At 45.0% G+C, this 57,671-nt stretch carries 58 protein-coding genes and 2 rRNA genes (2 of these 60 cut by a window edge); 6 read left to right on the top strand and 54 right to left on the bottom strand.

All coding sequences use genetic code 11. From position 1 onward, the window contains the following. On the top strand, positions 1–437 hold the 3' portion of the coding sequence (locus NI389_RS13990; protein WP_308360470.1) for a DMT family transporter. 454 nt of this gene lie to the left of the window's left edge; the window shows 437 of its 891 coding nt (coding positions 455–891); its start codon lies beyond the left edge, outside the window; the stop codon is at positions 435–437. A 298-nt stretch (positions 438–735) separates the two neighbouring features. Here the strand turns inward: NI389_RS13990 and NI389_RS13985 are convergent, their stop codons facing one another. From NI389_RS13985 to NI389_RS13740, 50 genes are all read right to left on the bottom strand, one after another. Further along, a complete protein-coding gene (locus tag NI389_RS13985) occupies positions 736–1,743 on the bottom strand; it encodes a phage late control D family protein (RefSeq protein WP_308360469.1) in 1,008 nt (335 codons plus the stop codon). Positions 1,744–1,746: 3 nt separating this feature from the next. Then, on the bottom strand, positions 1,747–1,959 hold the full coding sequence (locus NI389_RS13980; RefSeq protein ID WP_208842610.1) for a tail protein X: 213 nt from the start codon (positions 1,957–1,959) through the stop codon (positions 1,747–1,749). Positions 1,960–1,967: 8 nt separating this feature from the next. Next, positions 1,968–2,420: a phage tail protein gene (locus NI389_RS13975; protein ID WP_308360468.1), complete on the bottom strand. Its 453-nt coding sequence runs from the start codon at positions 2,418–2,420 to the stop codon at positions 1,968–1,970. Between the two features lie 47 nt (positions 2,421–2,467). Then, positions 2,468–6,193: a hypothetical protein gene (locus tag NI389_RS13970; protein ID WP_308360467.1), complete on the bottom strand. Its 3,726-nt coding sequence runs from the start codon at positions 6,191–6,193 to the stop codon at positions 2,468–2,470. Between the two features lie 219 nt (positions 6,194–6,412). Next, positions 6,413–6,670, bottom strand: a complete 258-nt coding sequence (locus NI389_RS13965; protein WP_308360466.1) for a phage tail assembly protein — start codon at positions 6,668–6,670, stop codon at positions 6,413–6,415. Between the two features lie 3 nt (positions 6,671–6,673). Continuing rightward, on the bottom strand, positions 6,674–7,183 hold the full coding sequence (locus tag NI389_RS13960) for a phage major tail tube protein (protein WP_308360465.1): 510 nt from the start codon (positions 7,181–7,183) through the stop codon (positions 6,674–6,676). Beyond that, on the bottom strand, positions 7,183–8,517 hold the full coding sequence (locus NI389_RS13955; protein ID WP_308360464.1) for a phage tail sheath C-terminal domain-containing protein: 1,335 nt from the start codon (positions 8,515–8,517) through the stop codon (positions 7,183–7,185). The genes NI389_RS13960 and NI389_RS13955 overlap by 1 nt, the downstream gene beginning before the upstream one ends. Before the next feature lie 93 nt (positions 8,518–8,610). After that, a complete protein-coding gene (locus NI389_RS13950) occupies positions 8,611–8,946 on the bottom strand; it encodes a GPW/gp25 family protein (RefSeq protein WP_308360463.1) in 336 nt (111 codons plus the stop codon). A 9-nt stretch (positions 8,947–8,955) separates the two neighbouring features. Continuing rightward, the gene (locus NI389_RS13945) at positions 8,956–9,153 is read right to left on the bottom strand and encodes a hypothetical protein (RefSeq protein ID WP_208842603.1); all 198 of its coding nucleotides are present in this window, start codon (positions 9,151–9,153) and stop codon (positions 8,956–8,958) included. A gap of 1 nt (position 9,154) precedes the next feature. Continuing rightward, positions 9,155–9,844 (bottom strand): phage baseplate assembly protein V, encoded by a 690-nt coding sequence (locus NI389_RS13940; RefSeq protein WP_308360462.1) that lies wholly within the window; start codon positions 9,842–9,844, stop codon positions 9,155–9,157. Between the two features lie 4 nt (positions 9,845–9,848). Then, positions 9,849–10,415 (bottom strand): hypothetical protein, encoded by a 567-nt coding sequence (locus NI389_RS13935; RefSeq protein ID WP_308360461.1) that lies wholly within the window; start codon positions 10,413–10,415, stop codon positions 9,849–9,851. A 72-nt stretch (positions 10,416–10,487) separates the two neighbouring features. Beyond that, a complete protein-coding gene (locus NI389_RS13930; RefSeq protein WP_308360460.1) occupies positions 10,488–10,772 on the bottom strand; it encodes a hypothetical protein in 285 nt (94 codons plus the stop codon). Between the two features lie 16 nt (positions 10,773–10,788). Next, entirely contained in the window at positions 10,789–11,559 is a 771-nt protein-coding gene (locus NI389_RS13925) for a hypothetical protein (RefSeq protein ID WP_308360459.1), read from the bottom strand. Between the two features lie 19 nt (positions 11,560–11,578). After that, complete coding sequence (locus NI389_RS13920) at positions 11,579–12,142, bottom strand: phage tail-collar fiber domain-containing protein (RefSeq protein ID WP_308360458.1); 564 nt, start codon at positions 12,140–12,142, stop codon at positions 11,579–11,581. A 228-nt stretch (positions 12,143–12,370) separates the two neighbouring features. After that, positions 12,371–13,213, bottom strand: a complete 843-nt coding sequence (locus NI389_RS13915) for a phage tail protein I (RefSeq protein WP_308360457.1) — start codon at positions 13,211–13,213, stop codon at positions 12,371–12,373. Then, positions 13,210–14,100, bottom strand: coding sequence for a baseplate assembly protein (locus NI389_RS13910; protein ID WP_308360456.1), 891 nt, complete (start codon positions 14,098–14,100; stop codon positions 13,210–13,212). The genes NI389_RS13915 and NI389_RS13910 overlap by 4 nt, the downstream gene beginning before the upstream one ends. Before the next feature lie 325 nt (positions 14,101–14,425). Next, positions 14,426–14,644 (bottom strand): hypothetical protein, encoded by a 219-nt coding sequence (locus NI389_RS13905; RefSeq protein ID WP_308360455.1) that lies wholly within the window; start codon positions 14,642–14,644, stop codon positions 14,426–14,428. 8 nt (positions 14,645–14,652) lie between these two features. Next, positions 14,653–15,846, bottom strand: a complete 1,194-nt coding sequence (locus NI389_RS13900) for a hypothetical protein (RefSeq protein ID WP_308360454.1) — start codon at positions 15,844–15,846, stop codon at positions 14,653–14,655. After that, positions 15,843–17,801, bottom strand: a complete 1,959-nt coding sequence (locus NI389_RS13895; protein ID WP_308360453.1) for a DUF4815 domain-containing protein — start codon at positions 17,799–17,801, stop codon at positions 15,843–15,845. The genes NI389_RS13900 and NI389_RS13895 overlap by 4 nt, the downstream gene beginning before the upstream one ends. A gap of 9 nt (positions 17,802–17,810) precedes the next feature. Then, positions 17,811–18,293, bottom strand: a complete 483-nt coding sequence (locus tag NI389_RS13890; RefSeq protein ID WP_308360452.1) for a hypothetical protein — start codon at positions 18,291–18,293, stop codon at positions 17,811–17,813. Between the two features lie 69 nt (positions 18,294–18,362). After that, positions 18,363–19,052 (bottom strand): DUF4376 domain-containing protein, encoded by a 690-nt coding sequence (locus NI389_RS13885; RefSeq protein ID WP_308360451.1) that lies wholly within the window; start codon positions 19,050–19,052, stop codon positions 18,363–18,365. A 9-nt stretch (positions 19,053–19,061) separates the two neighbouring features. Then, positions 19,062–20,165 carry a hypothetical protein gene (locus NI389_RS13880; protein ID WP_308360450.1) on the bottom strand — a complete coding sequence of 368 codons (1,104 nt, stop codon included), beginning with the start codon at positions 20,163–20,165 and terminating at the stop codon, positions 19,062–19,064. Beyond that, positions 20,153–21,091: a hypothetical protein gene (locus tag NI389_RS13875; protein WP_308360449.1), complete on the bottom strand. Its 939-nt coding sequence runs from the start codon at positions 21,089–21,091 to the stop codon at positions 20,153–20,155. Before NI389_RS13875 ends, NI389_RS13880 begins: the two co-directional genes overlap by 13 nt. A gap of 118 nt (positions 21,092–21,209) precedes the next feature. After that, positions 21,210–21,674 carry a hypothetical protein gene (locus tag NI389_RS13870; RefSeq protein ID WP_308360448.1) on the bottom strand — a complete coding sequence of 155 codons (465 nt, stop codon included), beginning with the start codon at positions 21,672–21,674 and terminating at the stop codon, positions 21,210–21,212. A 13-nt stretch (positions 21,675–21,687) separates the two neighbouring features. Further along, a complete protein-coding gene (locus tag NI389_RS13865; protein WP_308360447.1) occupies positions 21,688–22,410 on the bottom strand; it encodes a hypothetical protein in 723 nt (240 codons plus the stop codon). Positions 22,411–22,417: 7 nt separating this feature from the next. Continuing rightward, positions 22,418–22,978, bottom strand: coding sequence for a phage tail-collar fiber domain-containing protein (locus tag NI389_RS13860; protein WP_308360446.1), 561 nt, complete (start codon positions 22,976–22,978; stop codon positions 22,418–22,420). Between the two features lie 73 nt (positions 22,979–23,051). After that, positions 23,052–23,963: a phage tail protein gene (locus NI389_RS13855; RefSeq protein ID WP_308360445.1), complete on the bottom strand. Its 912-nt coding sequence runs from the start codon at positions 23,961–23,963 to the stop codon at positions 23,052–23,054. Position 23,964: 1 nt separating this feature from the next. Continuing rightward, positions 23,965–24,804, bottom strand: a complete 840-nt coding sequence (locus NI389_RS13850) for a baseplate assembly protein (RefSeq protein WP_308360444.1) — start codon at positions 24,802–24,804, stop codon at positions 23,965–23,967. Positions 24,805–25,163: 359 nt separating this feature from the next. Then, positions 25,164–25,715 (bottom strand): hypothetical protein, encoded by a 552-nt coding sequence (locus NI389_RS13845; protein ID WP_308360443.1) that lies wholly within the window; start codon positions 25,713–25,715, stop codon positions 25,164–25,166. 9 nt (positions 25,716–25,724) lie between these two features. Continuing rightward, positions 25,725–27,422: a hypothetical protein gene (locus NI389_RS13840; RefSeq protein ID WP_308360442.1), complete on the bottom strand. Its 1,698-nt coding sequence runs from the start codon at positions 27,420–27,422 to the stop codon at positions 25,725–25,727. 17 nt (positions 27,423–27,439) lie between these two features. After that, positions 27,440–31,288 (bottom strand): hypothetical protein, encoded by a 3,849-nt coding sequence (locus NI389_RS13835; protein WP_308360441.1) that lies wholly within the window; start codon positions 31,286–31,288, stop codon positions 27,440–27,442. A gap of 481 nt (positions 31,289–31,769) precedes the next feature. Then, positions 31,770–32,333, bottom strand: a complete 564-nt coding sequence (locus tag NI389_RS13830) for a hypothetical protein (protein ID WP_308360440.1) — start codon at positions 32,331–32,333, stop codon at positions 31,770–31,772. Positions 32,334–32,335: 2 nt separating this feature from the next. Further along, a complete protein-coding gene (locus tag NI389_RS13825; protein WP_308360439.1) occupies positions 32,336–33,679 on the bottom strand; it encodes a hypothetical protein in 1,344 nt (447 codons plus the stop codon). Then, on the bottom strand, positions 33,679–39,492 hold the full coding sequence (locus NI389_RS13820) for a phage tail-collar fiber domain-containing protein (RefSeq protein WP_308360438.1): 5,814 nt from the start codon (positions 39,490–39,492) through the stop codon (positions 33,679–33,681). The genes NI389_RS13825 and NI389_RS13820 overlap by 1 nt, the downstream gene beginning before the upstream one ends. Positions 39,493–39,510: 18 nt before the next feature. Continuing rightward, the gene (locus tag NI389_RS13815; protein ID WP_308360437.1) at positions 39,511–40,065 is read right to left on the bottom strand and encodes a phage tail protein I; all 555 of its coding nucleotides are present in this window, start codon (positions 40,063–40,065) and stop codon (positions 39,511–39,513) included. Further along, complete coding sequence (locus tag NI389_RS13810) at positions 40,062–40,964, bottom strand: baseplate assembly protein (protein WP_308360436.1); 903 nt, start codon at positions 40,962–40,964, stop codon at positions 40,062–40,064. The genes NI389_RS13815 and NI389_RS13810 overlap by 4 nt, the downstream gene beginning before the upstream one ends. 91 nt (positions 40,965–41,055) lie before the next feature. Continuing rightward, on the bottom strand, positions 41,056–41,520 hold the full coding sequence (locus NI389_RS13805) for a hypothetical protein (RefSeq protein ID WP_308360435.1): 465 nt from the start codon (positions 41,518–41,520) through the stop codon (positions 41,056–41,058). A gap of 14 nt (positions 41,521–41,534) precedes the next feature. Then, positions 41,535–42,299, bottom strand: a complete 765-nt coding sequence (locus NI389_RS13800) for a hypothetical protein (RefSeq protein WP_308360434.1) — start codon at positions 42,297–42,299, stop codon at positions 41,535–41,537. A 65-nt stretch (positions 42,300–42,364) separates the two neighbouring features. Beyond that, positions 42,365–42,586, bottom strand: a complete 222-nt coding sequence (locus tag NI389_RS13795) for a hypothetical protein (RefSeq protein WP_308360433.1) — start codon at positions 42,584–42,586, stop codon at positions 42,365–42,367. Positions 42,587–42,597: 11 nt separating this feature from the next. Further along, on the bottom strand, positions 42,598–43,446 hold the full coding sequence (locus tag NI389_RS13790) for a hypothetical protein (RefSeq protein WP_308360432.1): 849 nt from the start codon (positions 43,444–43,446) through the stop codon (positions 42,598–42,600). A gap of 140 nt (positions 43,447–43,586) precedes the next feature. Next, positions 43,587–43,901 (bottom strand): hypothetical protein, encoded by a 315-nt coding sequence (locus NI389_RS13785; RefSeq protein WP_308360431.1) that lies wholly within the window; start codon positions 43,899–43,901, stop codon positions 43,587–43,589. Positions 43,902–43,916: 15 nt separating this feature from the next. Beyond that, positions 43,917–44,708 carry a phage tail protein gene (locus NI389_RS13780; protein WP_308360430.1) on the bottom strand — a complete coding sequence of 264 codons (792 nt, stop codon included), beginning with the start codon at positions 44,706–44,708 and terminating at the stop codon, positions 43,917–43,919. A gap of 9 nt (positions 44,709–44,717) precedes the next feature. Next, positions 44,718–45,263 (bottom strand): phage tail-collar fiber domain-containing protein, encoded by a 546-nt coding sequence (locus NI389_RS13775; protein ID WP_244369635.1) that lies wholly within the window; start codon positions 45,261–45,263, stop codon positions 44,718–44,720. Between the two features lie 258 nt (positions 45,264–45,521). Continuing rightward, the gene (locus NI389_RS13770) at positions 45,522–46,418 is read right to left on the bottom strand and encodes a phage tail protein I (RefSeq protein WP_308360429.1); all 897 of its coding nucleotides are present in this window, start codon (positions 46,416–46,418) and stop codon (positions 45,522–45,524) included. Positions 46,419–46,423: 5 nt separating this feature from the next. Continuing rightward, complete coding sequence (locus NI389_RS13765; RefSeq protein WP_308360428.1) at positions 46,424–47,254, bottom strand: baseplate assembly protein; 831 nt, start codon at positions 47,252–47,254, stop codon at positions 46,424–46,426. Positions 47,255–47,285: 31 nt separating this feature from the next. After that, positions 47,286–47,534 (bottom strand): hypothetical protein, encoded by a 249-nt coding sequence (locus tag NI389_RS13760; protein WP_308360427.1) that lies wholly within the window; start codon positions 47,532–47,534, stop codon positions 47,286–47,288. Then, positions 47,531–47,938: a 3TM-type holin gene (locus NI389_RS13755; protein WP_308360426.1), complete on the bottom strand. Its 408-nt coding sequence runs from the start codon at positions 47,936–47,938 to the stop codon at positions 47,531–47,533. Before NI389_RS13755 ends, NI389_RS13760 begins: the two co-directional genes overlap by 4 nt. Further along, positions 47,926–48,336, bottom strand: coding sequence for a glycoside hydrolase family protein (locus NI389_RS13750; RefSeq protein ID WP_308362563.1), 411 nt, complete (start codon positions 48,334–48,336; stop codon positions 47,926–47,928). The genes NI389_RS13755 and NI389_RS13750 overlap by 13 nt, the downstream gene beginning before the upstream one ends. Before the next feature lie 19 nt (positions 48,337–48,355). Then, a complete protein-coding gene (locus NI389_RS13745) occupies positions 48,356–48,712 on the bottom strand; it encodes a hypothetical protein (RefSeq protein ID WP_308360425.1) in 357 nt (118 codons plus the stop codon). Then, positions 48,687–48,908 (bottom strand): helix-turn-helix domain-containing protein, encoded by a 222-nt coding sequence (locus NI389_RS13740; protein WP_308360424.1) that lies wholly within the window; start codon positions 48,906–48,908, stop codon positions 48,687–48,689. Before NI389_RS13740 ends, NI389_RS13745 begins: the two co-directional genes overlap by 26 nt. A gap of 1,000 nt (positions 48,909–49,908) precedes the next feature. Here NI389_RS13740 and ettA point away from each other — a divergent pair. The 5 genes from ettA (at position 49,909) to NI389_RS13715 (ending at position 54,410) form a co-directional block, all read left to right on the top strand. Beyond that, the gene (gene ettA / locus NI389_RS13735) at positions 49,909–51,582 is read left to right on the top strand and encodes an energy-dependent translational throttle protein EttA (RefSeq protein WP_308360423.1); all 1,674 of its coding nucleotides are present in this window, start codon (positions 49,909–49,911) and stop codon (positions 51,580–51,582) included. A gap of 106 nt (positions 51,583–51,688) precedes the next feature. Then, positions 51,689–52,054 (top strand): PilZ domain-containing protein, encoded by a 366-nt coding sequence (locus tag NI389_RS13730; RefSeq protein ID WP_308360422.1) that lies wholly within the window; start codon positions 51,689–51,691, stop codon positions 52,052–52,054. Between the two features lie 199 nt (positions 52,055–52,253). Then, positions 52,254–52,661 (top strand): DUF350 domain-containing protein, encoded by a 408-nt coding sequence (locus NI389_RS13725; protein ID WP_308360421.1) that lies wholly within the window; start codon positions 52,254–52,256, stop codon positions 52,659–52,661. Positions 52,662–52,704: 43 nt separating this feature from the next. Further along, entirely contained in the window at positions 52,705–53,256 is a 552-nt protein-coding gene (locus NI389_RS13720; protein ID WP_308360420.1) for a DUF1190 domain-containing protein, read from the top strand. Further along, on the top strand, positions 53,256–54,410 hold the full coding sequence (locus NI389_RS13715) for a glutathionylspermidine synthase family protein (protein ID WP_308360419.1): 1,155 nt from the start codon (positions 53,256–53,258) through the stop codon (positions 54,408–54,410). The genes NI389_RS13720 and NI389_RS13715 overlap by 1 nt, the downstream gene beginning before the upstream one ends. Positions 54,411–54,753: 343 nt before the next feature. On the opposite strand, the gene NI389_RS13710 is transcribed toward NI389_RS13715, so the two are convergent. From NI389_RS13710 to NI389_RS13695, 4 genes are all read right to left on the bottom strand, one after another. Next, positions 54,754–54,990, bottom strand: a complete 237-nt coding sequence (locus NI389_RS13710; protein WP_308360418.1) for a transposase — start codon at positions 54,988–54,990, stop codon at positions 54,754–54,756. After that, a complete protein-coding gene (locus tag NI389_RS13705; protein ID WP_308362561.1) occupies positions 54,968–55,705 on the bottom strand; it encodes an IS630 family transposase in 738 nt (245 codons plus the stop codon). Before NI389_RS13705 ends, NI389_RS13710 begins: the two co-directional genes overlap by 23 nt. A 422-nt stretch (positions 55,706–56,127) precedes the next feature. Then, positions 56,128–56,242, bottom strand: a 5S ribosomal RNA gene (rrf, locus tag NI389_RS13700). Between the two features lie 131 nt (positions 56,243–56,373). Further along, a 23S ribosomal RNA gene (locus tag NI389_RS13695) occupies positions 56,374–57,671 on the bottom strand; it runs 1,588 nt beyond the window's last position.

Genomic DNA, 57,671 nt, shown 5'->3' with positions numbered 1-57,671 from the left:
TGATGGGTATTACCTTTGCCCTAACTGCCGCGTTTTGCCAAGCATTAGGTATGGTTCTCACAAAGCAAGCGGTAAGTTATGGAGAATACAGTACGTGGTGGGCAGCGCTCATTCGTCTACTTAGCGGCACAGTTGTTATCGGAATGCTGATTGCCTTGTTACGTCATCACTCGCTTTTAAATGCGCTTTCATTACGTGGTGTAAGCAATAAAATCTGGCTCGTTGTTGCCATCTTCTTCGGGACTTTTTTGGGCGTTTGGCTGCAGTTCATCGCGGTAAAATTTACCGATCCCGCTATTGCGCAAACGTTGTTTGCGACCTCGCCACTGATTGTGATGACTATCGCCTTTTGTCAAGGTAATCGATTAACGCGCAGCATGGTAATAGGCGGTCTATTGGCATTTTCAGGGGTTGTACTTATTTTTATGCCACATTGAATATCGTCTGCCACTAAAAAATTACAATTCGTATTCGAATAGGTTGGAAGCGTTCGTTGGAAAGGAGGCCAGAGCCCTGAACAAGCAGGGGTGGCCCATATGGAGAAAGGAGACTTTCCCGTACAACTTTCGATTAGTATATAAACCAAACGGGAATGACTTTTGAAGGGAAGCTTATGCCGTATAGGCACAAGAGAAGGAAGGATGCACGGTTCACATCACCGTTTAACGTCTGGTTGATGTAAACCAAAAAAAGAGTGATAAAGCGTTAGAATGTCTGTTCTTTCACCGTGAGTTTTTAACTCAATGATTCACAGACGAGTTGACTGCGAAAACCTTGTTGATCGATGCCGTGAGTCACCGCACTGACATACCAATTTCCATCCGCCTCTGAGTCGGTATTGACGACACGAATCGCTTGACCTGCTGATAAATTTGAATTGCCAATTATGGATAAAGTCAGCGTATTGAAACAACGAGTTAACGCTGTTGCCTTACTTTTTGTCGCCGCCATTGCTGTCGCTTCATCTGCAAATAAGTAAGGCAAGACGAGAGCGGGATCACCACTGCCACTTTTTACTTCGACTCGCTCCGCGGTGTTTAAATCATGGTAGTAGGCGAACACTTCACCGACTTGTTTGTAGAAACTACGATTTAGGCTCCAATTTAACAATTCTGAATTATCGAGCTCGATTTTTTCGAGATCTTTGCCACTCAACGACTTGCCTGTACCTTTTGGCATAAAGATCAGCTTATCGTTGGTTATTTTCATGACGGCATCAAATTGGTCGGCGAGTTTAGACAACAACTGCATGTCACTTTCGGACTGCTCTATTTGCGCAAGTGTAGTTGCTTCAAATTCAGGTGCGACTTTGGCATCAAGACCATATTCGCCAGCAATTTTATCGATTAGGTCTTTGAGTTTTTGTAGCGGCTCAGGAGTCTCAGGCCAAGAACGTTGTTTAGGCGTTTTGAATCCTTTATGCCACAGGACTTTATTGCCGAACAGTTCAAGTGACCGAAGTGGACCGTTCAAGTTAAATTCACCAATTTCAAAGAATCCTAGAGATTTTAGCGGCGCATTGCCGTCCTCAGATCCTTGCTTATAGCCAATCGCGATTTCAACTTTGTCGCCTTGTTTTGGCAGCTGGATAGGTGCTTTGCCGAGGTTATCAAATTTAATATAACAAGTATCACTCAAAAGCCCGGTCCGTTCGGTCACCACCACTTCGACAATGCGTTCCCGTAGCGACTCGGCAATTTCATTACCATTCGCGGTAATGGAAAAATGTGGTTGTAAATCCATTCATTAATCCCAAATATTGATGACCTGCTTGGTTTTTGGCTTGGGTAGTTCAGGCAAAAAAATCGTTACTTGCTCTGGGTAAATAGGCCCAAGTGCGGCTAAACCGTAGTTTGCCTCTAATACTTTTTCGACAATCCCCGCCGTACGTCCGTAGTGGCGCCAGCAGATCAAATCCAATACGTCGCCGTCACGTGTCACGTAATGCACTCCGTTCATACTTACTCCTACTTAGACTGCTTTCGCTCGTCATAGCGCTTTAATGTCATAGTGAAATTAATTTCGCGAGGAATGCCGTTATTAAAAAATAACGTGCGCTCCTCGCCGATAGAGCAAATAACCCATTTCCCCATCACTCGCCCCACGCTCGGACTGGTGTTACCGCTTTCTTCTACGTACCCAAGCAACAAAGGCTCACCTTTTGCAGCTTCTTCACGCATCAAATCCATTTGCTTTAAGCCATTACTTACTAACTGTGGGTAAATCGTGCCCTCTAAATTTAGAGATTGCTCACCGACACCATTGAATTGCATCACGGGACTGTTTTTGTCCGTCGGTGCAGAGAGCGTTTCCCAACGATATTCACTGTCATATTTCAATTTATGAAATGCGGCACTGCTCACTGAGAATTTGTAGCTCCCCAATTGCATCATGTAATTGGCGTGGCTCACTTTTGCCATCGTATTACCTCAAAAATATGTGATGGATTGCTTGGGGCGTAGGATACCTACGCCACAGAATTATAATAACGCGCCTGAACGTCCTTCATCGCACGCTGTTGTTGTTGCTCTAAGACTTGCTTGATTTGAATAGCGATATCCTGAGGTTGTGCATTAGGCCCAGCGTTGACGGTAATATTGGCATTGACAGTCACTTGGTTCGTTTGAGCTGATGTCGATGATCCACTCGTACTGTCGAGAGCCGCTTTATTTGTGCTGGTGTCAGTCAACGCCTCAGGTGAAAGTGACGAAGGAAACTCCGCAGAACTCGCGCGAATTTCAGGTTCTTCTTTTTTGCCTAAGCCGAAAAGCGCCTTGATACCGCCGCCAACCACACCATTTGCCAGAAATCCTGCAGCAGGTGCTAAAGCTTGAAGTGCTGGATTTTTGCTTTTGCCCAGAGCACCTTCAGCCGCCTTTCCAGCATACATACCACCCAAAGTACTGCTCACAGCACCAGCTTTTTCCGTTGTAGACATTGAATCGTCGTTAGCCGCACTAAATGCGGTATGCCAATTCAATGCATCACCAGCCCAACTACCGACTTTTGCAATAGCGTGAATCGGGCTTTTTTTGTTTCCGCGTTGATTTGCCAAAATAGACATGGTGCTTGCAACGGCGTTAAACGGATTAATCGCTTTGTTTTTAATAAACGATAAAGGGCCACTGTCTGCGGAAGGGTCCCCTTCCGTACCAGCCGTATTTTCATCTGGTGACAACACGCTGCCCAGCCACCCAGCGCCAATCGCACTCACACCCGGTAATGCTTTCCCCGCGATTGAAAGCAATCCACTGGCTAACGAACCCGACTTCTTTTCGCCTTGTTCATCGTTTTCGCCTTTGATTCCCTGAGCGCCTTGCGCCAATTTGGCTTTATTCGCTGATTTGGCTTTCGTGACCGCTTTAGACTTTGGCGACAACACGCTGCCCAACCACCCAGCGCCAATCGCACTCACACCCGGTAGTGCTTTCCCCGCGACTGAAAGCAATCCACTGGCTAACGAACCCGACTTCTTTTCGCCTTGTTCATCGTTTTCGCCTTTGATTCCCTGAGCGCCTTGCGCCAATTTGGCTTTATTCGCTGATTTGGCTTTCGTGACCGCTTTAGATTCTGGCGACAACACGCTGCCCAACCACCCAGCGCCAATCGCACTCACACCCGGTAGTGCTTTCCCTGCAATTGAAAACAATCCACTGGCTAACGAACCCGACTTCTTTTCGCCTTGTTCATCGTTTTCGCCTTTGATTGCCTGAGCGCCTTGCCCTAATTTGGCTTTCGATAACGCTTTAGATTTAGTTGATACTTTGTTTGCTGCGTTGCGTTTGTCTTTTCTCGATTGACCTCGATTTTTTGGCACGATGGACAACGCATTTGGTACCGTAGCGCTGTTTTGAGGCGAGTCTGTCGATTGCAGCTCAGAAAGGGCAGCAAGCCCAGATGATTCTTTCTCAGAAGATGGTTCGAGCCTACTTTCTCCCTGCTTGACTTCGGATTGTTCAGTGTCGTCACCTCCTAGCATGCCGCCTAACCATCCGCCAAGCGATTCACCGCCAAAGGAACCGATAATACCACCCACCGCACCGCCGATTAACGTGCCGACTCCTGGTATAATTGAACCAATTGCAGCCCCAGCAGCAGCGCCAGCCATTGCACCACCCATGCTCCCTGCGGATGCCCCAATCTGTTGAGCTTTTTCCGCCTTGGTCAGACTGTCATCGTTAAGTGTGGCAGCAATATCCGCAGCACCGAGAATAGCGTTTAATGGACCAGAGGCTTTACCCAACACCTTTGCTACTGGGCTTTTTCCCAACCCCTTCAACCAACTGCCTTTCGCTGCGCCTTTTCCAAGGTTGGCCTTGCTACCGAGCTTTTGTCCTTTGGCGTTTTTAGCAGCTTTACTTACTGTGCCGCCTTTTTTCGTCCTTTTCCTGCTGCTTGAGTTTTTTTCGCCTGATGGAACAGATTCGCCTAAATCCGCAAAGACACTTCCAAGAGAGGCAGATGATGCGTCGCTATCATCTGCGCTGAAAAGCCCTCCAAGTTGCATGATATCCATCACGCTGCCAGCAACTTGCATCACGGCCCCAGCTTTTCCTTTACGGTGTTTTGGGCCTAGGTGCTTTTTGCGCGAGGTAGGCTTTCGACTTGGTCTTGAGTCGGTATCTCTACGTGTTGTGGTATCCGTTAACTCAGCCACAGATGTGTTATTATCAGGCTCGTCTGCGTGTTGACCCTTTACTTTTTTAGCTTGGCGCGATTTTGCTTTCTTACGTGCCGATGTTTTTCGGCCTTTTGCATTTTTAACTGTTTTATCGTTGCTCTCAATCAACGTTGCAACCGCATCGCCGAGATCAGCACTTAACCCTTCAAGGCCAAGACCTTGGCTCAAACCATCAAACAGACTTGGTAACGCATGGCGCAATGATGACAAGTCACCGGCCATTAACCCTTTCACATCGAGCTTGCTGAGCTCGCCCGCATGACGTTCAATAAGTCCCGCAGCATCCTGTAAACCGAATGCTGACAACAACTCGGGAGCTGCATCGAGTAAACTCTTTAAATCACCTTTGAGTAGTGCCTCAGGGTCTAATTTTTGCAATGCTGGCAGAGCCTGATTCAGCGTGTTCGCCGCTTCATCAAACTCCAACGCACTAAGCAATTGAGGTGCGGCTTGCATTAAACTAGACACATCTCCTGACACAATGCCTTTGAGATCTAATTGTTTTAATGCCGGTAGCGCCGCACTCAGCTTATCGGCACTTTGCTCTAATTCTAGTGCACGTAATACTTCAGGAGCCGCATCAAGTAACGACCCTAATTGACCATCCGCCAGTGCTGGCATGTCCAACTGTGTGAGTATTGGAATCGCTTTTTGTAACACATCGGCGCTACTCTCTAAGCCGATAGCCTCGAGTACTCGAGGGCTTACCTTTAATAGCGCCGATAAATCGGTGGACAAAAGAGTGTGTCCGTCTAGCTGCTGGAGCGCTGGTAATGCTTTTGTCATGATATTTGCGGCAGAAGATAGTCCTACCGCATTGAATACTTCCGGACTGACTTGAAGCAGCTGTTGAATGTCACCCGCGAGCAACGCGTCGCCATCTAATTGCCTTAGTGCAGGCAACGACTCATTAAGTGTAGCGGCCATTTCAGGTAGGCCGATTGCACGCAGTAAATTGGGCAAAGCATCCGTTATTTGTGTTAAATCCGGCTTTAATGAAGCGGCTAAATCTAATTGCGAAAGCGCCGGAATTTGCTGTGCAATCAACTGATTGACCGCGTTTAGGTCGATATTGTTAATGACTTCAGGAATTTGCTTTTGCAAGGTATTCAGTTCTGTTGATACCGATACCTCTGGACTGTTCGCATTCATTTCGATGCTTGCAGTCCCTTCACGCTTTTCTGCCGTTCCACTTAAACTTGCAGCGGTCGTATCAACCGTTGATGTAGTCGCTGCGCTCCCTAAATCCGGTGCGCTCATCGAAACCGATGCCTGCTGCATAGACAGCGAAGCGGGTAGTGTCTTCATGAGCTGACTTAATTGACTTTGCTGAGTCAACATCGCGTTCACAAAGACGTTAATATCTTGATTTTGTTTAGTTTGATTATTTAGTAACTGCGAAATAAGTCCGCCAAGTTGTGCGGTGATTTGCGCGTGAGCGGGCTGTGCTGGCAGTACATCTTTGACTTTGTTGCGCGCAACAGAGAGTGCTGATGGGTCCTGTTGAGTCATAGCGATACCTAGGAATGCAGGGTTATTCTGAAATGAAAAACAAAAAGGGAGGAACGGTCAGGCCAAGGTGGCCTGACCGTAAGGCGCGTTAACCCGCCTCAGTCGCATGTTTGAACTCGACGGCAGCTTCGAACCAGCTATGCAATTCTGATTCGGTCAATGACGTCAGTTCATCAAGTCCCCACCCGGTGTATTTAGCCAGGGCGATCACCATGGCTTTTAAACGGCCTGGCGGGATACGAGAAAAGCCTGGAGTTGCTCGCGTAATTTAACAAAGTCGCTCCAGTCTAATTCTTCGATAACATCAGGCGATACTTCACAAAGATTTGAGAAGTAGCGGATTTCGCTCTCAGATTCACTTAAATCCACTTTATCCACCATCAAACGATCACGTACTTTTGGTCGTCTCATTGTCAGTTCGGCATACTCATGCCCATCGACCTTAAATGGAAATGCCAGTTTAATGATTTCAGTCATGAATTACGCTCCGATTGCTGCGCGAAGCGCTGCCATATGGTCTTTGCCGTTGATAAGACGCGTGTCGTTATATAGGTCGATTTCGTAAATAACGTCCTGACCAATTTGCAGCTTGTATTTTTGAACTGCGTATTGCAGGGTTAGCTTCGCTTCTTCGCCATCTTTCCAGTTACCCATGTCCACTTCTTTAAAGAAGCCTTCTAGCGTAACAACAACAGCTTCTGGCTGAGAGCCTTGTGCTTGGATTGCACCACGTGCCGTAAGAGGTGTTGTTGCACCGCTCCAATCGCCCAGTAACTTCATTACATCTGAGTTGTACTCAAGCAGAGTAATGGTGCCCTCAAGCTTCTCAAGTTGACCTACATCCAGTTCAATCGGCGCTTGGAAACCAGATGTAATTTCGCGTGTTTTTACCGTCACTTTCGGTAACGTGATTTCATCCGCAATACCTAAGTAACCTTTACCATCAACGAACAGTTTGAATTTTTTAAGAATTTTAGGAGAGATGGCCATTATACGATTTCCTCAAGGTAGTTGTTTGTTAGAATGCTCTTGAACGTGATGTGTTCAGCAGGTGTTGGAGGTGTAAAGTCGAAGCTAAAGTACACTTTGCCTGCTTGAATATTGGCCGGTGTATTTAGGTCTGCGTCAGCCCAAATTTGACCACCTAAAATAGCGCCTTGAGCTTTTAGGCTGTCTAAATAAGATTGAACGCTTTGCGTCACATCTTCGATGTATGTTTTCGTGATGTTGCGGTCAACTGCCCACATGTGAGCACGAAGTAACGAATCGTTGATCATGTCCGCAGTACGCACCACAGATAGGAATGCCCATTTCGGGTCATCTGAACACGTACGGTTACCCCATAATTTAAAGCCGTTCTGACGGATAATCGTCGCTACTTCATTTTCATTCAGCAGGTTAGCACGAGCATTTACATCACCGAGTTGGAAGTCAATAGCGCGCTCAGTTGCAACAATACCATTCATGTTAGTGTTACTTGGGCTCCACCAGAAACCACGGTCGTTGTCTGATTTGGCAATCATACCTGCAACGCGTGAACTAGAAGGTTCAACTACAGCTTCACCGTCACGGAATACTTTTACCGCAGGGTCGACAACAAACACACGACGTGAGCCAAAATCTTTACGGTATGCTTTTGCTTCTTCATCCGTTGTTGAAGGACCGTCTGCAATGATCACTGCACGTAGGCGCTCAGCGACACCAACCATATCTGAGATCACAGGGTTCTTGTTGCCACTTGGACGTTGATGCGAATAACCAGGTGCAACCAAGATACGAGGCGTGACACCTAGAATAGATTCTGCACCTAAGAATGCAGCCACACCCGTATACGCGCCTTCACTGTCTACGCCCGCCGCCATGCTACTCATAACTAAGCCTTCGTCGGCGTTATCAGCTACACGAACGACAACGATCGCAGCACCAGCTTGGTCAAAAATACCATCGATAGCAGCAGGTAACGTACCTTGTTTAACAAACGGAACTGTCGTAATCGCTTTACGAAGTTTCGTGTCAATGTCTTTCTTCTCCGCATCGCTCAATGTGCGCTTTTGCGCCGCTTCTTGTGCTGCGATTTCTTTAGCAATCTCAGCATCCTGTTTTGCAGCCAGTAATGCTTTAAAATCCGCATTTTCTGGGTCAACCAACTTAGCCGCTTCAGCTCGTTTACCAGCCACTAGCACTGGTGTATTAAGCGGAAACGCTTCCGCATCGGCAAAAGGCGCTGTACCAATCAGACCGATTACTGAGCTTTTAACGGTTTTGATAGGACGCGTACCAGATTGCGCCTCAATGACTTCTACACCGTGTAGAAATTGCGACATAAGGATCTCCTTGTTTAGGTTATGTCTTATTTTTTAAGAAAAAAGCCACGCGATGGCGTGGCTTTTTGATGTGTTTACGTTGAATAAAAATGGCTAAACTTGAATACCTTCAATAAGTACCGGTTCACCATTGATGAGATAGAGTCCATTGATTGCGATCGATAATTTTCCTTCGCCTGCCGGATGCACCGAAACACCATCTAACCGAAATCTGGGTTCCCATTTTTCCAGAGCATTGGCGATGGACATCGTAATATCGCCCACAAGCGAATGAGAGAAAGGTCTGTCAACTAACTCAAAGAGCCCACAACCGTAATCTCTACGCATCACTCGACTGCCAAGTGGTGTCGTGACGATATCGCGGATACTTTGTTTTAAATGTTCTACGCCGGACAACGCTTTGCCCGTTTTGGCGTTCATACCAATCATCTGTATTCCTTAGACCACGCTATACATGCCCGCACTAGAACCGCTTGCTACCGGCACTTGTGCGCTAGAAGTGACATGCGCCACGACCGCATTTGCAATCGCCGTGGCCAACTTTCCAGCAAACGCGTGTTCACCTTCAAGCTTAAATCCTTGACCTTGTAATTCGGCTTTAATTAAGCCTTCTAATGCACCTGCGCTTAATGCCATGTTATTTCCCCGCTGAGACTGTCGATGACCCGTCACCATGTGGTGAGCCTGTAAAGTGACAAATGTGTGCGGTCGTCACACAAGGTGAGCCGCCATTCAACTTAATCGTTGCACCGTCAACGGTCACGTCACCTGCGACTTTCACCGCGGCATTGCCATCAACCGTCACTTCGGCATTTGCCGTCGCAAATACTTTTGCATTCGCTTTGGTTTCAACGCGAATATCCTTTTCAGTCAAAATATTCAGCGTCCCTGCTGAAATAATGTCTACCGTTGCGTCATCACCCTTAATGTCGATTAAATAGCGATGACTTTCTCTGTCGTACTCAATAATGGAGCCATCTTGGTATTTCACTCGTTGAACATGTTCCCGTTTTTCAACGGGGACGTCTGTTTGCGCAGCACCGAAGCGCTGTTGATATAGGCTCCCAAGCACCACCCCTTGAGCGGTATCGCCACCTGGAGCAAGTACAATGACTTGTTCATCCACTTCAGGCGCTTGCCAGGTGATGTCATTGTTTGCTTGGGCATTCAGCCAAGGTAACCAAGCGGTCGTCCAAGCACCTAATTTCACACGTACCAGCGCCTTTTCGTAGTCAACTTCTGCGATTTTGCCGATAGTGATCAACTTGGTAAGGCGATGCTGCAGATCACTCAGCGCAAGCGCACTTTGATGTTCATTTGCTAACATAGCGCTACTCCTTAACCGTCGCGATAAGCCAATGCGCTTCGCCTTGAGGGCCGAGATAAACTTCTTTAATTGCAGGTGATAATGCTTCCGGAGGAGAATCGATTTGGTAGTAAAATTGCCAAACTAACAACGCTTTTGCATTAACATGTGCGTTATCTTCGTTAAACACAAACTCAACCCGCAATGGGATAAAATACTGCCAAGGGTTGGGCGTTTCGTCCGCATCAAGTAGAGCCTCACATTCACTTATCAGCGTGTCCAGCCGACTAAACGCGAGCATCCCATCGGCATCCTTGAGCCGAATTTCAACATGACAGGTCAGCAAACGACGATTGAGTGGATTTGGATACAAATTTTTGTTTTGTACAGGCCCATCGCTGACACCTTTGTCAGTTCCTTTTGCCTGCAAATCCGACGCTTGGTGTTCACTAACTGGGTGTACCAGCAATTGCGCTTTTTGAGTCAAATCAGGCTCAACAGACTGCGACAGAAAACTAACTGTGGCACTCGACGTTAGACCTGAAGTAAGACGCGCCAGTACGTGTTGTACAAGGGAGCTACGTTGGTTCATGGTGTACTCTGTGTATAAACGCGTGGCGCAAAATGCACCAAGAAAAATGAAGGGACGAAACGCCCGAAGAGGTTAGAGTGATGGGAATGGATAGCGAGTTTTGATCTCAGCGACTTTAGCCAACCAACGTTGCTTGGCTTCGTCGGTTTGGTCAAACTGCCATTCCATATAGAGTGGGTCTGATTCCAATTGATAAGCTGATTTTCTTGCTATCTCAGCCTCTTCATCAGAATATTCTAATCTAATTTCACCAATGGGTATTTCAATGTTGAGGTTATCTAAGTACTGCGAAACTTGATCTAACGTTAAAACGTCTCCCAAAATCGCAACGAGTTGATTGTTATGCAACACTTTCATCGTTTTATCCTTTTGATCAAGTTAATGCTGGACGAGCAAATTCGGGGTAAATACCCCATTCTTTATTCTCAAAATTCACAAAACCGCTAGCCGTACCAAATAAACAAATAAGGGCTTCTCCTTCGCCTTCAAAAGTCAATTTAGAATGCGGTGCATAAAACGCTGAAGCGGCTCCATTTAAAGATTGACGCATACCCATTAACTGCCAATCATTGCTATAATTCACATAAGGCTTTAATGCTCCACCTAATTTGCCAGCAACCACTTTTAAGTAGCAACCAGTAGAAATAGATCCCTGTTGATAACCGGAAGACCAGTTATCATCAAAACGAGATGGATGGCCTATCTCGTTACTAAGCCATTTCAGTCGCAGAATGTTGAAATAACCATTTACATAACCACTAAAGACATTGTCACGAAACTCTTTTGCTACGCCGTTTCCAGTATGATCAATGTCATTTTGAGCAGAAGCGTGAATTGTCGCTTCTTTGATTACTTCAAACTTATCTAAATAGATGGTGTTAAACCCAGTAATAGCATTTTGTCCCATAGGCTCCATTCGCTGATTTCGACTTAACAAAATATGAGAATATTCTCCTCGAGCTGCCGATAAATAATGATTAATATCTTGTTGCGCTTTTTGAATGACTAGGTCAACTTCTTTGCTCTTGGCATCAACCTGCTTATCAATCTTACCGAGTTGCCCTTGTACGGTGGCAGTGAGTTGATCTGCGGCCGTTGCGACTCGGGAGAGACGTTCACTAATTGGTAAATTACTTTCAGACATGGATTATCCTTAAATTTTGCTAAGCCAACGCTTTTTCGAGCGCGACGAGACGAATTTCTTGCTGTAATTGACGATGCAGTGTTTGCACTTGAACATAGGTCAGATCCGCCAATTCCTTATCCAAAATGAGATTTAGGTTGTCCACCCCAAGAGAGACTTCAACGCTATCGCTCGGCAACTGCGCCAAACTTAACGTTAACCATTGCAATACTTTGACGTCGGGGGTGCGATAACCAAGCGTGGTATTCGGCTTCGAGTACACTCCCAGCAGGATCAGCTTTGGCTTACCTGCCGCATCCAGCTCGCCGCTATCGAGGTAAACACCTATCTCACGAATGGCGTATTCAAGTGGGGCATCAAACTTGCCCGCTATTTTTAAACTGCTGCTTTCTCCGTCGCTGTAGTCGCTGTCGGCAATAGCAACACGTTCTTTTTCACTTTTTAGTGCCAATTGCGTTTTGCTTGGGGCATACGCGGCATCACCAAACGCCATATGGCTAATGCGACCTCGCAGTCCTTGGGACTTCGCACTGAGCAGTGCGTCTAGGCCGGCTTGTGTAAATTGCAGCGTAAGTGCTGACATACTTCGCTCCTTCGCTACAGCAATATTGCTGTGTTCTCTTCGATGAAATAAAAAGCCCACGCGTTATAGGCATGGGCTTCACGGGAATCCTTCCTTGGATTTAGTACTTACTGTCTTTTCTTCAGCTTAGGTGTATCTTACTGATTTATTGAATGTTAAAACGGTCAAATTTGACCGCTTTCGCTGTTTCGTACGTACTTTTAAGACAAAAAAGCGATGAGTGTGTAACTACGCCGAACCAATAAAATCAAAGTGTTGCAATTGACAGCGAGTCACAAGTATACCCACTGCCACTCGTCCACTCAGTTCGTCTGGTGACACCCCGCTGCCGGCAACTACTCGTTCGTGCAGATGGGTTTGCTTAAGTACGCCATCACAATAAAACGTTGCATTCAGAGGATCAGGTACCACCCCTAACCCGTCGGCAACCTGGTCTCGACAAGCGTAATGGCTATGAAACCCGCCTGTAATACCGACCCCTGACCTTGTTTCATCAGGGAGCACCGCACTGAGCTGCCCTTCTAAATTCATCAACGCAGTCGAAGGTTGAGTAAATGCAGCAACACCTACTGTTTCTTTCAATGACAGACCTAACTTTAAGTCAACATGGATTGAACCACGTTTGACCATCGCAATGATCCGTTGGATACGCTCAAGCATCGCTTTACTCAAGAGACCTTCGGCCGTATTACCTAAGTTATCATTAATGAGTGCCCAAACCGTTGCCGTGCCCGGAGTTCCGTCCGGTAGCTCCCACCACTCCTTGATATTGCTTTCAATATTTAGAGTCGCCAGCGCCTGTTCAATCGCGGCGGGTGTTCCTTTATAACGATGTACTGAAAAGGCTTGATTGATGACTTCACGTTTTACCGCATCCGACCACTTATCATCCCATTCATCCACTGACAGTGCCCACGCAAGCCAAGGTAAATAATCCTCCGGACATTCGTGAGGATCCCAGAGTTGCTTAATTCGGTCTTCAATTTCAGGCGTTTGTAGCAGTGAACATAATGTTGCTAGTACGCCACCAGCTGTTGACGGCAATAACGTCTGAAAATTCTTTTTCATCATAAACTTTCTTTGCTAAAGCTTATTTGGAGGTTCGAACACACCGCAACTTCGTCCGCATTGGTCAGAATATCATTCCGTGGTTCAAGTAATTTTGCATTGATGACGCCGGTATGATTTAACGCCGTATATAAGCCTAGCAACGTAATTGGCTTACCCAACCCATGCTGTACGGCAAGATAACGAGTCATTGCGGCGTTTAACTGCTTTTCCAAAACCGCTTGAGACGGTCCCGCTGCCAGTTGCACTTGAGCCTTTACCTCAAATAAACGTGTTTTCGCTTGACGGATAAACACGCGGTCGCCTAATGGCCTGACATGCGAGGGAGTTCCTAGCGTTTCTTTGCCATCCGAGGTGAGCCCAAAGTATATGTGAAGTTTATCCAGCAGTGCCTTTGACGGCACACCATTCCCCTCATGACTTAGTATGGTCACTTCAATTTCACAAGGACGTAAACTGATAACGTGTACATCCTTTACCAATGGATCGGCATTGAGTGCATGAAATTGATAGGCTTGAAGACTGCCAGCCGTATTTAAACCTTCGAACACTTGCTGTACACGAGTTCGAAAACGCGTATCCGTTTCACCCGTAGCTCGACTAAGCCCATATCGTACGGCAATCCCTTCAAGATCCCGACCTTGTGCACTGGCCAACATTGTGCCTTTGACCGCGTCGTTGATGCGAGCTTCGACAGCTAAACGTTGGTAGGCCAGAAGTTCTAAAAGCGCCGTCATCGGCTCTGATTCAAACTGCAATGCATCCGCATAGTCAGGATGTTTTGATGTGAGCTGATTTTTAAGTTCAGCCAGCGCTGCTTCAAAGTCCAGCAGTGAAATACTGTCAGGTACAGGTACCGTAGACATGTCCAATAATCGAGTCGTTTGCATGATAATCTCACGAATAAAAAAGCATCGACTCGAGCTACCTTTTTAAGGAAAACTTAGAAAAGGGAATCCCGAGTACAACGCTTTGGAGCATGGAAATCTGCACGTTGTCCTCCTCCATGAAAAAAGCCAACATAACGTTGGCTTTCATTTGGGATAACTGTGTTGTTAAGCTCTCTCAAGCTTAGAGGTAGTTTAAGGATTTTTTGGCCCTTAAACAGGTCATTCCTGACCGCTTGATGATTTTTCTGAAAAAGCGTTTATGCAAAAACAAACACACCACAATTTCAAATAGGCGTCTCGACAATATTATTCATCTTACACAAACTCATAATGAAATCTCATCACCAAGCAATTGCGTAAGACGCACTCGTCGCTGCAGCGATTCTAAGCGTTGCTGCAAAAGCTCATTCGATTCCCTACTTTCTTGGACATCAACATCAATTTCAGTAATGGTGGTACGTAACCGTTGAACGTCGTGTTGTAGCAAATTTTCTTTATGGGGTAAGGGATAACCCCGATTGGGCGTCGATTCAAATTTACTCATGTGCTCTCCTATGTTGAGAAAACACGTAAATTACGAATACGAGGTCTTGCATTTGGTTGTCCCTGAAGAATCAGCTTCACTCGAACAAGCGAACTGCTTAATGCGGTCAATCGATGATCTGTTTGGATCCAACCGCCACCTAAATTTTGATTTTGCAAGGTTGACACTGGACGCCACTCTTCGCCTTGCTGGACAAAAACCAACACTTTCGCTTTACTTGGCAAATGGGCCTCATAACTCACGGTGAGATTGCCATTCACTTTGCTCGCAATTGCCCTGGTAATATACGTGGCTTGATCGGCCGTTCGCCCAACCGCGCACTGCGTGCCGGCAAAAACGACGGGAGATAATTCATCCGTTCCCGTTAGTCGAGCCGCTACATTTACTTTTCCAGATATTGTTTGAGTCAGCGCTATCGCTTGCCACTCTTCTGCGGCTCGTTCGGCAACTACGCCATCTTCTGAATTAAACAAGAACTCAACTCGAGTCTGAGCATTTGGTCTTTCAACGACGGAAAGCGCCATTAAATCCGTTGCCTGATCAACATCAATCGCGCCCAATTCAACGGTACGTTCTCGCTGTGTGAAACGAGCCGCTTTCAATTTAAATGATAGGTCTCTGTCTTGATGGGGTGTCCACGTGCTGGCATTACTCGAAGACAGTAAAACGCCGACTTGATATGGCTGACTTGTCACCCAACCTTTGTGTTTATCGTATTTACCGAGTTCCGCAATCGCGACACTGTGCGTTGCGTCATCGGATAACACCACGATTGCGTATTCTTGAGCTGCTTGTAAAAAAACAGGGGAAAAGGTAAATAACGTCGCTTCGTCATTCAACTTAAGTGCAGCAGCTGGAAGTTCCGAACGAGCTAAGATGGTTTGTGTTGGGAAACCTTGCTGTACTTCTCTGATCTGCACTTGCACTGGTTTTGTGCCCAGCGCCTTAAACCACAGTTCAATCCCTGCCACAAATCGACTCTGCTCAAGCGTAAAGGTTTGCGCCAGCGGATCAAAACGTTCCGTTACGATTGCATTGACCTGACGTAACGTCTCGACTCGGATCTCACCACTGCCAACGTAACTTGCACTTCCTGAAGAGCCTCCTGCTCCCACAAAGCGCACCGCTTTGCTGCCTGCAGGAACACCCGATGGAACGGTAAATCGCCCTGTTAGGATTCCCTGTTGATTTGCTTTAATCATGCTGAAACTCCTTCGATGATATCCACACCATCAAAAATCAATGCTGATAGCACTTCACCTGCACCAAATCCTTCAACACGGAACGCAATGTCGCGAGAGCGCAAATACTCCGCAGCACGAGTTGTCGTGCCCACTCGCTCAGTCCGCACTTCCTCAATGATTCGTTGCACTCGACCACTGCCTCGTGTGAAACGAGCCGTGATTGGGCTACTCCACTTTTGTGACGTTTCAGTCCAATGGTCGACGCTCGGCGTTAAGGAAACTTTGGCTGGGATCGGAGCAAACGCTTGATAGGGGTTGATTTTCATGTTGCCGGTTTGCCTATCTTGCAGCAACACGTCTTCTAATTCATAAGGTAATGTAATTGGCGCAGACAGATTACCAAATGTCTCTACCGAGATATTCATCGGTAATTGCAGCTCACCATCAATCACTGCGGCCGTTTGAGTTAGCCCTTGGTCTCGCATGTCATCATCGAGAAACGGGTCAACAAAAACGCCATATTTGCTCGATGGGTCTTGCGCGTTCGCATCGTTTCGAAGTCGCTCAATGGCCAACAATTGATAAAGATCAGTAATTTGCGATTGCATTAAGGCCATGTCAGCCATCGTTACCGCCTGAATCGCAACATTGCGAATTTCAGGAGCTGCTTGAGTAAATGATTGCGTGACAACCGCTAACGGCAAATGACCATTTGGCACACTGGGTGCTACAGGTGATTCTTTAACGGATAATCCTTTGAGTCGCTCTATTTGACCCGAAGGTGTAAGCACCACTAAATCTTTGCGCGGCATAAACCAACTGTAATGCACTGTGACTAAGCTATTTGCCACAATCGACTCTGAAGGGCTTATCTGTTGCTTAAGAACAAAACCCTGCTCGTCATGTTCAACCGTTAGTTGTTTACGAAAAGTGTACTCGACATCGTAGCTACTGCCTGAAGCCGGTTCATTCCCACCTAATTGCCAACTGATGTGGTTTCGAACAAATAGAAAATCGATGCCTTTTTGATAAACTGTGTCACCTTGAGTAACGCTTAAAACATCTATCACGGCATTATCAATGAGCAGGTCCACCGACCCCTGAATTTGGCCTCGTGTATGCTGGACTTTGCGTTGTACGGTTGCGTTGATCTGCGCGACTTCTGAAACGGGCGAAAAATCAAGATCAATACGCATTTCCCCATGCTCATTGGCAACAAAAGATTTCGGCTCTTCATTGACTTGCGCAATATCAGGATCGTGTGGGAACTCAATCGGCCTTGCCGTATTGAACGCAATTTCAAAACCGTGCAAATGTGCTTTACCTTCCTGCAAACTAAAATGTTGCATTCCGTCTCTGAGCCCTCGATAACTCAGTGCCATACCACTAACTAAATAGCTACCACCGTTGGATTCTCGGTCATAGCGAGCAAGCGCTTGACTCACCGAATCTAATTGTGGGGGTTGTTTAATTAACACCACCCCTTTTTCTAAACGATGGACAGGATAAAATGCGCTGCCATTCGTGGGCGCTTCTTCGCTGTGACCCCATCGACCAATCAGCTGTAGACGCGCAGCGCCGGGTTCATCATAATTGTGCGCATTAATCGCAGGATCACGCAGTTCTGGATCGTCCAATTCTGTGACAATGTTCTCGCTCAGCCAAACGCCAATGACTTCGGAATCTCCAAGCGTTAATTGCACCGTTCGCGAGGGAATGTCGCGTACAGCGCCACGTAAATACACTTTGCCGTCGGCCACTTTAGCAAGTTTGTCAGTGCGATTGACGGCAACTGCGCCACCAGAAACCACATCCCCTTCTTTAAACATCACATCGGCAATGCCTTTGACTTGATGTTGCACTTGCAGCTGTAAGTCATTCAGTTCGCGACTTTGCAGCCCTTTACTGGCACGAAAAAGCAATTGTTCATAATGCTTATTAGGGCTAAATTTTTCATAATAATCTTTGAGCATTTCAGTCACTTAAAAACTAATCACAAATTCAAATGTTTCTCTCACACCTTGCTCTCGTTTCAATCTTGAACGATGCTCCAGTAACAGGAGTGAGCCGCTTTCTTCGACTTCGCCAGGCTGTAAATAATATTTTCCTGGCGGGATGTCCGATTTGGCTTGAGTACCAACCATCAATCCAACCTCTCGAATGGTTTCGCCCAGCGCATCCTCAAAGTCATAGGTAAATTGACAATAAAGATGTTGTGTCGGTGTGTCAGAAAGCGCAAATTGCCCATTTGGTACGTCAATCTCGCCCCCATCACTGGGTTCACAAAATGCGACTCGACGCGCTTTGCGATAGCCGAGCAGATGCGTAAGCGCGTTGCTTTGCTGGGACTCAGGCGGGGTGTCCTCATCCCATGCAACTGCACCGCTTCCCCAAGCAAGGTAGATAGGCAAGTCACGTAACGCTTTAGCCAGTGTTACGCGCCCTGCTGAAGTAAGTATTGCCATTAAAAACTCCTAGGCATAAAAAAGCCCGCGGCTGCGGGCTTTTATCGATTTGGTTTCTTTACGAATGCGTTACGACTCAGGTATCCAAAGTGCAGTTTGTTGGCTGACAGCCAATTTACAAGCGGCTTTCAATTGCGCTTTGGTCACTTTTGCAACCGAATTGTCTGAAAGCACCCAGTCCACCGATTCTGTTTCGTCTAAAATCAAGAGTGTTCGCGCCATTCGTTGCTGGCTCGTTTCATCTGCATCAAATCGCATTCCTTCTACCTCAACGATTTGTGCTGCAAGCGCTGCTTTGCGTGATTCTTTGAAGCGAAGACGTTTAACTAAAGCAATATGCTCATTACTGTGCGCCTCCGTTGCAGGATGATGATAGGCAATTAACTTATCATCATCGAAAATCACCTCAGCATGTGAAGTTTCAGTACTCAATTCTAAATCAACTTCGACCAACTCAACTCGGTAACACGATCGGCGTTTGGACATGTCCAACACAGGCTCAATTGGTAATGATGGTACTTTTTTTGGCTCGTCTGGATGCTCAGCATTGTATTGCTCAACGTCACTTATCTCGGCTTGCACTTGCGGCAACAACTCAAGCCAAGCTGCATGGGTCGTCACATGAGCTGCGTCCTCTTGCTCGATTGCGACGCGCAAGGCGTCGTCAATCTGGTCTTGGCCGTGGCGCAGCATGATTTTTTGCTGTACGTCGGCGTAAGTGATTATCGGTTGTTCAATATAAAGTAATGGTTCAGTCATAGTCGTTCCTTAGCCGTTGTGAGCAATACCCAAAGGGAAAATGGAATGGTGGCAAAACGCCTTGACGGTGTTACCGTTCAAGTCCACTTTGACGTCTTCGCCACTTATTACAGGTATAACCTGGTCGTCGCCCCAATCTGTACCGTTGTGTTTTAGTTCTGAGCCATTAAATTGAGCGTAATAGAGTCCATTTTTTTCGATGATTGAAACAAGTGTTTTTAAGGCTGACAACCCATAACTGGGGGCGTTTAAATCAACAAGGCCGTGCCGTGGCTTACACATTCGCCATAATTTGTTTTGATACGTTTTGGCGTACTGGAGCATAGGTAATAATCGCATCTGATTACCGTCCTGCGAGTCCTTTAACACCATTCTCAACAAAGACCCTGACAAGCGATTGCCCTGGAGGGGATGAAAATCCGCCGTTGCTATGACGTTACCTAACTCGGATAGTGGGAGGTTAGTTTCTGGTTCCGTAAAATAGGAATCTGAGCTGTAGAAATATAACTGTACTTCACCGGCTTGAATACCATCGGTCCAGTTGTTAGCTACGGGTTCAAAATTAGTTGCACCCGAATACCACGTTCCACCTGTTCGAATGAGTTTAGCAAACGCCGATTTAATTTTTTGGTTGGCCGAAAGAGTCCCAGAAGAAGGCAGATTCGGGATCCACTCACCATAACAGCCATTCGGGAAAGCATTGGCTAAATCGGATGGATGGCCAGCTATATCAACATTTGGCAGAGTATCAAAGGTTGCAGACATACGTGTGTGTACGATAAACCAACAAGGCCCTGAGATATCTACGACACTCAAGTCATTAACCCATTGACGAGACAAAATAGCATAATCGGTTTCACTACCTACGCTAAAGCACGATGCAGGGAACACCTTGTTTGACGCATCCAGCAGATAGCCGTTAACTTCCGAAGTTTCCCACGACGGAGCAGGTGTTGTCGGGTAAGACAAGATTCCTTTTGGTAAGTTAACATGAATGTAACCGACGCTTTGACCTTTCGTTGTTGGCGTACAAGTAAAAAATTGCTGCGTAAAAATAGGTGCTTGACTACCTCTTAGTTCACCACCAATTAACTGCCTCTCTAACTCTGACAATGTCCCCCGCAGGTCTTTTTCCTGGCACTCAAGCGCAAGTCTTCGACCTGCCCCGCGTAAATGGCGTCGTGGTATTTGTAACCATCATATCTGCCGGAAGAATTTGAACCCACGGAGCCTGAAAGGGTCGCGGGTTTTCGCAGAAAAACCTCAGAGGTTGTCGTGTAATCATTTTGAAGTCCGTCCCAAAAGGCTTGGGCACCTAAAGATTCGTTTGAACAAAACGCTGTACCCATCGGATTAAACACGGGATGGTATGCCCCCTGGTTCATGCGCTGGACGAGGGCGATAGGGAGAGCAAAACCCGAATCAAGCCCTTCGGTTACAAATATTCCGGCATCGAGTTCGTCTTTGGGGCCATCCAAATTATTAGACGTCATAAATACTGAATATGCCTGGGAATTGTAATCAACTAAATCTCGGTCATTGTTTATAGTTTTAAATCTTCCACCGACTAGATTAAAAGGCTGACCACTAACACTTAAAAACTTGTTATACGAAGATCCAGCAAAGCTTGGGCGAACTTTATTCCAAGTATCACCACACCCCTCTATAACCCGCACGCGGTAGCGGGCTTGGATATACGCCCCCGTAACCGCGTCATAGTAGATATTGTTTTTGGGTTCAACTAAAAACGCGGCGCGCTGCGCATCGGTAAGCGTTGACCATTTGGCGCCGTAGCCTTTGGTGGCGGTGTCCCACTCGCCAAACGCGCTATAACCTTGTGCAACAAGGGTGTTGTTTAGCGTAATGCCTGACCAGCTAGTTGCGCCGTATTGGACGTTGCCGAGCGGATAAACCACATCTTTTTCAGATAGCTTTTCGTGCCAAGCCTCCAAAAATACCAAGTCTTTGCGTGTTAAAATGACTTTGTTGGTAGCCGTTTCGGACGCAAAGGCGACCTCGGCGTTGGCGTGCTGAGTCACAACACCGGTGGCGGTATCATAGGTTTTGGTGCCGTCGGGGGCGGGGGTAATCTTACAAACGTTGATTCATCTTGGCGATCCCCACCTACGTACTCAACATGAATCATAACCCCATCCACTAGAACTTGTGGATAATTTGTACGGCTTGCCCCCCACTTGAGGGTTTGTCCGAACCTATTGCAAAGGTGTTCTCCCAGCCACCACCGATATAAAACCACGCACCATTAACGTAAGAAAAGACAGTGGGATGTTTACCAAACTCAACAAACCCACTCCCCGCATATTGCTGCTTGCGCAGTTCGCGCAGGGCATCAAATTCGGCTTTGGTCATTACGTGCGGGTTGGGGTTTACGGTTTGTACCGCAGCGGCCATTTTCTTTAAGCTTGGCACAGCATGAGTATTGCCGGCTTGGTCTTTAAAGTTGACATCGCCATTGGTCGTTTGCCAATCCTGCATGGCTTTATGGTTGGCAGTTAGGTTGGCGTGAGTTTGTAGGTATTCGGCTTGCAGTTTTTCGTGGCTGGTTGCCACGTCGTTAAGCGCCGATACCGCATCGGCAAGATTTTGTGCAGTTGTCGTCATGACTTGCTAATTCCTATTCGCTAAATAATTGGGTAACTTGCGCAGACGTAAGCGTTCCGTCGAGCAAGGCATTAAATGCGGTAATTAGCTTTTGCTGTTGATTGGTCAACAACGATACCGCGAGTACCGCAAGCGACGCATTGGCGTGCGCATGTTGTTTATCTAAACTGACCTGTTCTGCCAATGCGTCACAATGATCAACGCGCGACACCACTGTTTGTTTAAGCGTATCTAGACGACCCTCAAGCGACACAAGCTCCGTGCTCCGCTTTTTGATGTCGGACTGCAACGACACAACAGTATTGGTATTGAATTCAATTTCTTTCGCTTTTTGCTCAGTAAGTTCACCTATCGATGCGCACACGGCTGCATAAGCTTGGTTTTGGACGACATTCAAGGCAATCTCATTCGCCTTTTGTTCCGCGCTGGCCGCCAGCGAGGTCAACGCATCCTTTTGCTTGTCAACATACTCTCGTGTGTCTTCACACGCTTCGACATGCAATGCCGTTTTCAATTCTGCGTATTTCGCTTGCTGGCTATGCTGTTTAGCTTGATGGAGATGCGCCAACATTGTTTTAGCTTGCTCGGTAGTCAACGCTCGGGTCGCCGCCACATCCGCGACACCTTGAGTAAATGCCACCAATTGCTCACTGACCTGTTGCGCAAGGGAAACGCTTGCGACCGTTTGTTCTGAAGCGGCTTTTTGTAATGCCGCAATCTGCATTTCAATACTCATCGTGTTCCTATCGTTCGCTTTGTGTCATTAAGGAGGCTAATTGATGGCTCATTTTCATCGTTAAGGCTGCATGCTCTATGAGCGTCTTTCCTTGATTCATTTGTGCTTCTGTCATCAAGGCCATTTCTTTAGCGAAAAGTACGTTTACGTTGTTCATACCAGTCGTAAACGTAATATTTTGAGTGGGAAGTGCGCCGACATTGAGTGTAAATACCTCTATCCATGCGGCATTGGCTGCTTTGAAGTTTATTTGCAGCTCAGGCATGCTATAAATGGCTACAAGCGTCTCGTCAGCCCAAAGCCCGACTTCACGCACTGCGTAACTTTGTGGCCCATCAAACAAGGCACTGAATCGTAACTGGCCATTTCCAAGCGCTTCAGCTTGGCTTACCGGCACTTTCTGGTGTTCCTGTCGAAGCGCTGTTTGGGTTGGCTCTGGGGTATAACTCGCCTCCCCCGCTGAGACATGCGTAATCGGCATGGCTATCCCATGGCTTGCATTCGAAACTAGTTTGTCTAGTCCATGATGCGTCCAAACCACAGGCAAGTAAGTCAGTTGTGATGTCATAGAGGTACTCTGAACGTTAGCGCGTTAACAACAACGCTGTCGAATTAATGTAAAGATACGGGAAGAGTGACGGTTAAATAGCTGTTGCCCACGTTAAAACGTCCATTGCTTGCCCCTGCAAAATAGAGCGGTTCGAGTTTATCGTATTGCGTGTGCTTGACTTCACCGTGAAGAAGCGCGGTGTGTTGGTCGCTTTCATTGAGCCACCCCCTTGCCATGGGCCTAGCCATCTGGCTTGAGTCATCGTTATATACTGCGGCCGAATTTGCGTTAATCCCACCGCGATGGGTCGTTTCGATGGCTCTCTATCACTCAGGTGGTAATCGCTAAGACGTTTGCAGCCAAGATATTCAGCTTGACCCACCACATGTCTTTGGTGTCCGATGGTAATCTGCGTCTCAAAAAAAGTGGCCGATGCAGTACTTTTACGCGCGAAACTTACTTTACAAAGCCGTTTTCCTTTGTCGACAAAGTCGACACCCGAAATGTCAGAGAGCAATTGCCCAAAACCATTTTTTGATAACACTTGGGCTCTAACATCAAGTCCATGATAAAGCCGCTCAAGTTTAGCGCTCGCGGGGGACGATAAGCCGGATAACTTGTGAATGTGTTTAACTTGTTCGTCTGTGGGCAACTGCCCAAGCGCAAGTTGATAGCGATAATAATGCCGTCCAACGGCAGCGTTTTCTAGTTGAACATGTTTAAACTGCAACCAACTCATCGCCATCAATACACTTTTAGGCGTACCTCGAAGACGTTGCCACTCAAGGCCTTGCTGTAACGTTTGTCGCAAATCTTGGCTGTAAGGCAAAATGGCCTCTAGCCCATATTCCCACACTAACCATAACAATGCGCGGTCATGTGGGTTTGCTTTAAAGCCCCTTAATTGCGTTGTCGCATCCGCAAACTCTTTTTCCAACTCTTGACTTTGCAACCAGTGCCGTTGAAGCGCTGAGGCTGTCGGTGCAAGTAAATGTTGTTTCAAACTAATCCCCTAATGTTAAAACGATTTCTCCAGGCACAGCACATTGATGTTGGGTCATGGTTTGCATGGATGTAGGTGAGTTCAGGATCACTTGATGGACCCCTTGTTTGTGTAACTGGGCGTTAAGCCAACTCGGCGTAAGATCCCAACCCAGTTGCATTTCGTCTTGCCAGGCTGTTGAGAGCGCTTTCTGTAAACTGTCGAGTAAACTCGCTGGCACATTGTCTTTGAGGTAAATTGTTGCATCCACATTGACCGGAATTTGCTCTGCAGCAAACACCGACAGGGTGTCTGTCAACATTTTCACCGAAGGGTCTGATACACCAGCTTTTACCTTCATTACAACCGATTCAACATCACAATTTGGTTTGGCCAACACTGCAATTTCGACAAGTCCATCACCTGGACTGCTGACTGAAATATCTCGTATTTCAGCGGGTGCTGACGCCATCGCCCGACGTCGATAATGCACCGCACTACCCGCCGTGCTAGAAGCAATAGTGCTATCACGGATCCGGCCTCGAAACGCTTCGTCCGATTCACGCTCAAGTCGTTCAACACCATAAAATGCCCCCAAATGAACCAGATCATTCCCTTGTGCCGTAGCCAACAAGTTGGCATACACCGCTTCATTGATCCTTTGTCGCAACAATAGCTCTCTATAACTCTCCACTTCTAAACACACTGAAAGCGGGTCGCTTTCCAACGCCAACGCATCGGCATAGTTTGGCGCTATTTGCAAAAAGCGTGCTTTCCGCTCGGCCAAAATACGTTCAAAATCTAGATTTTCGATGATGTCTGGACGTGCTAACGACGCCAAGTTAAGGTATTGATCTGACATGGATAACCCAAAGATAAATAGTAAAAAGTGAAGACAATTGAACTCGTTCAATACCTAAGAACGGAAACGAGTATGAGGATGGCTAAAGCACACTCACCGAATGAAACGAATCAATGAAGTAGGTCGATATGACCTTCGTGCGCTCACTGTATCGTTATCATACCCAGCTTGATTGATAAAAAACGGTCAAGTTTGACCGCTTTTCGAATCAAACTTCTTTTTTACAAAGGAGTAGAGCAAACGAGGGCATCAACTCGCAGATCACGCTGCGTTCAATTAATCGTTCAGTATTGGGGACATTTTTACGTGGCTACATTGTTGTTAATGTAATCACACAGAAAGGGCTTTAGTGGCAATAACTAAGCGCGGTAAACATCGAACTCAATAGTGGGAAACGATACTCGAAACGGCATCTTTATCCGTTCCAAGCCTTCATTTAAACGTTTTGCCGATAGCGTATAGTTGCCAGTTTTATCAAAGCTGCCAGTAAGAGACAATTTACCTTTGTCCACAGTTGCAACAAAACGTTCATCGTCAATTGCTCTAGTTGCATCAACGACTTTTTCGACCATAACCATGAGGCGATTATCCGGAACGTCTTTTGCGTTTGCTGTTATCGTAAATGCGGTATCGGTTGGCAACCAATAAATACCTCCGTTACCCAATTCAACGGTTTGTGCACTTTCAACGGCACTAACTTGAATATCATTCAATTCATAAACCGGTAGCGAAACAGCTTCAGGTTCTGCCTCCTTCATCAACGCTTCACGCTCGGTAGTTAATTTTGCAACGTAAGCAGCAACCGTCTTTTTTGTCCAAGCTTCACCAGTCTCAGGGTTATATAGATATCGAACACCTTCAACAAACAAAACACCATTACTGTCTAATACAGATTCAATATTAGTCTTCACAAAAACCTCCTATACTTTGTAAATTAATGTGCTCATGTGGAATTTGTTACCACCCGACAAAGCTTCATAACTACCGCGCAAAAAATGGATTTTTTGTTCGTTGCTATCAAAACATACGGGCAATAGCAATAAATCGAAGCTGGTCCCCATAGTACTGGCATTTGAATTTTGCTGTAACTCAGGCAACGGTAATACGCCATGACTCACCGTATTACCTTCATCATCTAATACGCAATAATTCACAGATACCACATCTATCGCTTGAATTACATCAGTTCCTTCGCCAACCTGATATCGCCTAAAGTTTGGTCCGTAGAAAATTTGGTAGGGGACAATTCGACCATCTGTTTTGCATACAAGGTAAGATGTTGCTTTGTCAGCCATGCTATTGGTATTCATGGAATAATTGAGATTAGCATCAGCAGATTTATATAAGTTGTAACCACGCATCGAGTTCGAGTTATTGCTCACAGGGCGATAAATACCCTCAGACAAATAACGCCACGTCCCTGTACTAAGATACCCGCTGCCTAATTTAACAAATTTGTATTCCTTAGCTGTGCCCGATTCATGATCTGAACTTCGAACAAATCGGCCTTTTAATGCCTGTCCACTTTGAGCATAGCCTGTAAAACTGATGTACTTCGAGATATTTTTCATTTCATCAGTTGGCCAACCAAATGTTGGAGATGCGCCAACTTCTAAGTTTTCTTTTGCTGCAGTGGATAACGTCGAAACCCCAACCGCTCGGTTGTAATATTGTAAGCTCCCCATGTAACCGACGAGTCTCTTTTTCTCTTGATCATAAGCGAGATGCTGATAATTGTTTGAAAGTGGATGATAGGCTGTTTTTGCACCTTCATCACACGCAGTATTGGACGCTCCTGTATATATCGAAACACCCGATTCGTCCGGGTTAACAGCAATCACTTTACGCCAACTGTAATCAGCTTCGCTGTGCTTATTAGCACTTGAAGCAATGATTAAGCACATTCGCACATCAGAAGAATCTTCATATTTAGCAAGCGGCACAATCACTGCGTATGTACTATCGATAGCAAAATTTTTATTGCTGTATGCACCAAATTCTCCCTGACTTTGCGAAGCACTATTGTATTTGTACAAAGAAGTAAACACCTCTCCTTGCCAATACCCAAAATTGATATTCATTTGATAGTAGTTATTGCTTGCGTTAAAGCAACTGATGAAGGCATGATATAGTTTTCCCGATTTTTCATCAAAATAGGGTATACACAGGGCCTCCCCTTCTTCGTTAGAATAAGCCCTTAAACTACCGCCATTGAGATAACGAGACGTATCCCTAGTTCCAACAATAGACACACCCACTCTTGAAGGGATAGAACTACCACTGTCCACCGCTTGTTTAACCAGCGGAACGACATTCGCTACGCTTTTTGTCACGTCGTCTCGCATTTGCGGGATCATGGCTAAATTGCTCGCTTGGGCGTTAATTACGCCAGTGCTGGTATTAATCGCAGCGGTTGCGCTCGTTAGTGAAGCCGTAGCGGTATCTAAATGCTCTTCTACCACAGCAACGACCGCTTTTTCCCAAGTCTCATTGTCTTTAAGTGCTGAAATCGCTTTGGACACTAAAAGCTGCTCTTCAGGGGTAAATGGAGTACCCGAAGTCATCTTTGTTGTCAGGTTATCGACCATTGCCTGTACAGCCTGATGGATGGTTGACATTATTTAACGTCTCCTTTTTAGATCATTAATAAATTTTCGCCTAATAAGGCGTTTAGCTTTGCTCGGTATAACTGTTTGTTTAAGCTCACCGAATCGGTTGAATGTAGAGAAAGTAAGGTATTTACGTTTTGCAGTTCGTTTTGGAGCTGCTGTTGTTTCTCTGAAACGCGCGCTTCTAAGCTATGCACGTTTTGTTGTATTAAGGTTTGTGTGGATTTGACCTTTGATAATTCAGTTTGAAGCGCGGTATGATCTTTCCCTGCCTGCGTTTTAAAACTGTCTAAGCTTTGTTGAGTCGCGATTTGCGCGGACTTAACACCCGTTAATTCAGTTTGAAGCGCGGTATGGTCTTTCCCTGCTTGGGTTTTAAAACTGTCCAAGCTTAGTTGAATTGTGGCTTGCGCGGACTTCACACTCGATAACTCAGTTTGAAGCGCGGTATGATCTTTCCCTGTTTGGGTTTTAAAACTGCCCAAGCTTAGTTGAGTTGCGGCTTGCGCGGACTTAACACCCGATAATTCGGTTTGAAGCGCGGTATGATCTTTCCCTGCTTGGGTTTTAAAACTGTCCAAGCTCTGTTGAGTCGTGGCTTGCGCGGACTTAACACCCGTTAATTCGGTTTGAAGCGCGGTATGATCTTTCCCAGCTTGGGTTTTAAAACTGTCTAAGCTCTGTTGAGTCGCGATTTGCGCGGACTTCACACCCGATAATTCAGTTTGAAGCGCGGTATGATCTTTCCCTGTTTGGGTTTTAAAACTGTCTAAGCTCTGTTGAGTCGCGAGTTGCGCGGACTTAACACCCGATAATTCAGTTTGAAGCGCGGTATGATCTTTCCCTGCCTGCGTTTTAAAACTGTCTAAACTCTGCTGAGTCGCGACTTGCGCGGACTTCACACCCGATAGTTCAGTTTGAAGCGCGGTTTGGTCTTTCCCTGTTTGGGTTTTAAAACTGTCTAAGCTCTGTTGAGTCGCGAGTTGCGCGGACTTAACACCCGATAATTCAGTTTGAAGCGCGGTATGATCTTTCCCTGCCTGCGTTTTAAAACTGTCTAAACTCTGCTGAGTCGCGACTTGCGCGGACTTCACACCCGATAGTTCAGTTTGAAGCGCGGTTTGGTCTTTTCCTGCTTGGGTTTTAAAACTGTCTAAACTCTGCTGAGTCGCGGCTTGCGCGGACTTAACACCCGATAGTTCAGTTTGAAGCGCGGTTTGGTCTTTTCCTGCTTGGGTTTTAAAACTCTCCAAGCTTAGTTGAGTTGCGGCTTGCGCGGACTTAACACCCGATAATTCAGTTTGAAGCGCGGTTTGGTCTCTCCCTGCTTGGGTTTTAAAACTGTCCAAGCTCTGCTGAGTCGCGGCATGCGCGGACTTCACACCCGATAATTCAGTTTGAAGCGCGGTATGATCTTCCCCAGCTTGGGTTTTAAAACTGTCCAAGCTCTGTTGAGTCGCGGCATGCGCGGACTTAACACCCGATAATTCAGTTTGAAGCGCGGTATGATCTTTCCCAGCTTGGGTTTTAAAACTATCCAAGCTTAGTTGAGTCGCGACTTGCGCGGACTTAACACCCGATAATTCAGCTCGAAGCGCAGTATGGTCTTTCTCCGCTTGGGTTTTAAAACTGTCCAAGCTCTGTTGAGTTGCGGTTTGTACAGACTTAACACCCGAAAACTCGGTTTTAACCGCTTGTTTTTCAGCAGAAATTTGAGCTGTTAATACCGCCAAATCTTCTTTTCCCGATGTCTCTATGCGAGCAAGCGCTTTTTGCAACATCACAACATTCGGGATAAGCGCTTCATCCGCCGTAGGCGGTTCTGGTAACGTAGAAACAACATTACTTTTGAGTAAATATTCAGAGCTGGATACCCCTCCCAGCTTGAGCGAATCTGGCGCAACTCCACCAACAAGTTGCTGACATTCGTTGCGGTAGAGCTTAGCTTGCGTGCTAAATTCAGACGCTTCTTTCGCTTTAGTTGAAGCGATAATTTCTGAAGAGGCGGCTGATGCAGCAAACTCAGACGCCTCTTGCGCTTTAGATAGCGATAACGATGCCGATGTCGCGGAGTTTTTACTTGAGTCTTCAGAATCCAAGGCATTTTTTGTTGCTGTGCTCGACGCTAACTGCGCAGCTTGAACCAATTTCTCCGTATTCGCTTCTTTAACAATAGCGGCTTGGTAGCTTTCCTCTGCTAACTTTGCGGAGGCTTCAGCTTTTTGACTATGTTCGAGGGCACTGCTTGCGCTTGTCGCTGCTGCCTTGGCGTTGTTAATGGCAACCGTCTTACTCGAAGTAGCACTCGTTTCGCTTTCAAGCGCCTTATTTGCTGACTCCAGAGCAGACTGAGCGTGTGACAGTGCAAGTGCCTCACTTCCCGCAGCTAAAGCCTGACTTGCCAGGGCCTTTTCGGCATGGTCTTTACTTTTCGACTCGAGCGATAGCGCCGCGCTGCGGCTTTCATTGGCATTTTCTGCCGACGATTTCGCGTTACCTTCGCTTACAGCCGACGCTTTAGCCCTTATGTCTGCCGCGTTCGCCGCATCTATCGCCGCTTGACTTTGAGTAAGAGCAACCGTCGCACTTGCTATTGCTGATTCAGCCTCTTTCGCCGAGGCGGAAGCATGCTCAGCCGCATTAGCCTCACTTACAAGCGCTTCATTTTTTGCCTTCAATGCGTCGTCAAGATACTCTTTTGCTCGACGCTCACTTTCATGTGTTGCTTCTGCCGAACTGGCTGCAGACATACGATGGGTGTTAGAGGCTATTTCAGCGTTTTTGGCGTGTTGCGAGTTCAGTTGTACTTCACTTCCTAATTGCCCAACTTTCTGTAGGATCTCTTCTGCTGCTAAGCGGCTTTTCGCCGCGTTTTGAGCACTCGATAAGCCATCAATACGGTGCTGTTCAGCAAGCTTCGCACTTGAAGATGCGGCATCAGCACTAATGCGTGCCGCCGCGTTCGCTTCTTTTGCGCCTTGAGCCGACAAGTCCGCACTGGTTTGACTGTTATTCGCTTTAGCGGCTGAGGCTGCAGCAGCAACGGCATCTTTTTCTGCCGATTGAGCATGGTGCTCAGCAAACTGAGCGGCGGTGGTGGCGATTGTGCTCAATTCCGTAATGGATGCTACGCTCGACTTCGCGTCCAAAGCATAAGCGTGCGCTGCCTCCTCACTGCTAACAGCCCACTCTTTCAGTTCAAGCACTTCGTCTTTGGCCGAGGCTATCTTCGTGGCAGACGCTTCAGCTTCGATTGCTGCGCGCTGTGCCGCGCCTTTAGCCGATTGTGCGTCCTGTGCGTCTTTACTTGCCGATGCCGACTCCACTTTCACGGTGGCGGCATGTGCAGCCGCGGCTTTCGCCTGATCATGGGCCTGAGAAATTGAGCTCATCATGTTTTCAATATCAAGGAGTTGACTTGATATTGCCGACTGATGGTGCTGAAGTAACTTGGTCATACCGAGAGGCGTTGGTATAGTCGCTCGATCCCCAAGGTAAGTAACAATCTCATGAGTATCCTCATCACTGGCAAACCACCCTGTTATGCCTTGCTCACGCTGGAACCACTTAGCTTGTAAATCTGCTATTCCTTTTGCGAGTTGAGCCGTTACGGTCGACGCAAAGTTTTGTACAATACCGTAATGGAGCTCATTTGCCGTTGCCGGTGACAAGAACGGTGTACCATCTAAATTGGCAAGCACCAGCTGGGTATCACTGCATACTTGTTCAACTTGTAACATCACATTCTGGCCATTGAGCTGAATGTAAAACAAGTCACCTGCTCTGATGTTACCGACGTTTTGGAAAAAGGTGTCTGTACCGCTGACAGCTGAACTGTTTAGCGTGACAGCTACGACACCCAAAGAATAAGCCATGGCTACCCTCTAATTTGTGTGACCTAAATAGGTCAGATAGTTACGAAGAAATGGAGAAAGTGAAATTTGAGTAGAATATAGGATGGGACTGATCGCGCAGATGGATAGAATAAGCGTTATGGATGATGGTAATAATGAGCTAATCGCTTGGCTACTTAGGTGAAAAAACCTTGCCCACCGTGCCCATTCAACTCGATAACAGCATGGGTAAACAGTGGAGACACAGCCAGATTTGCCTATCGCTCATGAGCGAAACGGTTAAAGTTGAACAATCTCATTCACTCTGCCGTCATCTTACCGTTGCTTAACGGATAAAAACGGTAAATTTTGACCGCTTACATCACTTTTTTACATGAGACACTTGGTCCCGAAGCGGGAGCCACATTGACTGCATAGGCATTCCTGTGTTTCTTTGGACACATTACGATGCTTCACGCTCAAGCCCATACAATACTCAGTCAGCACAAGCAGCATACCTTTATCATGAAACGTTCAAATCCTCATACGCATCAAACTCGACAGTATCAAACATCAAACGGAATGGTGCTTTAATTCGCTCCAAGCCTTCATTTAATCGACTTGCGCGTAACAAGTAATTACCTGAAACCTTAAACACACCATCAATGGTGACTTTACCGTCTTTAATTTCAGCGAGAACACGTACATCATCCACAGCCTTAGAGCCATCTACGACACGTTCAATCATCACCATTAATTGACTGTCTGGTATGCCTACCGCAGTGGTTTTAATAGAGAAAGGCTGATTGATAGGTAGCCATACAATACCGCCAAGCCCAACACGAATAGTGTCATCTATGGTTAGCGATTGAACTTCAGGCTTTGTGAGTTTGACTGTAACAATTTTCTGTGTTGTATTTTCTCTTTTAATCCAACGCCCATTACCTGCATATACAGCAACTTCATTCTCACCTAATTCTGGCGGTGGAACATCCGTGCTTTGAATGAGTTTTTCAGACTCAGCAATAAATTTCGAGCCAACAAATTGCCTGTTTTCATCGTATAAAAATACTTGCTTCTGGTTCATAGTTACCTCGCTACAATGCCATATTTAAGAGCTGCGTTATCATTTATCATTCGCTTCAGCACCATTTCGGTGTCTGGATCTACGAGTAGCTGAGCTGTGCCATTGCTAATATGTAAGATTTCGCCATCAAAAAAAACGTTTGAAAAATCAGGTATTGCTGTCGCTGTATAGTCGTTACTGAACGATGCTAGATACTGAATATTTTTTGCAACAGCATCAACTCTAATTAATGCACCAGAAGTAGGATCTGCTCTGTAAAAGTAGAAATAGCTCCCATTGTCAATTAACGAGGTAGGTAGCGCGGCATTTCTAGGCATATCAATAAATTCGCTACTACTTTTATCAGCCACAACTCCGTCTATAAGATTAACGACAAAAAGTGCCGATGGTGAATCGCTTGGCGCTGAACTCCTGCGGTAGCTAACGAGGCAGACGTCATCGTTTATTGCCGCTGCAAACGCTCCTCCTGTGTCACTGCTCCAATAGGGAAACTCGATACCGTCCGCACCAGCATATGAATTAGATTCAAGCTTAAAATAATGCAACACAACATTTCGATAAGAATCGCTAGGGTTCACTGTTACAGTATATAGATGCGTTGAATTTGCGCACAAAACAAGTTTAGGAAACGTTACTCCAGATACCGTTGCAATACCGATATGATTCACATGCTTTGTCCATGCGACTCCGTCTTCTGATTGAAGCAACACGTTAATAGTGTGTCCAATTGGATCATCCTTTAAAAAACACAGATAAAAGCGATTCTTTGCATAGATTACCTGCATTTGCTCCATGTATCTTTTTGTTGTATCTGGCATGTTTGACATTTTACTAGCAGGTGAAGCTGTAAATTGCTGTAGCGATACAAACTGCCAAGTAGCACCATGATCTTTCGATACAACCACGCCATAGCCTCCACTTTCTGTTGTGGCTATTTTTACAAAGGTGCGGACTCCATCGCTTGCCGCGCTTCGTCGAGCAACTTCAGTTGTAACCTGTACATACCCGCTAATTTCTGGGGAAAATTTAAATAAATCATAATTCATCCCATCGCTACTTTTAAAATAAGCAGATGAATTAGAAAAACGAATATAGCCTTCTTCGCCTTTAGTTGTGATAGTGCCTGTAGGTTTTACCGTGCTGCTTTGGTTGTTGTCATTGAATAATTTAAGGCCAAAGCCTGCTGTAGTCGGGATCAGCTTTGACAGCTCTGGATAATCAGCACGTTTTACTACTCCGCCATCGAGCGGTAGAACATTGTAAGGAAATCTGTGCTCGGTTTTATATCGAACAACTTCACCAATGCACTTTCCTGAAGACATTAAACTACTCAATGCAGTTCCCATTATTGAAGCTCCCATTCTTTCTTATCGTTCAAAATAAAGGTAAGTATTGTGCCAACATCAAAAGTGATGGCCGTATCAAACTGCACGACTCTATCTTTGAAAAAGGCAATTTTGTCTGTTGCTGGATTATTCACCTCAATTTGAGGTGTGACCGAAAAGCGTTTAGTCACTTTTACTACACTATCAACAGCAAGGTTTGTCGTTGCAGGTAGCTTAATTGTGTTATTAGTGGTTAAGTGGTTTTCACCTAGTGATAAGCTACCGCTGGCTGGTTTGTTAACTGATGATTGCAAAAGCTGGTGAATATTGCGAGCATCCGCAACCTCGTTACCATTGATACTGATGCCTGTGGAATCGTACTTTGATGTAATGGCGTACCCGCATTTGCGCGAGTTATGGATATGCTCATTGCTAAAGCCCGATATATCGGCTGGATTGAACTCTATCACTTCATTTGCAAAAGCTTGTATTGTGCAAATTAAAGGCGCTGATTTAGAACCAATAATCTTCGCTTGAATACAGTATTTCTCATTATTATTACTGAGTATTTTTAGACTTATTGCGCTGTAACCGCCATTTTGTGAATAAACATAAGTTTGTCCAGAGTGGTGAACTAGCACGTCCGCTTTAAATGAAACTACCGTACTATCTGCTGTGCCAAATAACGCTATAGTAATGATAGAGCTAAATCTTTCACCCGTCACCTTTGCAATAGTCGTGTATTCGCTATTACTTACTGTGACCAGTTTTTTATGCGCGGTAAATGCGCCTACATCATTCGCTGTCGGTTTATAACCTTCATGATAAACACGTTTGTCGTAACCAGTGCCCGCATAAATCTCGCCTTGTACGCTGACCTTTTTGTCAAAATGAAATGCTGATCGGTCAGTCTTAAAATGAGAAAAAAAGGTGTTTTGAGGGCCAATTTCAAGCCAACCACTTGGCGTTGTAATACGGGTAGAGTCATTGACTCCTTTGCTTACAACTGTTTTATCGTCTTCAAACTGAATAGATGACCGAAAACGAACCCAGCTCGTCGTCCAGTTAAGCTGCATAGCCCAATGCTCTGGCACGTTTTCAATCAGTGAACCCATCCCGATATAAGTTTGACCATCAGCTCTATAAGCTATATGGAAAGAGGCTGCATCATGACGACCTGACTCTCCAATCGAAATACCAGCAGCTTGAGATTGCAAATCACCAGCAGGATTACTTTCTAAAGTCAGCCAAGGATTATTCTTTTTAACGGTTATATCGCTTTCATACATAAATCCTGTATCAAAAGCGTACCGCATTGGTTTTATGTTTCGATATGGATCATAAATACCAAAGAAGCCATTTTCTTTATTTGGCGTCCAAATGTAGCTATCGTCGCCAGCCAGCTTTAAATCGCCATAAACAGAAACATCAGAACCAAAAGCCCAATCACCAAGCCCATTAACCAGCGGCCAATCTTTACCGAAATTAATAGTAAGGTTGTTACCTTCATTTTCTGAAAAACCAACAAGTGCGCGCTTGCTGTTAATAACAACCTCACGGCCATATAAATTAATTTGCGAATTGGATAGCTCAGTTAGCTTCGTGCTCGCAGGTTGCGCACCAACGTCACTTGCTGTTGGCTTATTGCCTTCGTGATAAACGCGATTTTTATAGGACTCCCCTGCATAGATTTCCCCTTTCACATGGATTGTTTTATCAAAATAAAAACTTGGCAAGCTTGTTTTAAAATGCCAATGAGCTGTATTTAGTGCGCCCGAATCCAGTGTACCAAATGGTACAGAGGTACGCAGAGCGCCAAATACATTCTTTTCAATTGATAAAGCACCATCAACCAGCTTAGTCGGCAAATTAGCGGTCGAATACAAGTTTTGATAAAACTCAAATGGCTTTGCGTTACCGCTATTCTGACATGCTATCTGGCAATGAAAGGAATACGGATAGGTCGATGCGTGTGGATTTTTAAAGTGTGGTTTGTTGTTGAAAATTTCAATTGTTGGATGATTTACGCTACCTGTTGCGCCATAGATATTGACTGCACTCCATGTACTGCCATATTTAACGAATCGACCAACAAACGAAGTATATGTTTCTGTTTCATCTGTCAAGCCATGCACCAAAATATCGCAAGCCGTTGCTGGTAAATCAGGGAACGGTACTCGGCCATTACCATCAATGCGCAAATCAAAACTGCGATTGATGAAGTTAACACTTTGCATAGAAAGTTGAGTACCAACACCGTGCTCAAGCAAGTTACCGGACGTTTGAAGTTTTACTTTATCAATTTCGTCTCTAACTGCTTTTACACTTGGTACTAAAGACGTGCTAGAGCCTTCAATTAAATCTTCTTGCTTTCCTACATCGTTACCATCAAGTTGCTTAGCCCAGTAATTTTCAAACGTATGAGTGGGATTACCTACTTCTGTGCCGTCTGTTACTTCAGTAACGCTAAAATATTCAACGTTACCGTCCCAACCATTCGATGTATATACGTTTGCGTCAAGCGGTGTACTTGGTAAGATTACAGTCTCATCATAAATTCCGTCAGAATTTCTTTCGGTTAAATCTAAAACACCGGAAAAAGATACTCTAAAAGAACCAGTCGACGTACCATTTGTTTTATACACCACTCTGTACGTCTTACCCGATACTATTGTTGCGTTTTTGAATTTAACCGACTTAGTGCCAGCACCACTACCAAATATAGCTTGACCACCAGAAATAGTGACACCACCGCTTAGCGTAAATCCTGTAGCGCTACTAAAGCTTGCGCTAGGGCTTAATTCGTTAAGTTTGATGACTCTAAAGTTCTTGATTGAACCTACGAAGTCGCTTGAGTATAAGTTTGTGTTGGTCGGTGTACCGTTAATTACTGCAATTTCGTCTTTAACACCGCTCCCTGACTGTGTAGATAAATCTTGAGAACCTGCAAATGACGCTTTGATACTGCCGCTGACGTACTCAGTTATCTCATATATAACCCTAACGGTGCTATCAATAGTCGGCTTAGCGCTATCATCTTTAATTGACTTTGTTCCGCTACCGCCAAATATCGCTTTATTATCGCTGATTGATACACCACTAAGCACCCAATTATCCTTGCTAGTAAATTCCTCATCCTTAATAAGATTTCCTGCTTTGTAATCTATAGCATCATTACGCAAAGGGTAGTAATGGATTCTATTGCCACCTCGGATTACTTCTAGGTCATAGATGCGGCCTTTGTATGCTAAAGTAATGTTATTTTTAACTGCAATATGACTTAATGTTTTTGGGCTGGATAGTATGAGTTCAATATTGTGCATCAATCCATCTTGCGGATAATTAGTAACATTGCTAGTGCAGAGCACGCCATCGGCATACAAGTTTACATCGCTTGAATAAAAATACTTGCCAGTGCTTGTTATATATACAACAAGCGGGTCTGTAACCCCATCGATTAACGCTTGCCACGCCGTAGGTATTGAAGTAGGCGCTTTAAATTTAAACTTAACTACGTCACCAGCGACTAAATTTATAGTAGGTATAGTTATATACTGACTAGTACCGTCGAAATTAGTGTAAGTGCGCCCTGCCGTAGTTGGTGGTGCTAATGTAACGTCAGGCATTGGGTTGCGTACTAGGTACTTGCCATTGCGATAGTTTGTCTCAAACTGATAACCTACACTACCTGTCAGGTCTTCCCACTGAGCACCAAAACCAAATGATTTTAAATAGCCCATTATTTGCTTAGCATCTGGTATTTTACTATCTGTGCCTGCTAGAAACTCAGAATCACTAGATAAACTATTAGCATTTACTGCATTCAGTGTTTCAGTAGTAATTGCATTAATGGCTTCTTTAACCGCTTTTACGCTTGGTACTAAGCTAGTAGATGTACCAGTATCAATATCTGACTTAGTAGCAATATCTTTACTGTCTAGTTGCTTAGCCCAGTAATTTTCAAACGTATGAGTGGGATTACCTACTTCTTCACCGTCTGTTACTTCAGTAACGCTGAAATACTCGACGTTACCGTCCCAACCGTCAAATGTTTTGACCTCCGCAGCAGTATAGGAGTTATTATGCGTGAATATAACTTCAAAAACTCCGTTGGCGCTTTGTAAGGTGTGTCCGTAACTACCGCTAACAAGCCTATGATTTCCAGTCGTACCTCCGTTTACTTTGTATACAGCTCTGTACTTTTTACCACTCACAAGCCCTGCACCAAACTGAACAAGTTTAGTACCAGCGCCCGCCCCGAATACAGCTTGTCCACCAGAAATAGTTACACCACCGCTTAGAGTAAAGCCTGTAGCACTATTGAAGCTTGCGGACGGCGATAACTCATTAAGTTTGATTACTCGGAAGTTTTTGATTGTCGCAGTGGTGTTTTCTGTTTTACTTTGTACGATGGCTTTATTAAATGTTGTTAAATTACTAACAATTAGTATTTCGTCAGACTTTCCAGACCCGAATCGTTCAATCCCGTCAGTCACACCGTTATAAAACTCCACAGATACAGAGCCAGCAGTAATCTCATAATCGTAGATGATTCGATAAGTACCATCGTTCACCATGTCAGAAGATAATAGTATGTTTTCTTGCTGTCCTGTGGCTGGGTGGTTATTAAGATACATTGTACCGTTGCCATCAACGCTTGCATTTGATGTAAGCTCGAAATTATCCTTGCTAGTAAATTCCTCATCCTTAACTAAGTTACCCGCTAGATAATCAATCGCGTCTGTACGCAAAGGATAATAGTGGATACGCTCACCGCCTCGGATTACTTCTAAGTCGCAGATGCTGCCTTTAAAGCTCAAAACGCCAGAAGACTGTGCGCCGATGTCTTCCAAGGTTTTATTCAAATTTGCTGTATAGCTTACTGTGTGCCAGAGGCCGTCAGTAGGGTACTTTGTAGACGTCGAAACCGATGTGCCGTCAACCAAAACAGCCGCACCACTGAAGGCGTAATTACCATCCTGTTTTACACCAAAAAGCACGCGAGTTGCAGTGCTGCTAATACCACCGTCAAGTAATAGTTGTTCGCTTGTAACTCCACCAGCAGGAGCTTTAAACTTAAAATTAACAACATCACCAATCATTACATCGATGGTAGGAATACGAATATAATCATCTACACCATTAAACTCAGTATAAGTGCGCCCTGCTGTAGTAGGTGGTGCAATTGCAACATCATCCACCGGTCTTTTAACAACGTACTTTTCACCGCTGTATTCTGTTTCAAACGCATGATTAACTGCACCTGTTAATTCTTGCCATTTTGTTGCGACACCTTTGGATTTAAGTGTTGTGTCTAATACCGCAAGTGACGTTGCATCTGCATCTAACTTATCACGCAAAATAGAAAGGTCGTTGGCTAAGGTACGCTCTACCCATTCACGAGAAGCGTACACTTTGGAGGCATCAATTTTTTCTGTAACAACCTGCGCGTTTTCAACGTCAATAATGGCACGGATCCCAAGCTCTGCCGCAGCATTATCACTGGCATCCGGTTTATACGTTTCTGGGTATTTAATAATCGCGAATGTTTCACCATCACTGGTGTAGAAAGCCCCTTCACGAACATAAAAGCCGCCAACATCTGCCGGCACAACCGCAAACATCTCCACCAGCGCACCATCGTCTTCAAGCATTCGAAGGGAATTGATTTCACTTTGATATTTTAAATTGACTAAATTAGTGTGCGTAGAAAGAACATCACCATCACCAACCGCAAAGTGGCTTATTTCGATTTTGCCATTTGAAGCGATTGCAGCTAACACTTTCTGACGTCCCTGTGCAGTGAGCGAAGTCCAATATTGAGGAATAGACATAGAATACTTCTCGTATAATTAATGAGATAAAGGAAAAATAGTAATGATGTTAGAGCTGCAACTGATGGCAGATAAGGGGATCAACGTGCGACACTGCAAATTGACCGTTAGGTTGTAATGCACTGATTTGCGCTTTGCTCTATCCACAATCGTGCGAACATCTTTTATAAGCGGTAAATCAATCCCTCTATCTGTGACATATACATCGACGTTAAACGTGCCTGGTGTTAACTTGGGTTGGGTTTCAAACCATTCCGTGATTTTGGCATCCATGTTGAATGGCGCAAGGGCATTTACGACCGCATAACGAGTACCTAAATATTTGTGCTGTTCGTAACTGGCGTCAATAAGCTGCCGCTGAGTTTGCTCTGGCCATTTTTCATCCCACTCCTTAATACCTTGACTCCAAGCAAGCCACGGTAAAAACTCGCGAGGGCATAACGCGGGACGCCACAAAAAGGCTAAAGTGTTTAAGGCTTGAATTGTGCTGTCTACTTCATCCTGGAATCCGCTTTGTACGACTCGATTTAATTGCAACCCAATCCCCGGCGAATCAAGTATTTTCACCTTCATAGCAGTACCTCAAACGTAATACCTGACAGATCATTTTCACATAATGCGACTTCGTCCTTTTGCACGTTAATATTTTCAATGGGACTGCTTAATTCGATTTCCTCCACCCCTGCTTGATGTAAAACGGCAAACAAAGCGGAACGTTTGATGGCTTTTCCAAGTCCATGTCGTTCTGCTAGAAAGGCTTCAAGTGAAGAAAGGACTTGGCGCTTAACCGCCTCACTACCAGGACCAAGTTCCAGTTTCACTTTGGCGTTTATCGAAAAAGATCTGGTTTTTGCAGGAAGGATTTCGACCCAATCCCCTATCGGACGGACTTTTTGTGTTTGTAATTTATCCGACACCTGTGTTTGGTCCCCTTCGATAAGCCCAAAAGTGACCGCTAATTTATTGAGAAGGGATGAACTCGGAGTACCTGATTTGGATTCATTGCTTAAAATGGTCAATTGCACATGGCACGGCGACGGGCTTGCAACATACACGTCTTTAATGCGAGGGTCTGTGGACAGTGTGTGGTAAGTGTAACTTTCTTCCGTACCTGCCGTGTTTAAACTGTGGTAGGCCTTTTGTGTTCGCATTCTTAAACGTTCATCGCTCTCGTCACGTAATCTTTGTACCCCGTAACGTGCTGCAATATGCTCTAAGTCTGCGTGCTGAGCAGTCGCAAGCAAGTTCGCTTTTGCTACGTGATTGATCCTGCTTCGCAGCAACAACTGTTGATAAGCAAAGGTATTGAGAAGCTGAGTAAGAGGCTCTGATTCCAACGACAACACAGCCGCAAGCGGTTCATTCAATGCACTTAGTTGAGATTTTAATTGTATTACCAATGACTCAAAGTCCAATTCTTCAATAAGATCAGGTGCGGGTAATTTGGCTAAATCGAGTATTTGAGTAGACATGGTGGTTCCAACAAAACAGGAGAAAACAGCGGGCTAAAACAAGATGACAGTAACAAGTAGAAGTAAAAAAGGCGGCCTCGCGGCCGCTTTTTTAGGATGTGCTTTTAAGCACCAAATTCACGCCATTTGCACGACGGACAATTTCAGCATTGACCGATTCTAACCCTTTTACTTGGTAAGGAAACTGAAGGTCTCCGGCTAAAACTTGCGTTTCAATATGACCAATGGCAGCTTGTAAGCTGGTGGCAGATGCGCGCATTTCAGCCAAACTTTGCGCATTGGCCAGTTTATTGATAAAGCCACTGAGTTCATTAAGTAACAGATGAACGGTGTCTGAGGTGGTGCCTAGCAGCGAATCGCTATCGGCGACTTGAGTCGCGACTTGGTTACGAATATCTTGACGGTAAGCTACTTTTTGTTCAGCCTCTGATAGCTGAATATCAAAACGTGCGTTTTCGCCATATTGTTCAAACACTAACTGAGCAGCAACCGCAAATGGCGTGTTGGCATCGAAAAAGTGCTCGACGATGTGATTGTTTACGATTAATTTTGCCATTGTGACTCTCCTTGTTAGTTAAATGCGGCTTGATCCGCGTCGCCTAGGTAAGCAAATTGTCCCCATGCTTTGTCGAGTGGCACATCGCCCGTAACTACAGCAGGTAACGCGACTTGGATAATACCCGTTTCCGTTTCTGGTCGACCTTCACCCGCGACATAGGGGTGGCAATGGCTATAGGTGTTGCGGCTATCCGCACCTATGTACATACCACACAGTTTGGCTTCTTCATTCGCTTTGAGGCCTTGGCACCAATAGCTGTTAGGTACCACTCCCTTTATATGTTTGACGATGGCACCAACGGTAACCTCGGTAGGACGACGGAAATACTGATACATCAGATATGCATAAAGATTCTTTTGTTCTCCACCACGATTCGGCTGATATTCCAATTCCCAAATATTAAAACTACCTGCGAAGTATTGTGTATCGCTATTGATAGCACGCAAAAATTCGCGCGCAAGCGGAGAGCGTGCGTTGGCTTCAACCCCTGTACTAACCGTTTCCACCAATTTTGCTGATTTAACATACCCACTGCTCCAATGCAGCGGAAAGCTATTGTCCGCATTAGGGATCAAAGCTTGGTTTTTGGTTAAGCGAAAATGCGATTGCTTAGCCCGCTGAGAGTTTATAAAACCGTTAACTTGGTTGATGTAGCCATCCACTTGTGTTTTGGCTTCTTTTACACGCGCATCAATACTTTGGATTTTATTATCGACTATGGTCGTTAAGTTATTTGATGCATCAATTAAATTGGCAATATCTTGTTCTAGTGCCATGATTTTTCTCCATATATAAAAAAGGCCTGAAAAGTCAGGCCATCAATTCAAGGTTGTTATTGTTGTTACAAAGGTTTAGGGTAACGTTCGTTAATTTCTTTATCTTTAGACGCTACGTTCAAACGAGCAGCCTCTACTTCTTCAGCTGAATATTCACCAGCAATTTTTCGTTGGAGTTCCAGTACAAGTGGATCTAACTCTTTTCTTCGTGCCAAGGATATATTGCTATCCCATTTCGCTTTTTCGATTGAATTAATTCCAGATTGTGTGATCACTAAAATTGACATTATTGTTCCTCCTAAACTCTATCATTCGCAGGATCACCGCCTGCCGCGGTGTTTCCATCATGAAACGCATCAAATAAGCTGACATCAAACCAAGCTGCACCTTTTCTATACATTTCATTCTTTTGACTGTATAAATTGCCAAGCACACGACCTTCAGGCCAAACACCGGTCACAATTGTCGGTAATGCTAAATAGAGTTCTCCACCAACTTCATGCATATATACATCGATGTGCACGTAAGTTCCTGGATTTGCAGACGGATGCCATGCATAAACCACTTGTTTCCATTGCATGTTAGTATCCATTCGCCAATTGAATCCCTTGCCTTTTGCCCAGCACAAGAAAGAAGCGCCTTGTCCTGTTTTGACATGTTGTTGCGGTATAAAGAAAACCCATTTGGTTGGTAAAGGCATATTTGCTTTGTGTTTTAAATGTAAGATATTAAATGAACCACTAAAGTGCTGTGTGCCTCGACCTATGTTCATTGCAGTTAATAACTCTTGTGCAACATCGTGACGCTTATCTGGTTCAGCTCCCGAAGTTACAGGAATGATTTCAATGTCAAAATAGTCATTTAGTGGATTATCCGCATGCAAACCCATGCCAACGGGGAGTTTTATGTCTCCACGGTCGTAAAGATCCATAAAGTCGTGATTGTAATTTTGGACTTCAAAACCTTGTTCATTTCGAGCGTTTAGTAAGTAGGAATCCACCACCTTTTCTTTTGCTGCTAAACGACGGTCAATTTCCGCTTTTTTGGCGTCGAGCTCAGCTTGAATGCTTTGAATTTTATGATCAACGGTATCGGTCAGCCGATCCGCTGACTTAATTAAATCGGCAATATCTTGTTCTAATGCCATGTTTTTCTCCATATATAAAAACTCAGATACTGCGCAGAGTTTGTGTGTTGTAGGCAATAAAAAACCCACCGATTGGTGGGTTATTGATTGCAATGTCAGCGAGCCTGTTGCGCTCGCAGTTCGTTACTACTTAGGTAAAATTACTCAGGTTTTGGGTAACGCGTTTTAATGGTTTGACGCGCTTGTAACCAAGCTTGTTTAGCCGTTGTGGCTTGTTCACTGCTCTCACCAAACTCGGCAACCGCAGCTAAGTAGTCAAATGCCAAACCGTCAGAGCTGGTGTGGTAGGCGTAACTGCGCGCATGTTGGCACTGGGCAGTAAGCTGGGTCATTTTTGCCTCCGCCAAAAGGGCTGCTATATCTAGCTTAGCAACACCTAAATCGAGCAGCGTTTTTTCGTCCGCAGGGACATTGACCAATTCTGTTTGGCCAATGGTTAGTTTTTCAATAATCATATTTATCCTTAAAGATTAGGCGGTTGCTGGTGGTGTATAAGGGTGATTAACATATGGGATGGTGTTTGCAATTGGCGCTTTGCGTTCACTAAATGGGATAGGTTCAACAAACCAACGGACTGTTGAAGTGGCATTTGGAACGTTATACTCGTAAATCACTTTACGTTCCATTGAGCTTCCATCGTTATAGTAAACGTCCCCTTTCCAGTTTTTCGTGATGCGATACTTTAAGCCACCACCTCGTAAATAAAGACCACTAGAGATATAAGACCAAGGACCAACCGAGCCATCTGCTCCACCACCATATAGATCTCTATTCGGATCAACTTTTTCAGCTTTACATTGCATCATAAAACTTACATGGCTTGCAGTGTTCGCATAACGCTCGCTGAAACGCTTGATGTTCATAAAGTTTGCGTCTCCTGACCATTGACAGGCATTCCCTTCTAATTCGAGTAATAGAGCGGCTTGATGCACTGACCCTGTATTTAACGGCCGCTCCCCTGCTCCACCATTCCAGTGATATTCACGAGCGAAGGTAAGCTTACCAACACCATGCCCATTTGATGGAAATGTCCACCACACCGGATACAAATAGTCTTTTGAACCACCGATAAAAATATCCTGTACATAGCGAGTTTCTGGCATTGCCTCTTGCAGAAACTTGGTTACTTCCTGTTCTTTTTTCGCCACGCGTGCGTCAAGCGCGGCCATTTGTTTATCTAAAGCTTGTGCCTTGTTATCAACGACCGCAGTCAACTGATTGGTTGAGGCTATCAGTGCCCCAATATCTTGTTCTAATGCCATGCGTTACTCCTACAAAATCCCTTTATCCATTAATTCAAATTTCTGTTTTAAATGACGATACATATTGCTAATTTGCGCCGCACCGACTTTGGCCAGTTCTGGGGCGATGAGAATATTCAAGTCAACGCCGCTGTCGACAATGGTGATTGCATCAGCAGGTACACCCGTCAACACCAAGTCAAACGCGAGTAATAGGTCCACTTCCGCTGACTTGTAGGCAATAGGCTTATCTGGGTGTGAATACACAGCAAAAAGCACATCGACCTTTTTACCGTTCTCTTCCTTTTCGATAAAAAAGCCAACTTCGTTTACCCAGAAATTGTGATTGGTGTCATCAATCACACTCATATGAATTTGCGCATTGCCTTTGTCTTGGCCGCTCGCGACCAACACTTTATGCACTTCTTTTTCTAAACGTGTACGACTTTGATCTGGCGTGTAGTTGCCAGTTCCAAGTCCTACTTTGCTTATTTTGGCTTGGAAACCATTTTTCTGTGCATTAAACACAGCTTCCAATCCCGCCATGGTAATGGTCGGCCTTAAGATGGTGCTCACCGCACAATTCTCCTTAAGTTATAGTTAGACCAAAAACAAATCCCTGCGTTCTAAACGCATATTGAACGCGCGAATCTTTCAATATCGCCGCGCTAATTACGTCCTATTTAGAAGGAATGTGTTTTTGGTTTTTAATGGTTCTCTTCAGCAACAAGGTATTAGCGAAACGCGTGAGATAAGGCTGCGCATTGGCGCGGGCGTTGTAATAACCCGTTGGCAGTGAAAAGACTGTTGTCTCAGCGCAGGATTGCGCAAAGATCAGGTATGAAGATAAAAACGACCGACAGAGAAACGTCGGTTCGACAGGTGCAACGCGATAGCGGGATTGGCATCCCAGTAATAGCATCCCTTTGGTAATTTTTGGTCATTACTAAAATAGTATCGACCAACCTGTTGACGTCGATTGTGAAAGACAACAGCCATCCCTAGGTCGGAGCGACTGTAGCTATTTACCGCTTGGGTTTGTCCGTACTGCCGTTTGACAGCCATACGCTGGCTATCCACAACGCTTACCCCTACCGTCATTTCACTCGAGGCTGCGTTGACAGGTTGCGTTTGGTAAGTTAAACGCCCCACTTGCATCCCACTAGAAGTAGACGCTATTTGCACACCTAAATCCAGTTTAGCCCCGACTAAGAATTTGAAATGTGCACGTTGTGGTTTGGTTTGATTGGTAACACGAAAAATAGCGTCATATACCGCCTGACTTAGCACCACCGCTTCACTTGTGAACGGAACTTCGTTTGCCCAAGCGATAAAGGTAAATGTGTTCGGTTCACCTGAATGGTGCGGTGCGAGTGCGAGTTCATCGACGTCTTGAAACCACTCAAAAAATTCAACTTTGACGCCAAGAGATGACAATGCGCGTTTTACTGCCCCCACAGTCCCTTTGTGTTTGTGAATGTCCACCGAACGCGCAATGAGTGCACGTTTCGTCGTTACTGGCCATTTCTCATCCCAATCATCGACAGACAATGACCATGCAAGCCAAGGCAGAAGTGTTTCAGGGCAAGTCTCAGGGTCCCATTGTTTACCAATGTGTTCGGGTATCGTTGGCGTAAGAGATAAGCGTTCAGGTAAAGTATCAATTGCCTCAACAATTTGATGCTCCAACTCCGTGTAATTACTTGGTAAGAGTTTGCTATGGTCCGCCATTAACACTACTCCTCTGGATAACTCAATATCGGTTGTCCACACAAATAAGCTTGAGCACTCTGTGCTTGGAAGTCCCTCGTCGGTGAAATCAGTGCCACCTTCCTGACCCCAGGTTGATGCAAGGCATCGATGATCCCGGAATACGGCAGTTCTTTACCTAAACGAAAGTGTTCGCGAATAAACGTGTCCAAAGCGTGATGTATGGCAAGCTTTACAGGCTCGGTACTAACCCCAACATTGAAAAATATTCGTGCTTCAATGCTGTAACGAGTTGGTTCAACAAGGTGAACAATGACTTTATCAGTCAACGGACGTATGTCTTCATCATTGAGATGCGCTTCAACCATCGCTTTTACAGCTGGGCCATCTGAGTCTTGTTCAGCAAGCACATGGACATCAACAATACCGGGATTGGAAGAGTCCACAAAAACGTCTTTCACCTGTTTCGATGCACTCAGTGTTTGATACTGATAAGCGCCCATTGTCCCTGCCATACTGTAGCTTTCTAACGACAACGGAATACGCTCACGATATCTCTCATCATCTTCGTCGCTTTTACGTGCCACGCCAAACAACGCACCTAAGTGGTCAAGATCTTTACCTTGCGCAAATGCCAACATAACAGACCGTGCCGCGTCATTAACCCGTTGACGTAGTAAGAGTTCACGATAAGCCGTTAACTCAAGTAATTTATTAACCGGGTCGGATGGCAGGGTGGTGAAGTCTGGTATTTCAGTTTGTAACGTTTGCTGCATCTGTTCATAAATTTGCTGATAGTTCAACGGCTCAATAATGTCAGGCGCTGCCAACCCTGCCAATTCAATAGCATTGTTCAAAATTATCTCCTTATAAGAAGGTAAAGCGAAGTCAAGAAAGGGGGCGATTTACGCTCAACAAGGCATCAAGTTTTTTCTCTATCGAATCAAGTCGTTTTTCAATCCGTTTTTGATCTTCATTACGGATTTGCTTAATATGATTCAACTCTTGAGTATTCGTGATAATGCGCTTATCAAGGTCGTTGATGTATAAAATCCCTGAAACGAGCAACGCAAGTGTGGTTAATACATGGGCTAAATTGAGTTCCTTTTTCATTTGCCACTGTTCTGGCTGACTCACTTAGAAACTCCTTTGATTTTTTCCACGGTACGCAAGCCCGCAAGTCCTAACATACCCAATGTTAATTCCATCATGACATCCAAGGGCAGTACTGGCGTACCATGTTCCGGCCACAACCACTGCAAAATCGGATTAATCACAAAGGCAAACAGGAAACCGAAACCACAAACCCACATTAAAAATGGTCTTGCGCCTGCGACAAACACACTTCGATGAGCCGCTTGCACCTTATTTATCTCAGCTTGGATTTGCGCCTGCTTAGCGATCATTCGCGCTTTCAGAGTTTCTTGCTGCAGCATTTCTTCATCGCTTGTAAAAAGCTCATCCAAAATTTTGCCAACAGCTTCAATGGGCGCAACGGTTTGCACAGAGAAAAAATCGCCGAGCAAACTCATGATTGCCATTCCCCTGAGAGCATTTGCTTCGCCAACTCCTGAGCACGTGCTGGCACTTGGTATGCCCATCGGCTGTTGAGCATTTCCAGTGCTGCTTGTTGAAAATCCCCAGATTCGACCGCATTAAGCATTTTCTTGAATCCCAGTAAGCCATTGATCCCTAGATTAAATGCCATATTCACCAAGACAGCTTGTTGGGGTTCATTACAATGTTGTAAGTTAATGCGCCTGCGCACACCGGCTCGTGCATTTTCAATGTCGTTCGCTAGTAGCTGCTCAGCTTCAAATTCATTGACGCCAGCATCATCTAGGTTTCGACCAAATCCAATCGTCAACCTCCCTTCGGTACAGTAGTAAGGATATTGCCGGTATCCTTCATGTTTTTTCAATTGCTCAACAATGTTCATCAATGACAAGTTACTTCTCCTAGCTTAGTTGTGTCATAAGGGTCCTCTCTGCCCTATGCAGCCAGTAATCAGCACTTTTTTTACTTTCAAAACCATACTGGTTAATGGCGAGAGCATAAGGTAATGCCGCAACATACTTCGCGCGCAACGCTTGTATACACTTAGGTTCTAAGCGTTGAATTTGTGCGGTGAAAGTCGCGATAAACTCAGGTTCATAAATCGAATCACTCGCGCTGTGTCTTGATTGTTTGGGCGTTTGAACAAAGGACATATTTTGCTTGTTAAACCCTTTGCCACACTCCCTGAGCTTCCAAAACGTTCCCCAGCGCTTTAATGAGTGACGAATTTCTTTAATTGTTGTCAAAGTTGTTTGCATGAATTTTCCCTATTAATTCTAAAATATTGAGTGCATAGACGTCCTCGACAAGCCCTATGACATCATTCCACTTTGGACTGTATTCTCGGTTTTCCCAGCGCCTGAGCGTTCGTTCTTCAATGCCATAGTGAGCGGCTGATTCTGCTTGCGTTAAACCACGCAATTGTCTTGCATAACGCAATATTTCGGATCCCATAGGGGTTTTTTTTGGCTCGAAAATTTGCCGTGAAATGAGATGAGACTGCTCCATCATTATTCCTTTGATCAGTACAATATCTTCATAACAACAAGTTGCAGACCATCGAATGAAATCGTTCGTATTTTGGGATTAAAGTAGACTTGAAGAGGAAAAAACTATATTTCCAACTGATTTCGCTTCAATTTTGTACAAGCTGCTGTATTTGTGAATCTAAAATAGTCAGGTTACGTAATGTTCTATCAGCTCAAAAAGAAACACAAAGAATACATCCATGCAACTTTTGTGAATAATTGTACTGATAGCTGTTCGTTATCATAGCGATATAGTAGTCATTTTCTAATTTAGAAACAGGTCAATAATGACCTATTTTCAGAGACTTTAAGTGAAAGTATATAATCTGACCACTTGAGATTAAAATTCACACAACCAGATTACAAATGTTAATTTAACATGGCGTTTTTTCATACTTGTAAACTACGTTATTTCTTGCGTGAATCACTCTGTACAACGCTATTTAACCATTACGTTAACAACGCTTCACGACGTTATTGCACTTTATTCCCGAGCTCAGCATGATGTAATGTCGAAACACTACCAAGTAGGTTGTAGTCTTTGCGTTGACCGAAGTACTTTGCCAAGCGTTAATAATGGCTCTCACAAAGTAAGTGGTTAGTTACGGTAAATAGATTGTGTGTAGGCTGTACTCATTCGTTGAGTTAACCGGAGGTTTACGAGTGGGATGTTGACCGCCTTTAGTAGGTGAAATCGATTCACCTGCAGTGATAATAACGGTTGGCCTATCGGCATTCGCCAGTGTTTCACCTCTTTTTATGTCTAATTGAATTTGATCTGCGCTTAATAGTAATTTCGCTAACTCCTCAATATTAGTAGGTCATATTATTTTTTAACTCTTTTAAATTGAGTGTGACATTGAATGCCACCTTGTATGTCACTACAATATTAGCGATTTTATTGACTATTTTTATAAGGTTTGGACATGCCATTACCGGATAAGTTTATTTACACGATGCATCGTGTAAGTAAAGTAGTACCCCCTAAGCGTACTATTTTAAAAGATATCTCTCTTTCATTTTTTCCAGGCGCGAAAATCGGTGTGCTTGGTCTAAACGGTGCAGGTAAATCAACCTTGCTGCGTATTATGGCTGGAGTGGACCAAGAGTTTGAAGGTGAAGCTCGCGCGTTTCCAGACACCAAAATTGGTTATTTACCACAAGAGCCAAAACTAGACGAAAACAAAACCGTTCGTGAGACGGTTGAAGAAGCGGTAAGCGAAGTCAAAAACGCGCTTCGTCGTCTAGACGAAGTATACGCGGAGTACGCAATGGAAGATGCGGACTTTGATGCGCTTGCAAAAGAGCAAGGTCAACTTGAAGCGATTATTCAAGCACATGACGGTCACAACATCGACAACGTGTTAGAACGTGCTGCCGATGCACTTCGTCTGCCTGAGTGGGATACGCCAATTAAGGTGCTTTCTGGTGGTGAGCGTCGCCGTGTTGCTATCTGTCGTCTGCTACTTGAAAAACCAGACATGCTACTTCTTGACGAACCGACTAACCACTTAGACGCAGAGTCAGTTGCGTGGTTAGAGAGATTCTTACACGACTATGAAGGCACCGTTGTGGCGATTACGCACGATCGGTACTTCTTAGATAACGTTGCAGGTTGGATCCTAGAACTTGACCGTGGCCACGGTATTCCATGGGAAGGTAACTACTCTTCATGGCTTGAGCAAAAAGACGCTCGTTTGAAGCAAGAAGAAAAAACAGAAAAAGCACGTCAAAAGTCGATTGCTCAGGAACTTGAGTGGGTTCGCTCGAATCCAAAAGGTCGTCAGGCTAAGTCGAAAGCACGTATGGCTCAGTTCTCTGAGTTACAAGCGACTGATTACCAAAAGCGTAATGAAACCAACGAGCTATTTATTCCGCCAGGTCCGCGCCTAGGTGACAAGGTCATTGAGGTTTCAAACCTGAAGAAAAGCTTTGGTGACCGCGTGTTAATCGACAATCTTAACTTTAACGTTCCAAAAGGTGCGATCGTGGGTATTATCGGTGCCAACGGCGCGGGTAAATCAACGTTATTCCGTATGTTAAGCGGTCAAGAGACTCCTGACAGTGGTACGATTGATATCGGTGATACAGTGCAACTTGCAACCGTCGAACAGTTCCGCGATAGCATGAACGACAATGTGACTGTATTCCAAGAGATCTCTGATGGTCTAGACATTCTAAAAATTGGTAACTTTGAAATTCCAAGCCGTGCTTACATTGGCCGCTTCAATTTCAAAGGAACGGATCAACAGAAGTTCGTTAAAGAGCTATCAGGTGGTGAACGCAATCGTTTACATCTCGCCAAACTTCTTAAAGCGGGTGGGAACGTACTGTTACTGGATGAACCAACCAACGACCTTGACGTAGAAACGTTGCGTGCGCTGGAAAACGCGATTTTGGAATTCCCTGGTTGCGTAATGTGTATCTCGCATGACCGTTGGTTCCTTGACCGCATTGCTACGCACATTCTTGACTACCGTGATGAAGGTCAAATCAATTTCTTCGATGGTAACTATACTGAATACGAAGAATGGTTGAAAAAAACTTACGGTGCGAGTGCTGCAGAGCCGAAGCGCATCAAGTATAAAAAAATCGGTTAATCAATACCTTAAAAAGCCCTGTTCATCAGGGCTTTTTTCTATTCTTAGTTTGCAATTCTTACTCAAAAGCAACTATTCTTAGGAGAGATGAACTTAGGAATAGATTATGGAAGAGCGTAGACGTTTTACACGAGTCATGTTTTCAAATCCTGCCAAGCTTATGACTGCAGGAGGGGATTATCAATGTAAGCTTTTTGACTTGTCTTTAAATGGTGCACTCGTTTCCTTACCTAACGGTTACATTCCTATGAAGGATGAACCCGCTAGCTTATTGTTCAAACTTGGAGATAGTGATATCGCCATTTCAATGCAAGTTGAAGTTCGACATATTGAAGCCCTCCATTTAGGTTTGCATTGCACGCAAATTGACTTAGAAAGTGTCACACACCTAAAACGGTTAATTGAATTGAATTTGGGTGATGACGATATTTTGTATCGTGAGTTAGAACAGCTCGCTACAATCGAAGAATGATCCCCCATATTGCCTGTTATTGTAGCCTAGCGACTTTTTTCCTTGCTTTTCTCGCTTGACTACATCAGTCGCATTAAAACTCTAAAATCCGCTCTTTACGTTTTATCGCAAGGTCCGTTGGTACTTTTAATATTTTGAAAACAAGCCTCTTTGATGTATACAATAGCGATTCCAAGCGTTTTTTTTTAAAGGAATGAACATGAATGCCTTTGACTCATTACAAGGTTTACTGCCTTTTGCACTCTATTTTGGGCTCGGTTACCTACTTACTTTTTCATTTTTGTTCATCTACACCAAGATCACTCCACACTGTGAGTGGACGTTAATGAAGTCAAATAACACTGCTGCTTCGTTAGGTTTTGCAGGCGCATTAATCGGCTTCGTTTTACCAATTTCAAGTGCGGCGGTTAACGCAGTTTCTCTTGTGGACTATATTATCTGGGCTGTGGTTGCAGGCATAATTCAACTCATTACCTTCTTTTCTGTTCGTTTTTATATGCCGACACTCTCAAACAAAATTGAGCAAAATCAGATTAGCGCTGGTGTCTTTTTAGGTGCCGCATCACTCGCATCGGGCATTTTAAACGCAGCATGCATGACTTATTGAGATGAACGACATGAAAAGGAGCAAGTCAGTAAAGCTAACCCTTATGTTAGGCGCATTTTCCCAGCTTAGTGGGTGTGTTGATTCCGAGGAAAAGGCACTTATCTTCAATAACGTTGATGATTGCACATCATTTGGTGTTGAAGAAGCAGCTTGTGTTTCTCAATACCAAGAAGCATTAGCTAATCATGATATCGAAAGCCCTAAATATAATTCAGCACAGTTATGTGAAAATGATTTTGGCTTCAACCAATGTGAAAATAAGGGGTCAATTTGGCAGCCGATCATGGCTGGATTTATGCTTGCGGCGGTGGCTCAAGCCGTTGATGAGGGTCTTGATTACTATAAAAAGAAAAAACGTAGACACGCTTTTTATAACGGGGCTTATTTTGGTCAATCTCGCCCTCTATATCGCTCGAAAGATGATTATTTCAGTTTCAGAAATGCCAACAATAGTTTTGTTTCTAGTGTAAGTAATCGCGGCACTATAATGATTAAGAAATCGGTAACGAATGAACCCGTTGCTGCCAAACGCGTCACCACAAAACGAGGGGGATTTGGACGGAGCGCCTCGTCAAGAAGCAGCTGGGGTGGTTAGTGTTTCGCGTACCATGCAATGAGCGACAAGATTTAAAAGACCAAGCTGAGTTTTATGGGTTTGACTTTTACCGCATAGATAACGATGTCTACTGGGATGAAACAGCTTACTATCAACTCTCCTTGAAGCAGATAGAAACACACTTGGAAGATCCAAGTAACGAGCTAGAACAAATATGTTTAGACCTAGTAGATAGAGTTGTAAAAGACGATTACTGGCTGAGAAAGTTTTGTATTCCCGAATCCTCGTGGCAGTGGATTGCGGACAGCTGGCAAAACAATGAGTTAAGCCTGTATGGTCGCTTTGACTTTAGTTATAACGGAAACTCGCCTGCAAAGCTCCTAGAGTACAATGCTGACACACCTACTTCGCTCTATGAAGCCTCCTTTTTTCAATGGCAATGGTTAGAACAACAAGTAGATAGTGGCGTATTACCAAGATCAGCCGATCAATTTAACAGCATCCAAGAACGACTAGTTAGGCGTTTTACCGAGTTCAAGAGAAATAACACGCTTCATTTGGCTTATTGCCGTGATTCGATAGAAGACCAAGGTACAGTAATGTACCTGCAGGATTGCGCTTTTCAAGCAGGCCATTCGACGAGTCTTCTTCCTATTGAAAGTATTGGTGTGGATGATAGCGGACAGTTAACCGATTTAGACGATAATCAGATTGAACTGCTTTTTAAGCTCTATCCATGGGAACAGTTATTCGAAGACGAATTCTCTTGTCATCTAACGACAACTAAAACAACGTTTATAGAGCCACCATGGAAAGCTATACTCTCAAACAAAGCTATTCTGCCACTCCTTTGGCAGCTTCATCCAAATCACCCGAATCTTCTCCCTGCGTATTTTTCAGGTGAAGAAAAAGGTGGACTTGAAGGGGGCTTTGTCAGTAAGCCGCTTTTTGGTCGCGAAGGTAGCAATGTTACTTGGTTTCATCCGAGAAAAGGTCGAATTCATCAAAGTGGCAGCTACGGTAAAGAAGGATACATAACCCAAGCATTAGCGCCTCTTCCTCGATTTAATAACAATTCAACATTGTTGGGAGTGTGGATGGTTGCACATGAAGCATGCGGGTTAACGATCCGAGAAGACAATTCCCCCATCACAAAAGACACCGCGAGATTCGTTCCTCACATTATTGCTTAAGTAGACACTTGTTACTGGGTAGACTTACCCTGCTTATTTGTTTCTAAGACAAAATCCTTCAGTTAACTACGATTTAAGTTGAAGTAACATCTATAAGTGACCATTGAGAAACTTGATTCAGCGTATGGCATAAGTACAAAAGTTACCATCTGATTATTTACCAGGAGTCTGCATACGTCTAACCAGTCTGCTCTACCTTGCATCACGCATTCAGAGAAGAAGACGAAGCACCGCTTCTTAGCGTTACTTAGCTGAGGTCAGAGATAACCGAGATGCGATGCTACTGGGGGATACCAACGTTAATTTGGGTTTTAGATATGTTTAATACCATTCCGCATATAGATTAGATCAACTTTATCCATTCACGACTACACATTTTCTTCACTCTATCCGGTATTGAAATAAATTGATTCCAAGCTTTTGAAACTTCATCAACGATCTCGTCATAGCCCGAAAACACTCTATTGGATAAACCGTGTTGTCGTATCCAACTCCATATTTGTTCTACAGGATTGAGCTCGGGTGAATAAGGTGGAAGCTTTATGAGCGTGAGGTTGCTAAATTCTGCCGGCAGTGTCATAGGTGTGCCAGCCTGCACCATCTATTATCACGACTGCGTACCTATCAACTTCTGTCGCTTGTGATATCTGACGCATGTGCTGTGTCATTGCTTCTTTGTTTACGAATGGACTTACTAATGCTTCCGTTTGGCCTGTGGCTGGACATACTGCACCAAACAAATACCCATACTCAAACTGTTGCTGTTTTATAATCCTTGGCCGAGTGCCTGTTTCAGCCCAAATGCGCGTAGTCGGATTTTGCTGGCCAAATCGAGCTTCATCCTGAAACCATACGTCGATACGCTCAAGAGGTCGGTGTCCTGGTGTGTGAAGGACCGTTTCCAGTTGGAAGTTTTTTAAAAGTTTCTTGATTCTCTTGTGACTGTTTAGGATGCCTCGAGCGGCTTGTGATCCAACTAAACCAAGCTGCTTTAGTATTTTGTAGACATGATTTAAGTGGTAATGCACACCAAATTCAGCGTCAATGTAATGCACGATGTCTTCACCGGTAAGGCGGCCACCTTTAAGCTCGGTGTTTGAGCACTTAATAAATTCAGACAGTTGCTCAAGTTGTGACTGTTGCAATCTAGGAGGACGTCCTTGAATAGGCTTATTGTCTAAGCCTTCGAGCCCATGGTCTAAGAAGCTGGAAACCCATTTATTCACGCTACTTCGTGCTGTACTAAGGCGTTTTGCAATATCGGTTCTGCTATTGCCCTCATAAAATAATGACACTGCAAGTAATCGAATGCGTTTTCGTGCGTTTGGTTCTTTCCGTGAAAGCGCTAAAAGCTGTTCAGATAGGTTTGGGTTCAAGTTTTTGAGTCGGTGATTTTCTATGGTCTATATTAGATCAGATATTTAAGCGGAATGGTATAAGACTGACTAACCTGTCTGGTATAATCGTAATACGATTTAATGATGAAAAGTAAAAAAGCCCGACTCTTTCGAATCGGGCTTTCTTTAATTAAGAGTCGGGGGCGCCCAGCCTGGCGATGTCCGGTCTGCGGCCAGAGGCCTTCGACGTTCAAAGCCGGTGAAGCAAAACTGTTTGCTTCCCTAATCGACTTTTCACCCTACTTTCACGTAGCACATCCCTAAACACGTAATAAATAAAAAGGCCTCTTCTTTCGAAGAGGCCTTTTTATTTAATTAGAGCCTGGCGATGTCCTACTTTCACATGGCAGCTGCCACACTATCATCGGCGCTGTTGCGTTTCACTTCTGAGTTCGGCATGGGGTCAGGTGGGTCCACAACGCTATTGTCACCAAGCATAAGCTGGTCGTCTACTCGCTACCGCAAGTAAACTAAATCTGGAACGCTAATATTAATGTCTTTTACTTCGTCGTTGTCTACTTTAGTCAATACTTAACTTCTAACAACTTAAACCACTTTGGCGTTGTATGGTTAAGCCTCACGGGTAATTAGTACAGGTTAGCTTCACGCCTCACAGCGCTTCCACACCCTGCCTATCAACGTTGTAGTCTCCAACGGCCCTTTAGTGGAGTTAAACTCCAAGTGAGAACTCATCTCGAGGCTCGCTTCCCGCTTAGATGCTTTCAGCGGTTATCGATTCCGAACGTAGCTACCGGGCAATGCCATTGGCATGACAACCCGAACACCAGCGGTTCGTCCACTCCGGTCCTCTCGTACTAGGAGCAGCCCCTCTCAATTCTCAAACGCCCACGGCAGATAGGGACCGAACTGTCTCACGACGTTCTAAACCCAGCTCGCGTACCACTTTAAATGGCGAACAGCCATACCCTTGGGACCGACTTCAGCCCCAGGATGTGATGAGCCGACATCGAGGTGCCAAACACCGCCGTCGATATGAACTCTTGGGCGGTATCAGCCTGTTATCCCCGGAGTACCTTTTATCCGTTGAGCGATGGCCCTTCCATTCAGAACCACCGGATCACTATGACCTACTTTCGTACCTGCTCGACGTGTCTGTCTCGCAGTTAAGCTTGCTTCTACCATTACACTAACCGAGCGATGTCCGACCGCTCTTAGCAAACCTTCGTGCTCCTCCGTTACTCTTTGGGAGGAGACCGCCCCAGTCAAACTACCCACCAGGCACTGTCCGTAACCCCGATTAGGGGCCAACGTTAGAACATCAAACATACAAGGGTGGTATTTCAAGGACGGCTCCACAAGAACTAGCGTTCTTGCTTCAAAGCCTCCCACCTATCCTACACATGTAGGTTCAATGTTCAGTGCCAAGCTATAGTAAAGGTTCACGGGGTCTTTCCGTCTAGCCGCGGGTACACAGCATCTTCACTGCGATTTCAATTTCACTGAGTCTCGGGTGGAGACAGCGTAGCCATGATTACGCCATTCGTGCAGGTCGGAACTTACCCGACAAGGAATTTCGCTACCTTAGGACCGTTATAGTTACGGCCGCCGTTTACCGGGGCTTCGATCAAGAGCTTCGTCCAAAGACTAACCCCATCAATTAACCTTCCGGCACCGGGCAGGCGTCACACCGTATACGTCATCTTACGATTTTGCACAGTGCTGTGTTTTTAATAAACAGTTCCAGCTACCTATTCTCTGCGACTCCCGTCTGCTTACACCGCAAGGGCTTAACAGACAAGAGCGTACCTTCTCCCGAAGTTACGGTACCATTTTGCCTAGTTCCTTCACCCGAGTTCTCTCAAGCGCCTTAGTATTCTCTACCTGACCACCTGTGTCGGTTTCG

The organism is Pseudoalteromonas xiamenensis, assembly GCF_030994125.1.
GTDB lineage: Bacteria > Pseudomonadota > Gammaproteobacteria > Enterobacterales > Alteromonadaceae > Pseudoalteromonas > Pseudoalteromonas xiamenensis_B.
This window is presented reverse-complemented; position numbering and strand designations above follow the sequence as displayed.

Coding starts and splice junctions, on each gene's coding strand:
- NI389_RS13830 (WP_308360440.1), bottom strand. CDS start 32,333: ATGAACCAGAAGCAAGTATTTTTATACGATGAAAACAGGCAATTTGTT.
- NI389_RS13885 (WP_308360451.1), bottom strand. CDS start 19,052: ATGACTGAACCATTACTTTATATTGAACAACCGATAATCACTTACGCC.
- NI389_RS13820 (WP_308360438.1), bottom strand. CDS start 39,492: ATGTCTATTCCTCAATATTGGACTTCGCTCACTGCACAGGGACGTCAG.
- NI389_RS13895 (WP_308360453.1), bottom strand. CDS start 17,801: ATGCTCAAAGATTATTATGAAAAATTTAGCCCTAATAAGCATTATGAA.
- NI389_RS13815 (WP_308360437.1), bottom strand. CDS start 40,065: ATGAAGGTGAAAATACTTGATTCGCCGGGGATTGGGTTGCAATTAAAT.
- NI389_RS13965 (WP_308360466.1), bottom strand. CDS start 6,670: ATGACTGAAATCATTAAACTGGCATTTCCATTTAAGGTCGATGGGCAT.
- NI389_RS13750 (WP_308362563.1), bottom strand. CDS start 48,336: ATGAACATTGTTGAGCAATTGAAAAAACATGAAGGATACCGGCAATAT.
- NI389_RS13985 (WP_308360469.1), bottom strand. CDS start 1,743: ATGGATTTACAACCACATTTTTCCATTACCGCGAATGGTAATGAAATT.
- NI389_RS13745 (WP_308360425.1), bottom strand. CDS start 48,712: ATGCAAACAACTTTGACAACAATTAAAGAAATTCGTCACTCATTAAAG.
- NI389_RS13770 (WP_308360429.1), bottom strand. CDS start 46,418: ATGGCGGACCATAGCAAACTCTTACCAAGTAATTACACGGAGTTGGAG.
- NI389_RS13935 (WP_308360461.1), bottom strand. CDS start 10,415: ATGAACCAACGTAGCTCCCTTGTACAACACGTACTGGCGCGTCTTACT.
- NI389_RS13805 (WP_308360435.1), bottom strand. CDS start 41,520: ATGGCAAAATTAATCGTAAACAATCACATCGTCGAGCACTTTTTCGAT.
- NI389_RS13970 (WP_308360467.1), bottom strand. CDS start 6,193: ATGACTCAACAGGACCCATCAGCACTCTCTGTTGCGCGCAACAAAGTC.
- NI389_RS13860 (WP_308360446.1), bottom strand. CDS start 22,978: ATGACATCACAACTGACTTACTTGCCTGTGGTTTGGACGCATCATGGA.
- NI389_RS13945 (WP_208842603.1), bottom strand. CDS start 9,153: ATGGCATTAAGCGCAGGTGCATTAGAAGGCTTAATTAAAGCCGAATTA.
- NI389_RS13835 (WP_308360441.1), bottom strand. CDS start 31,288: ATGGCTTATTCTTTGGGTGTCGTAGCTGTCACGCTAAACAGTTCAGCT.
- NI389_RS13810 (WP_308360436.1), bottom strand. CDS start 40,964: ATGTCTACTCAAATACTCGATTTAGCCAAATTACCCGCACCTGATCTT.
- NI389_RS13800 (WP_308360434.1), bottom strand. CDS start 42,299: ATGGCACTAGAACAAGATATTGCCAATTTAATTGATGCATCAAATAAC.
- NI389_RS13890 (WP_308360452.1), bottom strand. CDS start 18,293: ATGGCAATACTTACTTCAGCAGGGCGCGTAACACTGGCTAAAGCGTTA.
- NI389_RS13740 (WP_308360424.1), bottom strand. CDS start 48,908: ATGGGATCCGAAATATTGCGTTATGCAAGACAATTGCGTGGTTTAACG.
- NI389_RS13840 (WP_308360442.1), bottom strand. CDS start 27,422: ATGTCAACCATCCATCAGGCTGTACAGGCAATGGTCGATAACCTGACA.
- NI389_RS13825 (WP_308360439.1), bottom strand. CDS start 33,679: ATGGGAACTGCATTGAGTAGTTTAATGTCTTCAGGAAAGTGCATTGGT.
- NI389_RS13710 (WP_308360418.1), bottom strand. CDS start 54,990: ATGACACTGCCGGCAGAATTTAGCAACCTCACGCTCATAAAGCTTCCA.
- ettA (WP_308360423.1), top strand. CDS start 49,909: ATGCCATTACCGGATAAGTTTATTTACACGATGCATCGTGTAAGTAAA.
- NI389_RS13790 (WP_308360432.1), bottom strand. CDS start 43,446: ATGGCATTAGAACAAGATATTGCCGATTTAATTAAGTCAGCGGATCGG.
- NI389_RS13725 (WP_308360421.1), top strand. CDS start 52,254: ATGAATGCCTTTGACTCATTACAAGGTTTACTGCCTTTTGCACTCTAT.
- NI389_RS13720 (WP_308360420.1), top strand. CDS start 52,705: ATGTTAGGCGCATTTTCCCAGCTTAGTGGGTGTGTTGATTCCGAGGAA.
- NI389_RS13755 (WP_308360426.1), bottom strand. CDS start 47,938: ATGGCAATCATGAGTTTGCTCGGCGATTTTTTCTCTGTGCAAACCGTT.
- NI389_RS13920 (WP_308360458.1), bottom strand. CDS start 12,142: ATGTCAGCACTTACGCTGCAATTTACACAAGCCGGCCTAGACGCACTG.
- NI389_RS13960 (WP_308360465.1), bottom strand. CDS start 7,183: ATGGCCATCTCTCCTAAAATTCTTAAAAAATTCAAACTGTTCGTTGAT.
- NI389_RS13785 (WP_308360431.1), bottom strand. CDS start 43,901: ATGATTATTGAAAAACTAACCATTGGCCAAACAGAATTGGTCAATGTC.
- NI389_RS13940 (WP_308360462.1), bottom strand. CDS start 9,844: ATGTTAGCAAATGAACATCAAAGTGCGCTTGCGCTGAGTGATCTGCAG.
- NI389_RS13795 (WP_308360433.1), bottom strand. CDS start 42,586: ATGTCAATTTTAGTGATCACACAATCTGGAATTAATTCAATCGAAAAA.
- NI389_RS13905 (WP_308360455.1), bottom strand. CDS start 14,644: ATGAGTAAATTTGAATCGACGCCCAATCGGGGTTATCCCTTACCCCAT.
- NI389_RS13975 (WP_308360468.1), bottom strand. CDS start 2,420: ATGGCAAAAGTGAGCCACGCCAATTACATGATGCAATTGGGGAGCTAC.
- NI389_RS13915 (WP_308360457.1), bottom strand. CDS start 13,213: ATGATGAAAAAGAATTTTCAGACGTTATTGCCGTCAACAGCTGGTGGC.
- NI389_RS13850 (WP_308360444.1), bottom strand. CDS start 24,804: ATGTCAGATCAATACCTTAACTTGGCGTCGTTAGCACGTCCAGACATC.
- NI389_RS13900 (WP_308360454.1), bottom strand. CDS start 15,846: ATGATTAAAGCAAATCAACAGGGAATCCTAACAGGGCGATTTACCGTT.
- NI389_RS13950 (WP_308360463.1), bottom strand. CDS start 8,946: ATGATTGGTATGAACGCCAAAACGGGCAAAGCGTTGTCCGGCGTAGAA.
- NI389_RS13955 (WP_308360464.1), bottom strand. CDS start 8,517: ATGTCGCAATTTCTACACGGTGTAGAAGTCATTGAGGCGCAATCTGGT.
- NI389_RS13870 (WP_308360448.1), bottom strand. CDS start 21,674: ATGACGACAACTGCACAAAATCTTGCCGATGCGGTATCGGCGCTTAAC.
- NI389_RS13930 (WP_308360460.1), bottom strand. CDS start 10,772: ATGAAAGTGTTGCATAACAATCAACTCGTTGCGATTTTGGGAGACGTT.
- NI389_RS13865 (WP_308360447.1), bottom strand. CDS start 22,410: ATGAGTATTGAAATGCAGATTGCGGCATTACAAAAAGCCGCTTCAGAA.
- NI389_RS13980 (WP_208842610.1), bottom strand. CDS start 1,959: ATGAACGGAGTGCATTACGTGACACGTGACGGCGACGTATTGGATTTG.
- NI389_RS13730 (WP_308360422.1), top strand. CDS start 51,689: ATGGAAGAGCGTAGACGTTTTACACGAGTCATGTTTTCAAATCCTGCC.
- NI389_RS13910 (WP_308360456.1), bottom strand. CDS start 14,100: ATGCAAACGACTCGATTATTGGACATGTCTACGGTACCTGTACCTGAC.
- NI389_RS13925 (WP_308360459.1), bottom strand. CDS start 11,559: ATGTCTGAAAGTAATTTACCAATTAGTGAACGTCTCTCCCGAGTCGCA.
- NI389_RS13780 (WP_308360430.1), bottom strand. CDS start 44,708: ATGGCATTAGAACAAGATATTGGGGCACTGATAGCCTCAACCAATCAG.